The sequence below is a fragment of the Allobosea sp. TAF32 genome (assembly GCF_052113585.1).
Taxonomy (GTDB): domain Bacteria; phylum Pseudomonadota; class Alphaproteobacteria; order Rhizobiales; family Beijerinckiaceae; genus Allobosea.
Genome location: NZ_JBFRDM010000014.1, coordinates 56231 through 98651 on the forward strand (window position 1 = coordinate 56231; position 42421 = coordinate 98651).

General features: G+C 66.5%; 50 protein-coding genes (1 of these 50 only partly in view). 23 read left to right on the plus strand and 27 right to left on the minus strand.

From position 1 onward, the window contains the following. Together AB4Z16_RS26240 and AB4Z16_RS26245 are read right to left on the minus strand one after the other, a co-directional pair. Nucleotides 1–690 carry the 5' portion of an ABC transporter permease gene (locus tag AB4Z16_RS26240; protein WP_441514263.1) on the minus strand. Its footprint begins 1896 nt before the window's first position, so 690 of the gene's 2586 nt are visible here — the first part of the coding sequence; it begins with the start codon at nucleotides 688–690; its stop codon lies beyond the left edge, outside the window. 2 nt (nucleotides 691–692) lie between these two features. Then, on the minus strand, nucleotides 693–1394 hold the full coding sequence (locus AB4Z16_RS26245; protein WP_441514264.1) for an ABC transporter ATP-binding protein: 702 nt from the start codon (nucleotides 1392–1394) through the stop codon (nucleotides 693–695). Between the two features lie 180 nt (nucleotides 1395–1574). On the opposite strand from AB4Z16_RS26245, the gene AB4Z16_RS26250 reads away from it, so the two are divergent. From AB4Z16_RS26250 to AB4Z16_RS26265, 4 genes are all read left to right on the plus strand, one after another. After that, nucleotides 1575–2183, plus strand: coding sequence for an arylesterase (locus AB4Z16_RS26250; protein WP_441514265.1), 609 nt, complete (start codon nucleotides 1575–1577; stop codon nucleotides 2181–2183). Between the two features lie 79 nt (nucleotides 2184–2262). Further along, nucleotides 2263–3318 carry an aldo/keto reductase gene (locus tag AB4Z16_RS26255; protein WP_441514266.1) on the plus strand — a complete coding sequence of 352 codons (1056 nt, stop codon included), beginning with the start codon at nucleotides 2263–2265 and terminating at the stop codon, nucleotides 3316–3318. A 184-nt stretch (nucleotides 3319–3502) separates the two neighbouring features. After that, the gene (thpR, locus tag AB4Z16_RS26260; protein ID WP_441514267.1) at nucleotides 3503–4075 is read left to right on the plus strand and encodes an RNA 2',3'-cyclic phosphodiesterase; all 573 of its coding nucleotides are present in this window, start codon (nucleotides 3503–3505) and stop codon (nucleotides 4073–4075) included. Next, entirely contained in the window at nucleotides 4072–4368 is a 297-nt protein-coding gene (locus AB4Z16_RS26265; protein WP_441514268.1) for a 4a-hydroxytetrahydrobiopterin dehydratase, read from the plus strand. The genes thpR and AB4Z16_RS26265 overlap by 4 nt, the downstream gene beginning before the upstream one ends. 6 nt (nucleotides 4369–4374) lie before the next feature. Here the strand turns inward: AB4Z16_RS26265 and AB4Z16_RS26270 are convergent, their stop codons facing one another. After that, nucleotides 4375–5130, minus strand: coding sequence for an RluA family pseudouridine synthase (locus tag AB4Z16_RS26270; RefSeq protein ID WP_441514269.1), 756 nt, complete (start codon nucleotides 5128–5130; stop codon nucleotides 4375–4377). Between the two features lie 70 nt (nucleotides 5131–5200). Between AB4Z16_RS26270 and ftsY the strand changes: the two genes are divergently transcribed. From ftsY to AB4Z16_RS26290, 4 genes are read left to right on the plus strand one after another with little or no spacing between them, the layout of a single operon-like run. Next, nucleotides 5201–6469: a signal recognition particle-docking protein FtsY gene (ftsY, locus tag AB4Z16_RS26275; RefSeq protein WP_441514270.1), complete on the plus strand. Its 1269-nt coding sequence runs from the start codon at nucleotides 5201–5203 to the stop codon at nucleotides 6467–6469. Next, complete coding sequence (locus AB4Z16_RS26280) at nucleotides 6466–7113, plus strand: septation protein A (protein WP_441514271.1); 648 nt, start codon at nucleotides 6466–6468, stop codon at nucleotides 7111–7113. The genes ftsY and AB4Z16_RS26280 overlap by 4 nt, the downstream gene beginning before the upstream one ends. 57 nt (nucleotides 7114–7170) lie before the next feature. Further along, a complete protein-coding gene (locus AB4Z16_RS26285; RefSeq protein WP_441514272.1) occupies nucleotides 7171–7584 on the plus strand; it encodes an MbcA/ParS/Xre antitoxin family protein in 414 nt (137 codons plus the stop codon). Next, on the plus strand, nucleotides 7578–8294 hold the full coding sequence (locus AB4Z16_RS26290) for an RES family NAD+ phosphorylase (protein ID WP_441514307.1): 717 nt from the start codon (nucleotides 7578–7580) through the stop codon (nucleotides 8292–8294). Before AB4Z16_RS26285 ends, AB4Z16_RS26290 begins: the two co-directional genes overlap by 7 nt. A gap of 18 nt (nucleotides 8295–8312) precedes the next feature. On the opposite strand, the gene AB4Z16_RS26295 is transcribed toward AB4Z16_RS26290, so the two are convergent. Continuing rightward, nucleotides 8313–8537, minus strand: a complete 225-nt coding sequence (locus tag AB4Z16_RS26295; RefSeq protein ID WP_441514273.1) for a toxin-antitoxin system YwqK family antitoxin — start codon at nucleotides 8535–8537, stop codon at nucleotides 8313–8315. Between the two features lie 44 nt (nucleotides 8538–8581). Next, nucleotides 8582–9367 carry an SDR family NAD(P)-dependent oxidoreductase gene (locus AB4Z16_RS26300; protein WP_441514274.1) on the minus strand — a complete coding sequence of 262 codons (786 nt, stop codon included), beginning with the start codon at nucleotides 9365–9367 and terminating at the stop codon, nucleotides 8582–8584. 218 nt (nucleotides 9368–9585) lie between these two features. Here AB4Z16_RS26300 and AB4Z16_RS26305 point away from each other — a divergent pair, with 218 nt between their 5' ends. Continuing rightward, entirely contained in the window at nucleotides 9586–9921 is a 336-nt protein-coding gene (locus AB4Z16_RS26305; RefSeq protein ID WP_441514275.1) for a YkvA family protein, read from the plus strand. 111 nt (nucleotides 9922–10032) lie between these two features. Here AB4Z16_RS26305 and AB4Z16_RS26310 read toward each other — a convergent pair whose 3' ends face one another. Beyond that, nucleotides 10033–11007, minus strand: a complete 975-nt coding sequence (locus AB4Z16_RS26310) for an NADPH:quinone oxidoreductase family protein (RefSeq protein WP_441514308.1) — start codon at nucleotides 11005–11007, stop codon at nucleotides 10033–10035. Between the two features lie 188 nt (nucleotides 11008–11195). Between AB4Z16_RS26310 and AB4Z16_RS26315 the strand changes: the two genes are divergently transcribed. The 3 genes from AB4Z16_RS26315 to AB4Z16_RS26325 all read left to right on the plus strand — a co-directional run bounded on the left by AB4Z16_RS26315 (nucleotide 11196) and on the right by AB4Z16_RS26325 (nucleotide 13756). Beyond that, a complete protein-coding gene (locus AB4Z16_RS26315; RefSeq protein ID WP_441514276.1) occupies nucleotides 11196–11807 on the plus strand; it encodes an invasion associated locus B family protein in 612 nt (203 codons plus the stop codon). 224 nt (nucleotides 11808–12031) lie between these two features. Further along, nucleotides 12032–13261, plus strand: a complete 1230-nt coding sequence (rlmN, locus tag AB4Z16_RS26320; RefSeq protein ID WP_441514277.1) for a dual-specificity RNA methyltransferase RlmN — start codon at nucleotides 12032–12034, stop codon at nucleotides 13259–13261. Nucleotides 13262–13264: 3 nt separating this feature from the next. Next, nucleotides 13265–13756 (plus strand): hypothetical protein, encoded by a 492-nt coding sequence (locus tag AB4Z16_RS26325; protein WP_441514278.1) that lies wholly within the window; start codon nucleotides 13265–13267, stop codon nucleotides 13754–13756. A gap of 7 nt (nucleotides 13757–13763) precedes the next feature. Here AB4Z16_RS26325 and AB4Z16_RS26330 read toward each other — a convergent pair whose 3' ends face one another. Continuing rightward, nucleotides 13764–14456 (minus strand): acid phosphatase, encoded by a 693-nt coding sequence (locus tag AB4Z16_RS26330; RefSeq protein ID WP_441514279.1) that lies wholly within the window; start codon nucleotides 14454–14456, stop codon nucleotides 13764–13766. 66 nt (nucleotides 14457–14522) lie between these two features. Continuing rightward, entirely contained in the window at nucleotides 14523–16259 is a 1737-nt protein-coding gene (gene ggt / locus AB4Z16_RS26335) for a gamma-glutamyltransferase (RefSeq protein ID WP_441514280.1), read from the minus strand. Nucleotides 16260–16386: 127 nt separating this feature from the next. Between ggt and AB4Z16_RS26340 the strand changes: the two genes are divergently transcribed. The 3 genes from AB4Z16_RS26340 to AB4Z16_RS26350 all read left to right on the plus strand — a co-directional run bounded on the left by AB4Z16_RS26340 (nucleotide 16387) and on the right by AB4Z16_RS26350 (nucleotide 18498). Next, a complete protein-coding gene (locus tag AB4Z16_RS26340) occupies nucleotides 16387–16989 on the plus strand; it encodes a LemA family protein (protein WP_441514281.1) in 603 nt (200 codons plus the stop codon). Between the two features lie 106 nt (nucleotides 16990–17095). Beyond that, nucleotides 17096–17893: a TPM domain-containing protein gene (locus AB4Z16_RS26345; protein ID WP_441514282.1), complete on the plus strand. Its 798-nt coding sequence runs from the start codon at nucleotides 17096–17098 to the stop codon at nucleotides 17891–17893. Further along, on the plus strand, nucleotides 17893–18498 hold the full coding sequence (locus tag AB4Z16_RS26350; RefSeq protein ID WP_441514283.1) for a TPM domain-containing protein: 606 nt from the start codon (nucleotides 17893–17895) through the stop codon (nucleotides 18496–18498). Before AB4Z16_RS26345 ends, AB4Z16_RS26350 begins: the two co-directional genes overlap by 1 nt. A gap of 21 nt (nucleotides 18499–18519) precedes the next feature. Here the strand turns inward: AB4Z16_RS26350 and AB4Z16_RS26355 are convergent, their stop codons facing one another. The 11 genes from AB4Z16_RS26355 to acnA form a co-directional block, all read right to left on the minus strand. Then, nucleotides 18520–19260, minus strand: coding sequence for a DUF1223 domain-containing protein (locus AB4Z16_RS26355; protein ID WP_441514284.1), 741 nt, complete (start codon nucleotides 19258–19260; stop codon nucleotides 18520–18522). 95 nt (nucleotides 19261–19355) lie between these two features. Beyond that, nucleotides 19356–20291 carry a lipid A biosynthesis lauroyl acyltransferase gene (locus AB4Z16_RS26360; protein WP_441514309.1) on the minus strand — a complete coding sequence of 312 codons (936 nt, stop codon included), beginning with the start codon at nucleotides 20289–20291 and terminating at the stop codon, nucleotides 19356–19358. Nucleotides 20292–20549: 258 nt separating this feature from the next. Next, on the minus strand, nucleotides 20550–21572 hold the full coding sequence (locus AB4Z16_RS26365; RefSeq protein WP_441514285.1) for a zinc-binding dehydrogenase: 1023 nt from the start codon (nucleotides 21570–21572) through the stop codon (nucleotides 20550–20552). A gap of 13 nt (nucleotides 21573–21585) precedes the next feature. Beyond that, nucleotides 21586–21870, minus strand: a complete 285-nt coding sequence (locus AB4Z16_RS26370; protein ID WP_441514286.1) for a type II toxin-antitoxin system RelE/ParE family toxin — start codon at nucleotides 21868–21870, stop codon at nucleotides 21586–21588. Next, nucleotides 21867–22118 (minus strand): CopG family ribbon-helix-helix protein, encoded by a 252-nt coding sequence (locus tag AB4Z16_RS26375; protein ID WP_441514287.1) that lies wholly within the window; start codon nucleotides 22116–22118, stop codon nucleotides 21867–21869. Before AB4Z16_RS26375 ends, AB4Z16_RS26370 begins: the two co-directional genes overlap by 4 nt. A 55-nt stretch (nucleotides 22119–22173) precedes the next feature. Further along, complete coding sequence (locus tag AB4Z16_RS26380) at nucleotides 22174–22920, minus strand: SDR family oxidoreductase (protein ID WP_441514288.1); 747 nt, start codon at nucleotides 22918–22920, stop codon at nucleotides 22174–22176. Nucleotides 22921–22933: 13 nt separating this feature from the next. Continuing rightward, complete coding sequence (locus AB4Z16_RS26385) at nucleotides 22934–24214, minus strand: beta-ketoacyl-ACP synthase (protein ID WP_441514289.1); 1281 nt, start codon at nucleotides 24212–24214, stop codon at nucleotides 22934–22936. A gap of 12 nt (nucleotides 24215–24226) precedes the next feature. Further along, on the minus strand, nucleotides 24227–25372 hold the full coding sequence (locus AB4Z16_RS26390) for a beta-ketoacyl-ACP synthase (RefSeq protein WP_441514290.1): 1146 nt from the start codon (nucleotides 25370–25372) through the stop codon (nucleotides 24227–24229). Further along, nucleotides 25369–25833, minus strand: coding sequence for a 3-hydroxyacyl-ACP dehydratase FabZ family protein (locus AB4Z16_RS26395; RefSeq protein WP_441514310.1), 465 nt, complete (start codon nucleotides 25831–25833; stop codon nucleotides 25369–25371). Before AB4Z16_RS26395 ends, AB4Z16_RS26390 begins: the two co-directional genes overlap by 4 nt. Before the next feature lie 153 nt (nucleotides 25834–25986). Continuing rightward, nucleotides 25987–26268 (minus strand): acyl carrier protein, encoded by a 282-nt coding sequence (locus AB4Z16_RS26400; protein WP_047580420.1) that lies wholly within the window; start codon nucleotides 26266–26268, stop codon nucleotides 25987–25989. 204 nt (nucleotides 26269–26472) lie between these two features. After that, nucleotides 26473–29172: an aconitate hydratase AcnA gene (gene acnA, locus AB4Z16_RS26405; protein WP_441514291.1), complete on the minus strand. Its 2700-nt coding sequence runs from the start codon at nucleotides 29170–29172 to the stop codon at nucleotides 26473–26475. 220 nt (nucleotides 29173–29392) lie between these two features. Here acnA and ccmA point away from each other — a divergent pair, with 220 nt between their 5' ends. Then, nucleotides 29393–30016: a heme ABC exporter ATP-binding protein CcmA gene (gene ccmA, locus AB4Z16_RS26410; protein WP_441514292.1), complete on the plus strand. Its 624-nt coding sequence runs from the start codon at nucleotides 29393–29395 to the stop codon at nucleotides 30014–30016. Further along, entirely contained in the window at nucleotides 30013–30681 is a 669-nt protein-coding gene (gene ccmB, locus AB4Z16_RS26415) for a heme exporter protein CcmB (protein ID WP_441514293.1), read from the plus strand. Before ccmA ends, ccmB begins: the two co-directional genes overlap by 4 nt. Here ccmB and AB4Z16_RS26420 read toward each other — a convergent pair. After that, entirely contained in the window at nucleotides 30669–30911 is a 243-nt protein-coding gene (locus AB4Z16_RS26420) for a hypothetical protein (protein ID WP_441514294.1), read from the minus strand. The genes ccmB and AB4Z16_RS26420 overlap by 13 nt on opposite strands. Before the next feature lie 294 nt (nucleotides 30912–31205). Between AB4Z16_RS26420 and AB4Z16_RS26425 the strand changes: the two genes are divergently transcribed. The 3 genes from AB4Z16_RS26425 to AB4Z16_RS26435 are packed head-to-tail and all read left to right on the plus strand — an operon-like array spanning nucleotide 31206 to nucleotide 32736. After that, the gene (locus tag AB4Z16_RS26425) at nucleotides 31206–31964 is read left to right on the plus strand and encodes a heme ABC transporter permease (protein ID WP_441514295.1); all 759 of its coding nucleotides are present in this window, start codon (nucleotides 31206–31208) and stop codon (nucleotides 31962–31964) included. Beyond that, nucleotides 31961–32146 (plus strand): heme exporter protein CcmD, encoded by a 186-nt coding sequence (ccmD, locus tag AB4Z16_RS26430; protein ID WP_441514296.1) that lies wholly within the window; start codon nucleotides 31961–31963, stop codon nucleotides 32144–32146. The genes AB4Z16_RS26425 and ccmD overlap by 4 nt, the downstream gene beginning before the upstream one ends. Then, a complete protein-coding gene (locus tag AB4Z16_RS26435) occupies nucleotides 32143–32736 on the plus strand; it encodes a DsbE family thiol:disulfide interchange protein (RefSeq protein WP_441514297.1) in 594 nt (197 codons plus the stop codon). The genes ccmD and AB4Z16_RS26435 overlap by 4 nt, the downstream gene beginning before the upstream one ends. Nucleotides 32737–32845: 109 nt before the next feature. On the opposite strand, the gene purQ is transcribed toward AB4Z16_RS26435, so the two are convergent. The 4 genes from purQ to purC form a co-directional block, all read right to left on the minus strand. Next, nucleotides 32846–33541, minus strand: coding sequence for a phosphoribosylformylglycinamidine synthase subunit PurQ (gene purQ / locus AB4Z16_RS26440; RefSeq protein ID WP_441514298.1), 696 nt, complete (start codon nucleotides 33539–33541; stop codon nucleotides 32846–32848). Between the two features lie 3 nt (nucleotides 33542–33544). After that, nucleotides 33545–33787: a phosphoribosylformylglycinamidine synthase subunit PurS gene (purS, locus tag AB4Z16_RS26445; RefSeq protein WP_441514299.1), complete on the minus strand. Its 243-nt coding sequence runs from the start codon at nucleotides 33785–33787 to the stop codon at nucleotides 33545–33547. Nucleotides 33788–33980: 193 nt separating this feature from the next. Further along, complete coding sequence (locus AB4Z16_RS26450; RefSeq protein ID WP_441514300.1) at nucleotides 33981–34565, minus strand: hypothetical protein; 585 nt, start codon at nucleotides 34563–34565, stop codon at nucleotides 33981–33983. A gap of 41 nt (nucleotides 34566–34606) precedes the next feature. After that, the gene (gene purC / locus AB4Z16_RS26455; protein WP_265056972.1) at nucleotides 34607–35401 is read right to left on the minus strand and encodes a phosphoribosylaminoimidazolesuccinocarboxamide synthase; all 795 of its coding nucleotides are present in this window, start codon (nucleotides 35399–35401) and stop codon (nucleotides 34607–34609) included. Nucleotides 35402–35719: 318 nt separating this feature from the next. Here purC and AB4Z16_RS26460 point away from each other — a divergent pair, with 318 nt between their 5' ends. Next, nucleotides 35720–36043, plus strand: a complete 324-nt coding sequence (locus AB4Z16_RS26460) for a DUF1476 domain-containing protein (protein ID WP_441514301.1) — start codon at nucleotides 35720–35722, stop codon at nucleotides 36041–36043. Nucleotides 36044–36175: 132 nt separating this feature from the next. Continuing rightward, nucleotides 36176–36955 carry an HpcH/HpaI aldolase family protein gene (locus AB4Z16_RS26465; RefSeq protein WP_441514302.1) on the plus strand — a complete coding sequence of 260 codons (780 nt, stop codon included), beginning with the start codon at nucleotides 36176–36178 and terminating at the stop codon, nucleotides 36953–36955. Between the two features lie 99 nt (nucleotides 36956–37054). Here AB4Z16_RS26465 and AB4Z16_RS26470 read toward each other — a convergent pair whose 3' ends face one another. Next, complete coding sequence (locus AB4Z16_RS26470; protein ID WP_441514311.1) at nucleotides 37055–37699, minus strand: DNA-3-methyladenine glycosylase family protein; 645 nt, start codon at nucleotides 37697–37699, stop codon at nucleotides 37055–37057. 90 nt (nucleotides 37700–37789) lie between these two features. On the opposite strand from AB4Z16_RS26470, the gene gluQRS reads away from it, so the two are divergent. Continuing rightward, nucleotides 37790–38686, plus strand: a complete 897-nt coding sequence (gluQRS, locus tag AB4Z16_RS26475; protein ID WP_441514303.1) for a tRNA glutamyl-Q(34) synthetase GluQRS — start codon at nucleotides 37790–37792, stop codon at nucleotides 38684–38686. Nucleotides 38687–38689: 3 nt separating this feature from the next. Here the strand turns inward: gluQRS and AB4Z16_RS26480 are convergent, their stop codons facing one another. Further along, a complete protein-coding gene (locus AB4Z16_RS26480) occupies nucleotides 38690–39607 on the minus strand; it encodes an AEC family transporter (RefSeq protein ID WP_441514304.1) in 918 nt (305 codons plus the stop codon). Between the two features lie 114 nt (nucleotides 39608–39721). Continuing rightward, the gene (locus AB4Z16_RS26485) at nucleotides 39722–41746 is read right to left on the minus strand and encodes a M23 family metallopeptidase (RefSeq protein WP_441514305.1); all 2025 of its coding nucleotides are present in this window, start codon (nucleotides 41744–41746) and stop codon (nucleotides 39722–39724) included. Nucleotides 41747–42421 lie beyond the last annotated feature (675 nt).

The following is a 42421-nucleotide window of genomic DNA, read 5'->3' on the forward strand; positions in this document are numbered from 1 at the left end:
AAGCTGAAGGCGATAGGTCCAGCGGATGAGGCTGCCCGGCTGGATCAGGCCGGTGGCGCGAAGGGCTTCCTGCGAGATCAGGAGGCGCGGGCCGAAGCCGACGCCGGCGGCGATCTTGTCAGGCTCGGACATCAGATTGGCGCGCAGCTGGATTTTTGCGCCGCCGACCGTGACGATGTCGCCGGGCTTGAGATCGAGCCGGCCGAACAGGACGGGATCGGCGACGGCGCCGAAAACGCCGTCGCGTTGTTCCAGCAGCCCGGGCAGCGGAGCTTGCGGGTCGGTCTCGACCCCCCCGATGCCCGGATAGCTGGAATCCACCGCTTTGATCTCGACGAGGGCCGCGCCCTTTTCGCCGGCATTGGCCATGCCGCGCATGGTCGCGATGCTGGAGACCGTGCCGCGCGCGGTCAGGAAGTCGAGTTCCTCGGGCGTTGCCTCGCGGTGGATCAGGCTGAAGGCGGCGTCGCCGCCGAGGATGCGTCGCCCTTCCCGGGCAAGGCCTTCGGTCAGACCGCGCGAGGCGGAGGCGACGGCGGCGATGGTCATGACGCCGAGCGCGAGGCAGGCGATGAAGATGCCGAAGCCACGCAGGCCGGCACGCAGGTCTCGGATGGCGAGGCGAAGGATGAGGCCGATGCCGAGGGAGCGGGAGGCCGGGCCGTGTGGTGGCTTGACGGGGGCGTGCATCGTCAGGCGACCGCCGTCTCGTGCTCGGCCTCGATCACGCCGGAGCGCAGGCGGACGGTGCGCTCGCACAAGGCGGCGAGCGAGAGGTCGTGGGTGACGAGGACCAGCGTCGCGCCGCGCTCGCGCTTGAGGGCGAAGATGAGGTCGACGATCGAGCGGCCGGTCGCTTCGTCGAGATTGCCGGTCGGCTCGTCGGCGACGAGGATCGCGGGATCGGGAGCGACGGCCCGTGCGATGGCGACACGCTGCTGCTCGCCGCCGGAGAGCTGGGCCGGATAATGGTCCATGCGGTGGCCGAGGCCGACATTGCGCAGCTCGGCTTCGGCGCGGGCGAAGGCGTCGGGATGGCCGGCGAGCTCCAGCGGCAGCGCCACGTTCTCGCGCGCCGTCATCGTCGGGACGAGATGGAAGGACTGGAAGACGATGCCGATCTGCCTGCCGCGGAAGACGGCGAGCCCATCCTCGTCGAGGGCGCCGAGATCCTGTCCGGCCACATGCACGAGGCCTGAATCAGGGCGTTCCAGTCCGGCCATTATCATCAGCAGGGTCGACTTGCCGGACCCGGAGGGGCCGACAAGCCCGGTCGCCTCGCCATTTGTCAGCGACACCGAGACGCCCTTGAGGATATGGACGCGGGCGGCGCCACGCCCCAAACTCAGGTGGACATCCTGCAACTCGATCGCCGGGGCGGCCTTCTCGCTCATCACGCCATGATCCTGACTTCGCTATCCATCGCCATCCCCGCTGGCGCCAGATCACGCCCGGAGCGGGGCGGAAACGCGGCGCGGCGCGGTCTGCGGCCATATGGGCGCGGTTTCGCGCTTCTCCAATCGGCTGCGGCGTTTTTCGTTATTCTCCTGCTGCTTTTCATCGGTTCCAGCGACATGGCCAGCTCCCAGACCGCCAGCACCAACCCAACCGCCGCGAGGCCGCTGAAGCTCGTCGCCTTCGGCGATTCGCTGTCTGCGGGTTACAATCTGCCGGGCAGCGCGGCTTTTCCCGCCGTCCTGGAGCAGGCTCTGCGCCGGAAGGGCGTCGCTGTCGAAATCGTGAACGCCGGCGTGTCCGGCGATACGACGCAAGGGGGGCTGGAACGGCTCGACTGGTCGGTGCCTGATGGGACCGATGGCGTGATCCTCGAACTCGGCGCGAACGATGCGCTGCGCGGAGTCGACCCGGCGCAGACACGCCAGGCGCTGGACATGATGATCGCGCGGCTGAAGGAGCGGAAGATTCCGGTAATGATCGCCGGCATGTACGCCCCGCGCAATCTCGGGGAGGATTATGCGAAACGTTTCGACGCGATCTATCGCGAGCTTGCGGAGAAGTACGGGCTGGTGCTTTACCCCTTCTTCCTGGATGGCATCGCGGGCGACCGCGCTCTGAACCAGGCGGATGGGCTCCACCCCACGGCCGAGGGCGTCACCGTCATCGTCCGCAACATCCTGCCGACGGTCGAGCGCTTCATCGCCACCTTGCCCGCCAGGTCCTGATCCGTCCGCGGGCTTTCCGCGCGGCGATCCCCGATTCTCGTATCGCCGCCCGCCGGCCTGTTTCCGGAGTTGCTTCACCATGGAATACCGTCGCCTCGGGCGCACCGATCTCAAGGTCTCGGTGATCTGCTTGGGAACCATGACCTGGGGGGAACAGAACACCGAGGCCGAAGGCCATGCCCAGATGGATTATGCGATCGAGCAGGGCATCAATTTCTTCGATACCGCCGAGCTCTACGCGATACCGCCCAAGCCGGAGACGCAAGGCTCGACCGAGCGGATCATCGGTAACTGGTTCAAGGCCCGCGGCAACCGCGACAAGATCATCCTGGCATCGAAGGTTTGCGGCCGTGGCGGCAACACCTGGTTCCGCGACGACAAGAGCCCGACGCGGCTGACGCGCAAGCAGATCTTCGAAGCGGTCGACAAGAGCCTGAATCGCCTGCAGACCGACTATATCGATCTCTACCAGCTGCATTTTCCCGAACGGCCGATGCCGTGGGGCTCGAACCCCACGCGCTTTTCACGGGCTGCCTATGAGAAGCCGGCCGACGAGACCTCGATTCCCGAGCAGCTCGACGCTTTTGGCGAACTGGTGAAAGCCGGCAAGATCCGCCATCTCGGCCTCTCCAATGAGAGCGCCTGGGGCACGATGCGCTTCGTGGCCGATGCGGAAGCACGGGGCACACCCGGGGTGCAGTCGGTCCAGAACGCCTATAATCTGCTCAACCGCACCTTCGAGACGGCGCTTGCCGAGGTCGCGCTGCGCGAGGATGTCGGCCTGCTCGCCTATTCGCCGCTGGCGCAGGGCTATCTCACCGGCAAATATCTCGACGGTGCCCGCCCGGCCGGCGCCCGCACGACGCTGTTCGATCGCGGCCAGCGCTATGAGGGCGCGGGCGCCGAGGATGCGATCAAGCGCTACATCGCGCTTGCTCGGGAGGCCGGCCTCGATCCGGCGCAGATGGCGCTGGCCTTCGTCAACAGCCGCTGCTTCGTGACCGCCAACATCATCGGCGCGACCTCGATGGAGCAGCTCAAGACCGATATCGCCTCGATCGACGTCAAGCTGTCGCCTGAGGTCGAGGCGAAAATCGACGCGATCCATCAGCTCGTCGGCAATCCCTGCCCGTGAAGACATGCGTCGTTCTCGGGCGCCGCACAGCGGCGACCCGGGAATCTCGTCGATGAGATGCTCAAGCCGAGCCCGAGCATGACGGAGCGCGCCGAGCATCGCGCAGGGGAAAAACGGTTCCCATGAGCCGGCTGCGCGCTTACCGTCTCTCCAGAGTCACAATTGCTTGGCAAGGGATTCACTCATGCCGAGGCTGTTCATCGCTCTGGAAATTCCCGCCGAGGTTGCAAGCCAGCTGACGCTGCATCGCGGGGGCCTGTCGGGAGCACGCTGGATCGAACCGGCCGATTACCACATCACCCTGCGCTTTCTGGGCGATGTCGACCGGCGGATGGCGAACGACGTCGACCACATGCTCTCCGATCTCAGCGCCTATCCCTTCGAGGTAACCCTCGATTCACTCGGCAGCTTTGGCGGCGACAAGCCGCGCGCCGTCTTTGCCCGCGCGACGCCGGTGAAGGCGCTGACCGATCTGCAGGGGGATATCGAGCGGCAGATGCGTCGCATCGGCCTGCCGGCGGAGGGGCGCAAATTCGTGCCGCATGTCACCTTGGCGCGGCTGCGCGACACCATGCCGACCGAGGTCGCGCATTATCTCGGCCTGCACCCGATCGTGCCGCCGATCACCTTTACGGTGCGCCGCGTCGCGCTGATGTCGTCGCGCGACTCGATCGGCGGTGGCCCCTATGTGTTGGAAGCCGCTTATCCGCTCGGCCCGTCCTATCCGAATCGACTGCCGCGGGAGATGCGCCGATGACAAGACCGAAGCGGCTTTCCCCGGAGGCTCAGGCCGAAGCGCTGGCGACGCTGACCGGCTGGAAGCTGGTCCAGGGACGCGAGGCGATCACGCGACGCTTCGTCTTCCGCGACTTCAGCGAGGCCTTCGGCTGGATGACGCGGGTGGCACTGCTCGCCGAGGCGATGAATCACCACCCCGAGTGGTCGAACGTCTATCGGACGGTCGAAGTGACGCTCGCCACCCATGATGCCGGCGGGCTGACCGAACTCGACGTCAAGCTCGCCCGGGCGATCGACGCGCTGGCGAGCTGAGCAGCTTCAGCCCGAGGCGGCGCTCCATCCGCAGGCCTTCAAGGCTGCCCACATATGGGGCGGAGGCGGCGCCTCGACATGGATCGGCTCGCGCTTGCGGTAAAGAGGTACGGTGATGCCACGGGCATGGAGCTGGAGACCGGGGCCGCCTTCGCGCGGGGCGGTGCCGTAGATCTCGTCGCCGAGCATCGGCCAGCCGGATGCCTGGCAATGCACGCGCAGCTGATGGGTGCGGCCGGTCAGCGGCTCCATGGCAAGCCAGGCGAGCGGGCCGGTCTCGTCCCGGCCTCGCCCGAGCACGCGATAGCGGGTCTGCGAGGGCAGGCCGGCGGGATCGACCTTCATCCACCAGCCGCGCTCCGGTGAGCGCCGGGCCAGCGGCAGATCGATTAGCCCCTCGTCCTCCGTCGGATCGCCCTGCACGACCGCCCAATAAGTCTTGTCGATCCGCCCGTCGCGAAACATCTGGTTGAGCTCGGCCATTGCGCGGGGATGGCGGCCGAGAATGAGACAGCCGGAGGTGTCCTTGTCGAGCCGATGCGCGGCTTCCGGCCGGCGCGGCAGGCCGAAGCGGAGCTGGTCGAGATAATCGGTCAGGACGGGAATGACGCGGCGTTTCGCCTGCGGGCCGCGATGCGAAGGCAGACCGGCGGGCTTGTCGATGACGAGCATCATGGCGTCGCGATAGAGCAGCGGCACCGGCAGCTCGGCGTCGATTTGCCCCTGCGGCTGCGAATTGTCTGGTTGATCCGGCTGAGCCATGGCATTGCGCTAGCGAAGCCGGCACGGCGGCGCAACTGAAGATGCCCGCCGAACCGAAGACAGGATGGCGATGAGCGAGACCGAACCGAAGAAACGCGGCTTCTTTTCGAAGCTGTTCGGGCGCGACGAGGAGCCGGCCAAACCGGCACCGGCGCCCGAGGCGGCAACCGAGCAGGCGGCCGAGTCCCTCGAGGACCTGAAGCCGGAAGCAGAAGAGGTCGTTGCGCCGTCGGTTGCCGAGGCGGAAGTTCCCGCTGTTGAAGTTCACGCTGCCGAGCCCGTTGTGTCGCCCGCGCCGGTCGAAAGCATTGCGCTGCCGGCGGAACCGGAACCGAAACCCGAGGTTGCCGTCGCACCGCAGCCTGAACCCGTTGCTGCTCCTGAACCCGCTCCCACCCCCGCCCCGCAGCCGAAGCGGAGCTGGTGGAGGCGCCTGACGGATGGGCTCTCGCGCACCTCCTCGGCGCTGACGACGGGGATCACCGACCTTTTCACCAAGCGCAAGCTCGACGCGGGCACGCTTGAGGATCTCGAGGACATCCTGATCCAGGCCGATCTCGGTCTCGCGACCTCGGCCAGGATCGCGAAGGCCGTCGGCGACGGGCGCTACGACAAGCAGATCGAGCCGGCCGAGGTGAAGACGATACTGGCGCGCGAGGTCGAGACGATTCTCGTTCCCGTGGCGCAGCCGCTGGTGATCGACGCCACGAAAAAGCCGTTCGTGCTGCTGATGGTCGGGGTCAATGGCTCCGGCAAGACCACGACGATCGGCAAGCTCGCTGCGAAATTCCGCGCCGAGGGCAAATCCGTGATGCTGGCCGCCGGCGATACCTTCCGCGCCGCCGCGATCGAGCAACTGCGTGTCTGGGGCGAGCGCACCGGCGCCAAGGTCGTCTTCGGCCAGCAGGGGGCCGATGCGGCGGGCCTCGCTTTCGAGGCGCTGGAGAAAGCCAAGGCTGACGGTACCGACGTGCTGCTCGTCGACACCGCCGGGCGGCTGCAAAACAAGCAGGGGCTGATGGACGAGCTCGCCAAGGTCGTCCGCGTCATCCGCAAGCAGGATCCGAGCGCGCCGCATGCGGCGCTGCTCGTGCTCGATGCCACCGTCGGCCAGAACGCGATCAGCCAGGTCGAGGCCTTCCGCGAGACGGCGGGCGTGACCGGGCTGGTGATGACAAAGCTCGATGGCACGGCGCGCGGCGGCATCCTGGTGGCGCTGGCGGCGCAGTTCGGCCTGCCCGTGCATTTCATCGGCGTCGGCGAGAGCGTCGAGGATCTGGAGCCGTTCTCGGCCCGCGACTTTGCGCGTGCCGTGGCGGGATTGGGAGAGGCGGCGTGAGCGACGGCGCAAGCGAGACGACACGGCAGATTCCGGCCGAGGCCGCGAAAGGCAGGGCGATAAGCCCCCTGCTCAAGCTGGCGCTGGAATTTGGGCCGCTCGCGATCTTCTTCTTCGCGAATTCCTATGGCGACCGGCTGTTCCATGTCGCCGAGGACCGGCGCATCTTCGTCGCGACCGGCATCTTCATCGTCGCCTCGCTGCTGGCGCTGGCGCTGTCGCGGGTGCTGATGGGCTATCTGCCGCGCATGGCGATCGTGAATGCCATCGTCGTCACCGTCTTCGGCGGGCTGACGCTGGCGCTGGACGATGCCTTCTTCATCAAGGTCAAGCCGACCATCGTGAATGCGCTGTTCGGCTCGGTGCTGCTCGGCGGGCTTTTCTTCGGCCGTTCGCTGCTCTCGCTGGTGCTGGAGACTGTGCTGCAGCTCGACGCGGAAGGCTGGCGCAAGCTGACCTTCCGCTGGGGACTGTTTTTCTTCGTGCTGGCGGCGCTCAATGAGGTGGTCTGGCGCACACAGACCCAGGATTTCTGGGTCGCCTTCAAAGTCTGGGGCGTGATGCCGCTGACCATGGCGTTCGCCCTGGCCCAGACACCGCTGATCCTCAAGCACGAGATCAAACCGGCGAAGATCGAGGAATAGCGGCATCTTGCCATTTGGCAGAGTTGTCTCCATTTTATGCCAAATGGAGGATCTGCCATGGCGGCCCTGCTGCGCATCGAAACCGGCCAGCGCGACTTCGCTCCCGATCCGATCACGGACGAGGAGGCGGCCGCCATGTTTCGCGCTGCCGTGAACCTGTTCCGGCTCTGGCGCGTCACCGACGAGGAGGCGGCGGTGCTGATCGACCTGCCGGTTCGGAGCTACCGACGCTGGAAAACCGGCGAGATCGGTCGCATCTCGCGTGATGGCAAGGCGCGGCTGTCGAACCTGATGGGCATCCACAAGGCTCTCCGATTGATCTTCACCGAGCCGCAGCGCGGTTATGATTGGATCAAGCGGCCCAACAGCGACTTCGTCGGCAAATCGGCGCTCGAAATCATGCTCCGCGGCGAACTCACCGATCTGATGCGGGTGCGCCGCCTGCTCGATGCCGAGCGGGGCGGCTGGTGATCGAGCCGGAGAGCCTGCCGGTCGCAGAGGTCGAATGGCAGGGGGCGGTGCGGATCATCCGCAGCATCTTCCCGCCGATCGACCTGTTCGAGGACATCGCCGACCCCTCGGACTGGCCGCTGCTGATCGCCGCCGAGCAGAAGACCAATCCGCGGCTGATGGAGACAATCGGCAATCTCGATCTCGTGCCGCCCGGCAGACGCGTATCGGGCCAGGGTGCGAGCTGGCTGATGGCCCCCTTCACGCATGTCAGCCCGGACCGGCCAAGCCGCTTCAGCGACGGTGGTTTCGGCGTGCTCTATGCCGGTGACCGTTTCGAGGTGGCGCTGCTCGAAACGATCCACCATCACGCCCGGTTCATGCGGGCGACGGCGCAGCCGCCGGGCTGGACCTCGCAGTTCCGCGAGATCGTCCTGGAGATCGACGCGACCCTGCACGATGTCCGGGCGCTCGGGGCCGAAGCTGCCCCGCTGCTCGACCCGGCCGACTATGCCGGCAGCCAGGCGCTTGGCGCCGGGTTGCGGGCGCTTGGCTCGGCAGGCGTCGTCTATCCCAGCGTGCGCTGCCCCGGCGGAGAATGCGTCGGCCTGTTCTATCCCGACGGGGCCGGTCACCCGGTGCAGGGTCGGCATCTCGACTATCATTGGAACGGCGAGCGCGTGGACCTTTACCGGGACCGCAGCGCCGGCGAGGTCTACCGCATTCTGTGACCGCGGTGGCCAAGCGCCTCAGTCGCCGGAGCGACGCATTCGCGTCACCTTGTACACCTGACCGACCGCATCATAGGTCGTCCATTCCCCGGCCTGCTCGCCCCTGTCGAAATGGCCGGAGCGCAACCGGGTGCCGTCCTTGCGAAACCACTCCCAATAGCCGGTGGGCAGGCCATCCAGCGTCTGGCCTCGTGCCCATGGGCTGCCGTCCTTGTGGCGCTGCTCGAAAGGAGCGGGTTTCACCATCGCCTCCTGTGGTGGACCCAGCCCGGGGCAGGCGGAGGCCGCTATTTCGGCGCGAGGCGGATCGCTCCGTCAAGACGGATCGCGGTGCCGTTCAGCATGTCGTTCTCGATGATGCTGCGGGCCAGCGCCGCATATTCCGTGGGTCTGCCGAGGCGCGACGGGTGCGGCACCGAGACGGCGAGCGAGGCCTTGGCATCCTCGGGAAGGCCGGCGAACATCGGCGTCTCGAACAGGCCGGGCATGATCGTGACGATGCGGATGCCGAGCCCGGCCAGATCGCGTGCGATCGGCAGGGTCATGCCGGCGACGCCGGCCTTGGAGGCGGCATAGGCGGCTTGGCCGATCTGCCCGTCCTCGGCTGCGACCGAGGCTGTGCAGATGATGACGCCGCGCCCGCCATCGGCCGTGATCGGATCGAGGCCTGCCAGCGCTGCCGCCGATTTGGCGATGACGCGGAAGGTGCCGACGAGGTTGATCGCGACGGCCTTCTCGAAGGTGGCGAGATCATGGGCGACGAGCTCGCCGGTGTCGCGCTTCTTGGAGACGACGCGGCGGCCCGGCGCGATGCCGGCGCAGTTGACGATGATGCGGGCGATGCCATGGGCGGCGCGGGCCCGGGCCAAGGCTTCGTCGACGGAGGTTTCGCTGGTGACGTCGCAGGCGCAGAAGATGCCGCTGATCTCCTGCGCGATCGCTTCGCCGCGCTCGGCATTGAGGTCGAGCAGCGCCACCTTGGCGCCCTCGCCAGCGAGCATGCGGGCGGTTGCCTCGCCGAGGCCGGAGGCGCCACCGGTGACGATGGCGGCGAGGGAGGAATCGAGCTTCATGGTACGTTTCCCGTGCTTTTTGGTTCTAAAGCCGGTTTAGAGCGCGTTTCATGTCGCTCCAAGCGGGTTTTCCGGCCGGCCTCTTGTGCAGGATTGCGACGGGGCCATCTTTCGACATGGCGCGCCGATCTCGAGCGCGCGATCATCGGCGTCATCGGACGCAAAGGAGCAAGACCGGGATGAGCCAGGGGTTCAGCGCAAGCTTCAGCCGCGAGGAGATGGAGGCGATCCGCAAGAGCCTGCGCGACGAAGCGAAGTTCGGTGCCGATTTCATGGCCCGGCTCAAGCGCGTCGCGAAACGCATTCCGTTTGCCGAGGATCTGCTGGCCGCGTGGTTCTGTGCGCGCGATCCGGCGACGCCGCGCCGTGTGCGGCTGACGCTGCTCGCCGCGCTCGGCTATTTCGTGCTGCCGGTGGACGCGATTCCCGACTTCATGCCGCTCATTGGCTTCACCGACGATGCGGCGGTGATTGCTGCGGCGATCGCGGCCGTCGCCGGCTCGATCACGCCGGAGCATCGCGAGCGGGCGAAGGCGAAGCTGGCGGAGCTTTGATCCGGCGGCGTCATGTTCGGGCTGGACCCAGCATCCCGGAAACCGGCGCCTTCTTGTCGTGAGATTCTCGGGTCGAAGCTTTGCTTCGCCCGAGGATGACGCGGGACCGATCTACAGCGTCAGGACGATCTTGCCCTTGGCCTTGCGGTCGCCAATCAGCGCGTAGGCTTCCGTCCAGCGCTCCAGCGGGAAGGTCGCATGGACATGGGCGCGGATATGGCCGCCTGCTGCCCATTCCAGCAGGCGTTCCATGTTGCGCCGATGCGCGGCCGGCTCGCGGACGACGAACTCGCCCCAGAAGACGCCGCGCAGGTCACACCCCTTGAGCAGCAGCAGGTTGAGCGGAATCTTCGGGATCTCGCCGCCGGCGAAGCCGACGACGAGGTAGCGCCCTTCCCAGGCCATCGAACGCAGGGCGGGCTCGGCGAGCTCGCCGCCGACCGTGTCGTAGAGGACATCGACGCCGCGCCCGCCGGTGAGCTTCTTCAGCGCGGTGCGAATGTCGTGCTGCGCATAGTCGACCTCCTCCTGCGCCCCGTGCTCGCGGGCGAGCGCGAGCTTGTCGGGCGAGGAGGCGCAGGCGATGACATGGGCGCCGAGCAGCGCGCCGATCTCGACGGCGGCGAGCCCCGCTCCGCCGGAAGCGCCGAGGATCGCCAGCGTCTCGCCCGCCTTCAGATGCGCGCGCTGGATCAGCCCGTGCATCGCAGTGCCATAGGTGACGAACAGGCTCGCGGCCTGCGCGTCGTCGAGCTTGTCGGGGACGCGAACCAGTGCGTCGGCGGACACCGCGACCTTCTCGCGCGCAGCGCCATAGCCCATCCAGGCTCCAACGCGCTCACCGACGCGCCAGCCGGCGACGCCTTCGCCCAGGGCGGCGATGGTGCCGGCGCATTCGGCCGAGGGAGAAAAGGGGAAGGCCGGCTTGGTCTGGTAGCGGCCCTTGATGATCAGCGTGTCGAAGAAGTTGAGAGCGGCAGCCTTTACGTCAATGACGACCTCGCCGCGGCCCGGCAGCGGCTCGGGCAGGTCGCGGATGACGAGTTCCTCCGCCGGTCCGTGATGTTCGCAGAGCAAGGCTTTCATCGCCACTTCACCGTTGCCATCCTCGGCGCGGAACTCTGCCACGGCCGCTCGGAACGGGGAACCGGCCGGCAATGGTGCCGTTCGCATTTTCGCCAGGATCGTGACACTCTATGCCGCCGTCCCGCGCGGTCCGCTCCCCAACAGGTGGTAAACGCGGTATTAAGTTTTTTAGTGACTGATGGCGGTCCATGATCAAGTCCTTCTTCCGCACCCGCGACGCCGCATTTTTCCGCATCGCCGCCGCGCTCGGCCTGACGGCTGGATTGCTGGCCCTGGCCGGTCTGCCGGCTGAGGCTGCGCCGGCCAAGCCGAAGCCCGCCGCGACCGCCGCTGCCACGCCTGCCGCCAGCCCCGGACAGGGGCAGGCGATGCTGCTGGAGACGGCCGGCAAATGGCAGGCCTTCTCCTCGCAGCAGGGCCGTTCCAAGGTCTGCTACGCGCTCGCCAAGCCGGAGAGCCGCATGCCGGCGAATCTCAAGGATGTCGAGGGTATGCTCTTCGTCTCCAGCCGGCCGGGGGAAGGCGTGCGCAACGAGATCAGCTTCGTGATGAACTTCGACGTCAAGGAAGGCGTCGAACATCAGGCCTTGATCGGCAATGACCGCTTCGCGCTGGTCGCCAAGGGCCAGAACATGTGGCTGAAGAACCCGGCCGAGGAGCAGCGCATGCTCGACGCGATGCGCCGCGGTTCCGGGCTGGAGATCAAGGCGACCTCGAAGCGCGGCAACGCCACCGCCGACAAGTACTCGCTCGCGGGCATCAGCCAGATCGTGAAGCGCGCCGAAGACGCCTGCAAGTAGGGCGCATGGCGAAGCCTTGAGACCGAGGCCCGTCATGCTCGGGCATGCCCCAGCATCTGTGCCAGGTGATTCTCGGGTCTACGCGGCGTTTATCCTCGGGCCACAGTTCGGACCCGAGGGCTCCGCCCGCGAATGACGCTGGGGCCGGATTTCCGGTTTTCCCGCAATTGTGCTAGGGAGCGGCAAATCCCGCGCCTTTCCTGATGGGCGACGACAGAGCTCCGATGACAGTGTCCGTTTCCGCACCTGCCGCTCCGGCGGCTGAAACCGTTTTGCGACGCCCCTCGCTGGTAGGGCGTACCCGCGCCGGCCTCGTTGAGGCGCTCGCCGAGATCGGCGTTTCCGAGAAGGAGCGGCGCATGCGCGTCGGCCAGCTCTGGAACTGGATCTATCATTATGGCGTCCGCGATTTCGACGCGATGACGACGATCGGCAAGGGGCTGCGCGGGCAGCTTGCCGAGCGTTTCTCGCTCGATCTTCCGGAGGTCACGGCCGAGCAGGTCTCGACCGACGGCACGCGCAAATGGTTGATGCGGATGCCTTCGACCGGCGCGCATGACCGCGGCGCCGAGATCGAATGCGTCTACATCCCCGAAGTCGACCGCGGCACCCTGTGCGTCTCCAGCCAGGTCGGCTGCACGCTGACCTGCACCTTCTGCCACACCGGCACGCAGCGCCTGGTGCGCAATCTCAAGACCGAGGAGATCGTCGCGCAGGTGATGGTGGCGCGCGACCGCCTCGGCGATTTCCCCAACCGCAAGCCGCCGGAAGGCGCCTTCGTCCCGAATGATGGCGGGCGCTTTGTCACGAACATCGTCTTCATGGGCATGGGCGAGCCGCTCTACAATTTCGACGGCGTGCGCGATGCGATCGGCGTGATCACCGATGATCAGGGGCTGTCGCTCGGGCGCCGTCGCATCACCGTCTCGACCTCTGGCGTGGTGCCGCAGATCGGCCCGCTCGGCGAGGAGATGGGCACGATGCTGGCGATCTCGCTGCATGCGGTGCGCGACGATCTGCGCAACGAATTGGTGCCGCTCAACAAGAAATACCCGATCAAGGATCTACTCGACGCCTGCCGGAACTATCCGGGCCTGTCGAATGCGAAGCGGATCACCTTTGAATACGTCATGCTCAAGGGCGTGAACGACTCCGACGCCGAGGCGCGCGAGCTCGTCCGTCTGCTCAAGGGCATCCCGGCCAAGATCAACCTGATCCCGTTCAACCCCTGGCCCGGCACCAAGTACGAGTGCTCGGACTGGGACCGGATCGAGCGCTTCTCCGAGATCGTCTTCCGCGCCGGCTATGCCTCGCCGGTGCGCACCCCGCGCGGGCGCGACATTCTCGCAGCCTGCGGCCAGCTCAAGAGCGAGACCGAGAAGCTCTCGGCCCGCGCCCGGCTGATGTTGGAGCAGGAAGAGGCGCAGGCTGCGCCGGCCGTTGCGGCGGAGTAAGCCTTGCTACGCTGGATTCTGCTGATCCCTTTCGCCTGCCTCGTCGCGATGGGGGCGGGGCTGTTCTTCCTCGCCATGGCGAGTGTCGCCTCGCCCGCCGTGGCGCTGCTGATCGGCGGCGGCATTGAGCGGCTCATCGACGTTCTGTTCGGGTTGGCCGAGAGCGGCGTCGATCCGGCGCCGGCGGCGCAAGCGGCCTTCGCCTTGATCGGGCGGCTGGGGATGGCGATCATCGTGGCGCCGGTGGTGCTGGTCGCGGTCGGCAGTGAGCTGTTCCGGTTGCGCAGCGGCCTCATCCAGAGCGGTCTGACCGGCGCCCTCGCGGCGCTGCTGCCTCTCGCCATGCTGAGGTTGTCGCGGGCGCCGAGCCATGCGGAGATCCAGATCATCTCCGGGCTCTTCGTGGTCGGCGCCGCAACGGGCTTCGTCTACTGGTTGATCGCCGGACGCGGCGCGGGCGGGGAGCGCAACGCACCCACCGCACCGCGTAACTGAGCGTCGCTCAGAGCCCGAGCACCTTCCGCAGTTCGGCCTTGGCGGCAGCGAACTCGGTCTGGAATTCGGGCTGCTCCATGATCCGGGCGGCGATGACCGAGCCGGCGATGCGGCCGGCCTCGATATCCGAGCGGTAGTGGATGCCGCCGATCACGCGGTTCCAGCCATAGGCCCAGGCCCTGTCCATGATCTCGGTGCGCTTCTCCGGCACCATGTTGGAGAGCACGATGCCCATGAGCGTCCCGACGGTGGTATGGCCGGACGGATAGGCGCCGGAATTGGAGATCTTCACCACCGGCTTCACCAGCGGGCTTGCCTGATGCGGGCGCGGGCGCTTCCAGCTGTCCTTGGCCGGATCGACCACGGCGCCTTCGGTCGCGACGACGCGATCGAAGAAGGCGGAGAAGACCGGCAATGAGTCGGCCTTGAAGGCCGGGCCCATGACATTGGCGAAGCGCCAGATGTCCTCGACCGCATCGGCCTGGGCCTGTGCTTCCATCTCGGGCGAGCGCGTGACCTGGATGGTGAGGACTTCGCCGATCTCGGCCTTGGTCTGAGCGGAGTCCTGCGTCGGCGGCGGCTTGAGGACGGTGCGCAGATCGATCGAGGCGGCGGTGGCGAAGGGTTTTGCGTCTTCGGCCCGCAGCGGAGCGGCGGCGAGGGCGAGCAGGGTCAGAAAGGCGAGGGCGATGGTGCGCATGGGAGCGGTCCTCTGTGGGGCGCGCGGAGCCACGCGCCCGCAAGATGACAGCGTCATGACGCAGGCTCAGTCCCCGATCGCGACCCCTTCCCGCCGGCCGTCGGCGCCGCCCAGGAAGCCCTCAGGCGTCTTCACGATGGCCTGGGTGCCGGAGGTCATCTCCAGCAGGCGCACCTCATGGCCCTTCGCTTCCAGCGCAGGCTTCCAGGCCTCGGCTTCCGTCCCACTCTCCAGCTCAGTCGGCCCGTTCCGGCTGCCGAAATTGCCGAAATCAACAGCCTGCTGCGGGTCCATCTTCCAATCGAGCAGCGCGACGAGGGTCTTGGCGACATAGCCGATGATCTGGCTGCCGCCAGGCGAGCCGACGACGGCATAGAGCCGACCGAAAGCGTCGAAGACCAAGGTCGGCGCCATCGAGGAACGCGGCCGCTTGCCGGGCTCGACACGGTTGGCGACGGGCTTTCCATCCTCCTCCGGTGCGAAGTTGAAATCGGTCAGCTCGTTGTTGAGCAGGAAGCCGCTTTGCGTCATCAGGCGCGAGCCGAAGCCGTCCTCGATCGTGGTGGTCATGGCGACGGCATTGCCGGCCGCGTCGACCACCGAGATGTGGCTGGTGCCGTTCTCGATGCCATCGGAGGGGGCGAACTGCTGCGCTCTCTTGTTCGGAGGATCGCCCGGCTTGGCCTTGCCCATCGACCGTTCCGGGCTGACCAGGCTGGCGCGGGAGCGGATATAGCTGCGGTCGATCAGGCCGCGCACGGGCACGCTGATGAAGGCGGGATCCGCAAGATAAAGCGCGCGATCGGCGAAGGCGAGGCGGCCGGCTTCGCTGAACCAGTGGGCGGCCTCAGCGCCCGGACCGATCCGGCGCAGATCTTGCCCTTCCAGCACGCCGAGAATCTGCTGGATGGCGATGGCGCCCGAACTCGGAGGCCCCATGCCGCAGAGGCGCCAGATGCGATAGCTGCCGCAAACCGGCTCGCGCTCCTGGACCTTGTAGGCGGCGAGATCGGCCAGCGCCATGTCGCCGGGATTGGTCGGGTGACCTGTGACGGTCGCAACGATGTCCTCAGCGATCGGCCCCTCATAGAGCGCTTTTGCGCCCTGCGCGGCGATGGCTCGCAGCGTCGCCGCAAAGGCCGGGTTCTTCAGGACGGTGCCGACGGCCTTGGGCTTGCCGTCGGGCTCGTAGAAATAGGCTGCGGCGAGGGCGTTTTTCGGCAGGTTGGCTTCGCCGGCGAGCAGGCCGTTGAGGCGGGGAGAGATGGTGAAGCCCTCCTCCGCCAGTTTCAGGGCGGGGGCCACCAGATCGGCCCAGGGCAGCTTGCCCCAGCGGCGATGCGCCTCTTCCAACAGCTTCAGCGTGCCGGGCACGCCGACCGAGCGGCCACCGATGACGGCATCCACGAACCGCATCGGCCTCCCGTCCTTGATGAAGCGGTCCGGCCTGGCGGCAGCGGGGGCCGTCTCGCGGCCATCGAGTGTCGTCACCTTGCGAGCGGTCTCGTCCCAATAGACGAAGAACGCTCCGCCGCCGATGCCGGAGCTCTGCGGCTCGACCAGGTTGAGCACGAACTGGGTGGCGATAGCGGCGTCTGCCGCGCTGCCGCCGGCGCGCAGAATGTCGCGCCCGGCCGCGGCAGCGAGCGGATTTGCGGCGGCGGCCATGAAGCGCTGGGCCGTGCCGAGCGTCTTGATACTGCGCCCCGTGCCCGCCTCGGGCGCGGGAGCGAGCGGCTGGGCGATCGCGATCTGAGTGGTCAGCACGGCCGCGGTCAGGGACAGAAGGAGGGGTAGGCGCATGGCTCGACTCCGAGGATTGCGGGCAGAATAGGCCATTCGCCGCGGCCTGCCAGCTTGGACCAGCGCGCCGCGACAGGTAGAGTTCCGAATCGAGACCGTTGTGACGCTGCCAAAAGGGGTTTTCGGCATGTCGTTTTCCACCCATCTTCGCCGTCCACTCGCGTGGCTCGTGCTCGGCCTTGTCGGCATCGCGCTTGCCGGCTGCGGCTATAACAACGTGCCGACGCTGGAGGAGAAGGCGAAGGCCGCGTGGTCCGAGGTGCAGAACCAGTACCAGCGCCGGGCCGACCTGATTCCGAATCTCGTCGAGACGGTGAAGGGCTACGCCGCACAGGAGCGCGACGTGCTGACCGCCGTGATCGAGGCCCGCGCCAAGGCGACGCAGGTCAAGGTCGATGCTTCGACGATCAACGACCCGGTCAAGTTCAAGGAATTCCAGGACGCGCAGAACCAGCTCACCGGCGCGCTCGGTCGCCTCCTCGTCACGGTCGAGCGCTATCCGGAGCTGAAGTCGAACCAGAACTTCCTCGCCTTGCAGTCGCAACTCGAGGGCACCGAGAACCGGGTTGCGGTGGCGCGGCGCGATTACATTCAGGCGGTGCAGGCCTTCAACACCGAGATTCGCACCTTCCCGGGCGTGATCTGGGCGAAGCTGTTCTGGGGCGCCAAGCCGATGGAGACCTTCACGGCCACGGCGGGCGCCGAGCGGCCGCCCGCGGTGAAGTTCTGAGGTAACCAGCTTCGTGCGGCAGAGCGGTATGTCATGCTCGGGCTCGGCCCGAGCATCTCTCTCCGGAGATTCTCGGGTCTGCGCTTCGCATCGCCCGGGAATGACGATGCTGCGGGCCGCTGCGGCCCTGGTTTTGTTGCTCTGGAGCAGCCTTGTATTCGCCGCGGATCCGAACTACCCGGCGCTTACGGGCCGGGTCGTCGACGGCGCCAATCTGCTTGCGCCCGATGTCCGGCAGCGCATCGAGGACAAGCTCAAGGCGCATGAAGACAAGACCTCCGATCAGGTCGTCGTCGCGACGGTGCCGTCGCTTCAGGACGTCCCGATCGAGAATTTCGCGAATGGGCTCTTCCGGCATTGGAAGCTCGGCGAGAAAGCCAAGAACAACGGCGTGCTGCTGATCGTCGCGCCGAAGGAGCGCAAGGTCCGAATCGAAGTCGGCTACGGCCTGGAAGGGGCGCTGACCGACGCGCTCTCCAAGGTCATCATCACCACCGCCATCGCGCCGAAGTTCAAGAGCGGCGATTTCGCCGGAGGGATCGATGCCGGAGTCGATGCCATCCTGACGATTCTGGCTGGGGATGCCGAGGAATGGCAGCGGCGCGCCGAGGTCCGCTCGGACGAGAGCTCATTGGGCGAGGACATCGCCGTCATCATCGCGATGATCTTCATCTTCCTGTTCATCGTCGCTTTCCTGCGGGGGATCAGCCAGCAGAACGGCGGAGCGCGCCGCCACCGGCTGCGCAACGGGCAATGGGTGATACTGCCGCCGAGCACGGGCTCAGGATCAGGCTGGAGCGGCGGCTCCGGCTGGGGCGGCGGCGGAGGCGGCTGGAGCTCGGGCGGCGGGTTTTCGGGCGGCGGAGGCTCCTCCGGCGGCGGCGGGGCTTCGGGAGACTGGTGATGGATGCCGCTGACAGGGATGCGATCGCGGAGGCCGTGCGCCGGGCCGAATTGCTGACGGCAGGCGAGATCGTGGTGGTGATCGACCGGGCGGCTTCGAGCTACCGCAACGTGCCGGTGGTCATGGCGCTCACGCTCGCGCTGTTTGTGCCATGGCCGCTGCTGTCGCTGACGGCGATGAGCGCGCAGCGAATCTTCATGATTCAACTCTTCTGCGCAGCCCTGCTTCTGGCAGGGCTCCTCTGGTACGGGCGCGGCGGGCGTTTTGTGCCGGGTTTCGTCAAGCGCCGGCGGGCGCACGAAGCGGCACTGCGGGAGTTCACGGCGCGCGGCATGACGCGGACGAGGGCGCGCACCGGCGTGCTGCTCTATATCGCGCTGCAGGAGCGCTACGCCGAGATTCTCGCCGATACCGGGATCGACGGGCTCGTGGACCAGGGCACCTGGAGCGGCATCATCGAGCCGCTGTTGGCGGCGGCGCGCGAGGATAGGCTGACCGAGGGGCTGATCAAGGCGGTCGATGGTGTCGGTGCAGTTCTCGCACAGCATGTCCCGCCGGTTCCCGGCGACGTCGACGAGCTGTCGAACAAGGTCATCCTGCTCTGAGACTCTGCCGCGGCGGCAAGTTCAGCGTGTCGCCGGGCCCTTGGCGGCGGCCAGAATCGCGCCCGGCATCACATAGCCGTGCTTGCCCGGCCGGTCGGCCTGGATGACGACGACATAGCCATCGGCCTCGGGCGCCTGCGTGGCGGCCAACGGGGCGGTGATGGTCGCCTCCTGCCCGTTCCAGTCACCGACGCGCACCATGCCGCGCACCACATTGGCGTAGGTCAGCGTCTTGCCCTGGTTTTCACCGCGCGTGATGGGTACCGTCGCCTGATGCGAGATGGGTAGAACCCAGACACCGGAGACCTCGTCGCTCGCGGCGCCGGTCGGCGCGATCTTGATCTGGAGGTTGCCGTTCTCCTCCTTGAGCGCAAGCTTCGCGGCGAAGCCGGTGACGGCGAACTGGTTCACCGCCTTCTCAATCTCCGCTTTCTCCGAGCCTACCGCATGGGAGGAGCCGCTGATGACGATTTGCGGCGTGTAGACCTGCCCATCGCCACGGGCCTTGGCATAGAGCTTCTGGCGCTTCGCGAAGGAGTCCTTGCCGAGCGTGTCCTTCCAGCCGAGATAGTCCCAATACGTCACCGGCATCGTCAGCGCGATCAGCGTCGGGTCCTTGGCCAGCTCGAGGACCAGCGCATCGGCGGGTGGGCAGGATGAGCAGCCCTGGCTGGTAAAGAGCTCGAGCACCGCCCGCGGCGCCTTCGTCCCCGTTTGCGCGAGAGCCGCCGTCATGCCCAATACAAGGGCGGCAGCAGCCACGGTGGATCGGCGCAGGACAGGGACCATGATCTCGACTTTGAAGATGACTTATTTTCCGAAGGTTACCAAAGCCAGCAATTCATCGCAGAGGGAAATCACGTTGCCTTGAAAACGGGCATGGTCGCGCGGGCGTGATCGAACTCGGCCAAGGCGGCAGCCGGGATCATCTTGGGCCGCCAGCGGCGGTGCATCCAGAGCCATTGCTCGGGGTGCTCGCGCACCCAGCCTTCGACCACCGCCGTCATCATGGCCATGGCGCCCCGCACATCGATCTCGCCCGCGGCGTCGCGCGGCAGATCGAGCGGCGGTGTCAGCTCCAGCCGGAAGCGGTGGTTCGGCAGGCGGATGACGCGGACGCCATGCACCGGGCACTCGAAGCGTCGCGCGAACTTGCCCATGATCGGATTGGTCAATGCCGGGCGTCCGAAGAACGGTACGACGACGCCCCGGGTGAAATGCTGGTCGATCAGCATGCCGAGATGCCCGCCCTTCTCGAGGACGCCCTGCATGGCGAAGGCTGCTCCCTGCTTGGCGGCGGCGAGGCCGCCCATCGCGCCGGAGCGGATTTCGTGCACGACAGCGGCGATGGCGGGGTCGTTGGGCGCGCGAAAGACGGCGGTCGTCTCGAGATCATAGGCGGCGGCGCAGATCGCCGGCAATTCCCAATTCGCCAGATGGGTCGAGAAGATCAGGCCGGGTTTGCCATCCTCCCTGAGTGCAACGAAGTGCTCGATCCCCTCGACCTCGATGCGCGAAGGCTTGTCCGGATTATCGTAGTCGTAGTCGAAGAGCGTCTTCAGATGAGCGTATTCGCCGGCGACGCGGCCGAGATTCTCCCAGGCTCCGCGTGCGATGCGCTTCACCTCCGCCTCGTCCTTTTCAGGAAAAGCTGCGCGGATATTGGCTAGCGCGACGCGGTTGACCGGGATCAGCGGGCTCACGGTCCGCAGCAGCCAGCCGCCGAGGTCGCTGGCGCGATCCGGCCCGAGCAGCCGCAGGAACCCGAACAGCGCGCGGATCACGCCAATCATGATCGCCGCGCCGATGCGCGCGGCGATTGCTTTCAATCGTCTCAAGGTCGGTCCAGCCCCAGAGCATGTCCGCGCTTCTTCGCAACGCGGACAGGCCTTGTCCTTTTGTTTTGTCGCATCTTCTTCACGCGAACCGGTATCCACTTCGCTCGAAAATGCTCTAACTCGCCCGTCCCGAGAGCAAGACCGGGCCTGAATGGCGCGATCTGGGGCAGGAATGCGCTGGCGTCAAGTCTTGCGGCAGGCAGGCCGCTCCACTCAGAAGGCGATGACGACCTTGCCGAAGACCTTACGGCCCTCGATGCGGGCGAGGCCTTTCTCGAATTCGGCGAGGGGGAAGACCGAATCGATCACCGGCTTCATGCCGCCGGCCATCTTCTGCAAGGACTGCGCGATGTTCTCGATGCGGCAGCCAAAGGAGCCGGTGATCCGGTATTGCTGCTGGAAGAGCTGCATCAGATTGATCGTCGCCGAGGGGCCGGAGGTCGCGCCGCAGGTGACGAGCCTGCCACCGCGCTTGAGGCAGAGCAGCGAGCCGTTCCAGGTGTCGGCGCCGACATGCTCGAAGACGACGTCCACGCCCTTGCGGCCGGTGAGCTTGCGCACGACGCCCTCGAAGCGGTCCTCGCGGTAGTTGATGACGTGGTCGGCGCCGAGTGCCTTGGCCTTGGCGCCCTTCTCGTCGTCGCCGACGGTCGTGTAGACCGTGCAGCCGATCGCCTTGGCCATCAGGATCGCCGCGGTGCCGATGCCGGAACCGCCGGCATGGACGAGCACCGACTCGCCCGGCGCCAGCTTCGCATTGTCGAACAGCATGTGTTGCACGGTGCCGAAGCCGATCGGCGCGCATGCGGCATCCTCGAAGGAGACGCCCTTCGGCGCCTTGATCGTCAGGCGAGCCGGACGATTGAGCAACTCCCGGGCGAAGCCGTCGATATGGAAACCCATAATGCCGGCGACGTTCTCGCAGAGATTGTCGCGGCCCTCGCGGCAGGCCTTGCACTGACCGCAGGTGTCGGCGCCATAAGCCGTCACGACGTCGCCCGGCGCGAAGCCGGTGACGCCCTCGCCGACGCAGACGATCTCGCCGGCCGCCTCGACGCCCGCCGCCTGCGGCATCTTGCGCTTGGCGAAGGCCATGCCGCGGAAGCCCCAGAGGTCGAGATAGTTCAGCCCGACCGCCTTGATGCGGATCTGGACCTCGCCCGGAGCGGGCGGCGGTGGCGGCTCGATCTCCTCGAGGCGGAGGTCACGATCACCATGGAGCTGGAGGGAGCGCATGAGGCGAACTCTTTCAGATCTGATCCGGCCATTGCCGGGAGGTGTGCATGACAGCGAGGATTTCGACCCGGCCGTCGCGTACGCGGTAAGGAAGAATGTAGGGCGTGCCGGTCACAACAAGTTCTCGGCTCTCATCGACGCGCCCCGACCTGCCCATGTGAGGCTGCTCGCCGAGCTGGTTACCCGCCCTCCTGAGGCGGCGCACCAGGGCCAAAGCGGCGGAGGCGCTGATCGGCGCGACATAGTCGGCGATTTCATCAAGCTCGACCCGCGCTCGGGCCGTCCAGATGACTCTCATCGCCCGGCATCGATCATGGCTTGCAGTTTGGCTTCGATCGCGTCGAGCTCTTCCTCGGTCGCGAACTCGCCGCGATCCGCTTCGGCGATCCCTTCCTTGATTCTCGCGATCTGCCACGCGTTCAGCGCGACATAGTCCTCGATCGCCTTGGTCGCGAGCCAGCTCCGCGAGCGGTCGGTGTCGGCGGCGAGCGCGTCGAGCTTGGCCAAGGTCTCGTCGTCGAGGCGAATGGTGAAGGCAGCCGTCATGTCGGTTCACTCCGGTTCGAAGTGAACCCTAACATGAGATGCCGTTTCGGTCGATTCAGCGATGAACGCCAAGCTGGGCGGTCAGTCCGCCGTCGATCGGCAGCACCGTGCCGCTGATATAGGCGGCGGGCTCGCTCATCAGGAAGGCGGCGAGGCCCGCAACTTCTTCGGGCTTGGCGAAGCGCCCGGCCGGGATCTGCGCCTGCATCTTGTCGCGATAGGCGGCGTAGGGCGCCATCATGTCGGTGTCGACGAAGCCCGGCGCGATGATGTTGACGGTGACGCCGCGCTTGCCGGTCTCCACCGCCAGGGTCTTGGCGTAAGAAATCAACGCACCCTTGGAGGCAGCATAGGCTGCGTTGCCCGGATTGCCACGCAGCGCCGCTACGGAGCCGATGGCGACGATGCGGCCCGCCCTGGCGCGGATCATGTTGCGCATCAGGCTCTTGGCAATGCGCGTGAAGGCCCAGAAATTGACCTGCATCGCCGCTTCCGCCTTGTCCTGCGCCATCATCGCAGCGAGGGAATCATAGGGCTGGCCGGCGTTGTGGACGAGGCCGAAATAGCTCACGCCCTCGCGCGCTTCACAGAACGCGTCGAGTGCGGCCTTGTCGGAGAGGTCGAGCGGCAGCGCCTTCACGGCTCGGCCGGGATGGGCGGCGGCGATCTCCTCCGCCAACGCCTTCGCCTGCTCGGCCGAGGAGCGGAAGGTGAAATCGACATCGTGGCCGGCCGCGGCGAGCGCGCGCACGATCGCGGCGCCGACGCCCTTGGCGCCGCCGGTGACGAGAACTTTTGTCATGAGAGAGCCTGGGTCATGCCGCCTCCGGAGGCGCCGTCAGCACGAGGCAGGTGTTCTGGCCGCCGAAGCCGAAGGAGTTGGAGAGAACCGTCTTCACCTTGGCCTTGCGGGCCTCGTTGGGCACGACATCCAGCGCGATGGCGGGGTCGGGGTTCGCGTAGTTGATCGTCGGCGGGATCGTGCCATTGGCGATGGTCAGGAACGAGATCACCGCCTCTACCGCGCCAGCCGCCGTCAGCGTGTGGCCGATCATCGACTTGTTCGAGGAGATCGGCAGCTTGGCCATGCGCTCGCCGAAGACGGCGGCGCAGCTCATCGCCTCCATCTTGTCGTTCTCGGGCGTCGAGGTGCCGTGGGCGTTGATGTAATCGACGTCATCGGGCGTCAGCCCGGCATCGGCCAGCGCATCCCGCATGGCGAGGATGGCGGGCTTGCCGTCCGGGCTGGAGCGGGTGCGATGGAAGCCGTCGCCGCGCTCGCCGCAACCGGCGACGATGCCGAGGATGGTGGCGCCGCGCGCGAGAGCATGGTCGTAATCCTCGAGCACCAGTGCACCGGCGCCCTCGCCCATGACGAAGCCGTCGCGGTTCTTCGAGAAGGGCTTGGCGGCGCCTTCCGGCGGGTCGTTCTGGGTCGAAAGGGCCGAGAGCAGCGAGAAGCGGATCAGCGCTTCCGCATGGATCGAGCCGTCAGTGCCGATGCAGAGCGCAGCTTCAGTCTCGCCGCGGCGGATCGCCTCGACGCCCATCTGAATCGCGGTCGCGCCGGAGGAGCAGGCTGTCGAGAGCGAGATCGGCGAGCCTTTGGTGCCGAAGCGGTCGGCGATATGGTCGGCGACGCCACCGAAGACGAAGAGTTCGTGCATGGGCGCGAATTTGCGGGTCGCGGCAGCACGCAGCAGGGCGTCATAGTCGACCTCGCCATCGACGGTCTCGGCGAGTTCCTGCTTCTGCGGCCATTCCATCTCGACGGGCGGGACCGCCATGAACAGCTCGCCGGGAAAATCGCCGTCCTGGCCGAGGCCGCTCTGGTCGACAGCTTCCTCGGCGGCCAGCGTCGCAAGCTTCTCGGAGAGCTGCGGCGCGGTGAAGGGACCGTCGAACAGGAAATCGACGGTGCCGCCGATGGTGGTGCGCAGCCCTTCCGTCGGGAAGCGCTCGATGCGGTGGATGCCGGATTTTCCGGCGGTCAGAGCCTGCCAGTTGGCGTCCTTGCCCTGGCCCAGTGACGTCACGACACCGAGGCCGGTGACGGCGACGAGCGGGCGGCCCTTGGCATCACGATGCGTGGTCATGGCTTCAATCTCTCACGCTTGGACCAAATGCGCGGCGCCTTCGCCACGCCAGTGGCCGGCGCCGGTGACGATCGCCTCTTTCGCCTGCCCCGCCGACAGGGCGATTGCCGCCAACGCCACGGAAACAGGGAAGGCGGCCTCGACGCCATGGCCGACGAGATCGCCGACGGCGATGCGCTTGGCGGAAGGGGCGGCCGCCTGCAAGGCAGCGGCCTCCTCGGCAGTGATGCCGGCGCAGCCGGTCGCGGCGGAGATGGCGAGGCTGTCCGGGCCGATCGCGCCGAAGGCACTGACGAGCTTCGTCAAGGCGGATTCGACGGTGCCCGGCGCGCGGCGGCTGCGGGCGGCGCCGGCATGGCTGAGCCGGGCGTGTATCTTGGCGCCCCGCGCGGCGGCGCGCTCGGCCGATTCCAGCACGAGGAAGGCGCCGGCGCTGCCGGTGATCAGGCCGGGCGCGTCTTCGCGCTCGAACACGGGCGCGAAGCTGTTGCGGCGGAGATAGCCACCGAGTTCGAAGAGCAGCAGCATGTCACGGCGCTCGGCATTGTAGGCGCCGCCGACGAGCATCAGGTCGGACTGGCCGGAGGCGATGCGGGCATGCGCCGTGCGGATCGCGTCGACGCCGGCCTGTTCCTCGCCCATGAACGTGCGCGACGGACCGGTGATGCCATGGACGATGCCGATGTTGCCGGCGAGCAGGTTGGAGAGCTGGGCCAGGAAGAGCGTGGGCCTGAGATCGCTCATCAGGTGCTCGTTGAGATAGGCGCCCGGCTCGTTCGCGCCGCGCAAACCGCTGAGGATGGCGGAATCGACGGCGTGGTCGCGCTCGCCGCCGCCGGCCGCGACGATGACCTGCAGGGCGCTCTTGGCCTCGGCATCCTCCTTCAGCCCCGCCGAGTCGAGGGCGAGCCCGGCGGCATAGACGCCGAGGCGCTGCCAGGGCTCCATCTGGCGCTGGTCGGATTTCTTCGGGATCTGCTTGTCCAGCTCCAGCGCCATCAGCGGATGGACCGGATAAGGCTTGAAAGTCTCGGTGTCGACGACCGGCGGACCGCCGGCTGCGAGCGCCGCCGCATGAGCTTCGACGCCTTCGCCCAGGCTGGAGGCGATGCCGATGCCGGTGATGACCACATCGCGGCGGGGAAGGGCGCTGGTCATGGCGCAGGCTCCGGCGTCAGGCCGATGGCTTCGATGCGGCTGAGCATCAGCGTGCGCATATCGGCGGGAAAGGGCATCAGGCGGAAGCGGAGCTCGGCATCGCAGATCGGCTTTCCGCCGCTGGTCAGCTTCGCCTTGGTTGCCGCATAGCCCGAGCCTTCGATGATGAGTTCGGCGCTGGCTTCCAGCTCCGTGTTCGGCTCGACGAAAGTGCGGAAGCGCGCCTTGTCGACCGTCATCAGGAACGGCATCTGGCTGAGCCCGTTGAGGCCGAGCAGCAGATAGCCCGAGGCCTGCGCCATGGTTTCCGTCAGCAGGACGCCGGGCACCAGCGGGTGGCCCGGAAAGTGGCCCTCGAAGACCGGACTTTCCGCGGGGACGGTGGAGCGCGTGACGATGCGCTTCTGCGACGGATCGAAGGTCACGACCCGGTCGATCATGTCGAAATATTCGAGGCGCATGCGATCCTTGGTCTGCTGGGCGCCAGAACGGCGCGAGGCCGCGGCACGGATCAACTGATCCGCGCGACGGCCCCTATGCTCTATCGGGAGCGACGCTTCGGCTCAAGCCCGGCAAGCCTGCTGGCTTCGACCGAGGCTTTCACGCTTTCGTCGTCACGCCTTCTTGGCGGCGACGAGGTCGTCGATGCGCTTGCAGAGGTTCTCCAGCACGAAATACTGCTCGGCCGGGGCTTTGCCCTCGTTGACTTCCTGCGTCCACTGTTCGAGCGGCAGTTTGATGCCGAACGCCTTGTCGATCGCGAAGGCGATGTCGAGGAAGGCGAGGGAATCGATGCCGAGGTCTTCGATCGCGTGGCTCTGCGGTGTAATCTTCTCGCGCGGAATATCGCAGGTTTCGGAAATGATGCCGGCGACCGTCTCGAACGTGGCGGACATGCTGCGGGTGCTCCCGTCTGTTGTCGGTGATGGCGGACGACATCCGAGCGCGGGATTGTCGCCTGCGCTTGCCCCTAGTCGCCACCGAGGATGACTGAAATGCCCCCTTACACTGCGGCGGGCGCGAGGACAACCGGGGCAGGTCCTCTAAGCATCATGGCCGGCTTGCGCCGGCCATGACCTGCTTCGGTGCTGCTATCCAGATCAGGCGGCGAGGCCGCGCAGGACGTAGTGCAGGATGCCGGCGTTCTTGAAGTAGTCGATCTCGTCCAGCGTATCGATGCGGCAGAGGATCGGCACCTTCTTCACCGTGCCGTCGGCATAGGTGATCTCGGCTTCCATCATCTGGCGCGGCTTAACGTTGGCCAGGCCCTTGATGCTGACGAGCTCATCGCCCTTGAGGTCGAGCGAGGCCCAGCTGGTGCCTTCCGCCAGGGTGAAGGGCACGACGCCCATGCCGACCAGATTCGAGCGGTGGATACGCTCGAAGCTCTGGGCGATCACCGCCTTGACGCCGAGCAGGTTCGTGCCCTTCGCGGCCCAGTCGCGCGAGGAGCCGTTGCCGTATTCGACGCCGGCGAAGATGACGAGCGGGACGTTCTCCTGCTTGTACTTCATTGCCGCGTCGTAGATCGGCAGCTCTTCCTTCGACGGGTAGTGGATGGTGTAGCCGCCCTCGCGGCCGTTCGGGCCGAGCATGTGATTGCGGATGCGGATGTTGGCGAAGGTGCCCCGCATCATCACCTCATGGTTGCCGCGACGCGTGCCGTACTGGTTGAAGTCGGCGACCGCGACGCCGTTCTCCGTCAGATACTGACCGGCGGGCGAGGCAGCCTTGATCGAACCGGCCGGGGAGATGTGGTCGGTGGTGATCTTGTCGCCGAACAGGCCGAGTATGCGGGCACCGGCGATGTCGGTGACGGGGTCCGGCTTCTGGTGCATGCCCTGGAAATAGGGCGGGTTCTGCACATAGGTCGAATCATCGTCCCAGGCATAGGTCTCGCTCTTGGGCGCGTCGACCGCCTGCCAATGGGCATCGCCCTTGAAGACGTCGGCGTATTTGGCCTCGAAGATCGCGCGGGTGACGTTCTGCTGGATGAAGTCCTGGATCTCCTTGTTGGAGGGCCAGATGTCCTTCAGATAGACGTCCTTGCCGTCCGAGCCCTGTCCCAGCGGCTGCGTCGTCAGGTCCATCTGGACCGAACCGGCGAGCGCGTAGGCGACGACCAGCGGCGGCGATGCCAGGTAGTTCGCCTGCACGTCCGGCGAGACGCGGCCCTCAAAGTTGCGGTTGCCGGAGATGACGGCGCCGGCAATCAGGCCCTTCTCGTTGATCGTCTTGGAGATCGGCGCCGGCAGCGGGCCGGAATTGCCGATGCAGGTGGTGCAGCCGAAGCCGACCAGATTGAAGCCGAGCGCGTCGAGATCGCCTTGCAGGCCGGCCTTGGCCAGATACTCCGCCACGACCTGCGAGCCCGGCGCCAGCGAGGTCTTCACCCAGGGCTTGACCTTGAGGCCCTTGGCGACCGCATTGCGGGCGAGCAGGCCGGCCGCCATCAGCACCGAGGGGTTCGAGGTGTTGGTGCAGGAGGTGATGGCTGCGATGACGACGTCGCCATGGCCGAGATCGAAGTCCTCACCCTCGACCTCGACGCGGCGCGAGAGTTCGCCGCCCTTCTTGTAGTCGGTCTCCATCGCGGCGGCGAAGCCGGCCTTGACGGCGGAGAGATCGACGCGGCCTTCGGGGCGCTTCGGACCGGCCATCGAGGGCTGGACCGTCGAAAGATCGAGCTCGAGCGTGTCGGTGAAGACCGGATCAGCGGTCTCGCGGGTGGCGAAGAGGCCTTGCGCCTTGCTGTAGGCCTCGACCAACGCGATGCGGTCCGACTTGCGGCCGGTGGTGGTGAGATAGTCCAGCGTCTCGGCATCGACCGGGAAGAAGCCGCAGGTCGCGCCGTATTCCGGGCCCATGTTGGCGATCGTGGCGCGGTCGGCCAGCGTCAGGTTGTAGAGGCCGGGGCCGAAGAACTCGACGAACTTGCCGACGACGCCCTTCTTGCGCAGCATCTGGGTGACGGTCAGCACGAGGTCGGTGGCGGTGATGCCTTCCTTGAGTGCGCCGGTCAGCTTGAAGCCGATCACCTCCGGCAGCAGCATCGACTGCGGCTGGCCGAGCATCGCGGCTTCCGCCTCGATGCCGCCGACGCCCCAGCCGAGCACGGCGAGGCCGTTGACCATGGTGGTGTGCGAATCGGTGCCGACGAGCGTGTCGGGATAGGCGACCTCGACCTCGACGCCGTCGATCGTCTCGTTACGGGTCCAGACGGTCTGGGCGAGGTATTCGAGATTGACCTGGTGGCAGATGCCGGTGCCGGGTGGGACGACGCGGAAATTGTCGAAGGCGCCCTGGCCCCATTTCAGGAACTTGTAGCGCTCGGCGTTGCGCTCATATTCGAGCTCAACGTTCTTGGCGAAGGCCTTGGGCGAACCGAACTCGTCGACGATGACGGAATGGTCGATGACCAGATCGACCGGCACGAGCGGATTGATCTTCTGCGCATCGCCGCCGAGCGCCTTGACGCCATCGCGCATCGCGGCGAGGTCGACCACCGCCGGAACGCCGGTGAAGTCCTGCATCAGCACGCGGGCCGGGCGGAAGCCGATCTCCTTGCCGGCCTTGCCCTTGTCGTCGAGCCAGCCGACGAAATTCTCGATGTCGGTCTTGGTGACCGAGCGGCCGTCCTCGAAGCGCAGCAGGTTCTCGAGCAGCACCTTCATCGAGAAGGGCAGCTTCGAAATGCCGGGCAGGCCGTTTTTCTCGGCATCGGGGAGGGAATAATAGGTGTAGGTCTTGCCGCCGGCGGTGAGCGTCTTGCGGGCTTTGAAGGAGTCGAGCGAGGCCATGTCGGGCTTGATCCTGATCAAGGGGTTGCGGTCACGACCGGCCCGCCCTTGCGGACGGCGCCGTTCGAAGGCCTAATGCGCATGACGCGCGCGCCGCCTCGGGAGTGCCCGAGCCCCGCGCCGGATCGGCGTGCGGCGTAGCCGCGGGTTCTATAGAGCAATTCCAAGAAGCGCGCTAGATGAACGAGATGTGGTCGAACCTATCGTCGGCAGCGCTGCCTTGACTCAAATTTCATTCCCGCCGACGCGCCTCTTCGCCGAGAATCTCGCCTGCCGCCGCGGTGGCAGGCTGATCTTCGAAGCGCTGAGCTTCGACCTCGGATCCGGCGAGGCGATCGCCCTGACCGGGCGCAACGGCGCCGGCAAGTCGAGCCTCATCGCCATGCTGTGCGGCCGGCTGCGGCCGGATGGCGGCGTGATCCGGCTCGAAGGGGGCGAGGAGGACGTCCATTTTGCCGAGGTTTCGCATCTCGTCGGTCATCGCGACGGGCTGAAGACGGCGCTGACGGCGCGGGAAAATCTTACCTTTGCGCAGTCCGTCCTCGGTGATGCCGCTCTCTCACCGGAAGGCGCGCTGGCTGCGGTCGGGCTTGCCCATGCAGCGGAACTGCCGGTGGGCTACCTCTCGGCCGGGCAGAGGCGGCGGGTGGCGCTGGCGCGCCTCCTGGTTTCGCGCCGTCCCTATTGGCTGCTCGACGAGCCGATGTCGGCGCTCGATACCGCCTCCCAGGCCATGCTCGCCGGTCTGATGCGCGATCATCTGGTGGCGGGCGGCGCGATCCTCGCCGCGACGCATGGCCCTCTCGGTCTCGGTGGGGCACGCGAACTCAGGATCGGGCCATGAGCCGGGCTTTTATGGCTATCCTGAAGCGGGATCTCGCCCTGGCATCGCGCGCCGGTGGCGGCGGAGAATTGGCGCTCGTTTTCTTCCTCACGCTCGTCGTCCTCGTGCCGTTCGCGCTCGGGCCGGATCTCAACCTGCTCTCGCGGATCGGCCCCGCAATCCTGTGGCTCGGAGCGCTCCTTTCGGTTCTGATCGGGCTCGACCGGTTGTTCCAGAGCGATGAGGAGGACGGCTCGCTGGATCTGATCCGGGCTTCGCGCCTGCCGCTCGAACTCGCCGTGCTGGCCAAGGGGCTGGCGCATTGGCTGACGACCGGCCTGCCGCTGGCACTGGTTTCGCCGCTGCTCGGCCTGCTGGTGGCGCTGCCGGGCGAGGGTGTGCTGCCGCTGGTCGCGACGCTCCTGGTCGGCACGCCTGCGCTCAGCTTTATCGGAGCAGGCGGGGCGGCTCTGGCGGCGAGCATCAAGCGCGGCGGGCTGATCGTGCCGGTGTTGGTCGCACCACTGACGGTGCCGGTGTTGATTTTCGGGGTTTCGGCCGCCAATGCGGCCGTTGGCGGCACGGTGCCGTTCCTGACACCGTTCCTAATTCTGTGTGCGATCTCGCTGGCAGCCATCGTCGTGGGGACGATCGCCGCGGCCGCGGCCCTGCGTCAGGCCGATTGAATGCTGCCGCCTCTGGCTCCGCCGAGCTCGACCGCACAGCCGCATTGCGCGGCGAGGCGCGCGACCGTGGCGACGATGGCGTCGAGATCGACCTCGCCGGTGTCGTGCCGGCTGCGAATCTCTTCGGCTGTGGCGTATAGATCGATGACGAGGGACTGGCTGGCTTTCGAGCGGATCGCCTGCTCGACTTCGCGCTGGACCTCGTCGGATAGCTGAAGCCGCATCTTCATCCCCCGCATCCAGAAAGGCAGGCTAGAGGATCGGTCTGGGGCTTGCAAGCAGCGAGGGCAAAAACTGCAACCGCTTCAATGCGATAACTATTAGCCGGCATCGGTCAACAGGCACCTCCCGGGGCACGATCGGAATTCCGCCGGTTCGACAAGGGTTTGGATCGAGGGGCGCCACCGCTCACACGCGCAGCTTCGTGATGTCGCAGCCGGGCTCGGGCGCATTGCTTGGAACGGGTCGAGATTGCTAAAAGCTCCGATCATGGCACCTGCGCCCCGGATGACCCCGCCAGAACGATGGCCAGCCTGATCGACCTCGCCAATCCGACGCGCTTCATGCGCTTTTCGGCCGTGCTGCTGCCCTGGCTGGCGGCCGCGGCCGCGCTGCTCATCGTCGCCGGCCTCTATCTCGCCTGGCAGGCACCGGCAGATTACCAGCAAGGCGAGACGATCCGGATCATGTTCATCCATGTCCCGGCCGCCTGGCTCGCCATGATGTTCTACTCGATGATGGCGCTCTCGGCGCTTGGCACATTGGTCTGGCGCCATCCTCTGGCCGATGTCGCCCAGAAGGCGGCGGCACCGGTCGGGGCCTGCTTCGCGCTGGTCTGCCTGATCACCGGCGCGCTCTGGGGCAAGCCGATGTGGGGCACCTACTGGGTGTGGGACGCGCGGCTGACCTCGGTGCTGGTTCTGCTGCTGATCTATCTCGGCATCATCGCGCTCTGGCGCGTGCTGGACGAGCCGTCGCGGGCGGCGCGTGCCGTGGCGATCCTCACCCTCGTCGGCTTCGTCAACGTGCCGATCATCAAGTTCTCGGTCGACTGGTGGAACACGCTGCACCAACCGGCTTCGGTGCTCCGCATGGGGGGGCCGACGATCCACCCATCCATGCTCTGGCCGCTGCTGATCCTGGCCGTTGGATTCACGCTCTTCGCCCTCGCGCTACATATGCTGGCGATGCGGGCCGAGATCATGCGCCGGCGGGTGCGGACGCTGACGATCCTGGAAGCAGAGCGGCTCGACAGACTCGCGGTGCAGGGATTGCCGGCATGAACGTGCTTGTCGAAAGCATCGGCCCGCATGCCGGCTTCATCCTCGCCGCTTACGCGGCGGCTGCGCTCATCCTGATCGGGCTGACGCTCGCGACCCTGCGCGATCACCGCGCCCAGAAGCAGGCGCTCGATGCGCTGGAGCGTCGCGGCGCCGGCCGCCGCTCTGGCCGGGAGACGTCATGAGCCAGATCGAAACCGCGCCGCGGCGGCGTTCACCGCTGCTTTTCCTGGTGCCGCTGATGATCTTTGGCGCGCTCGCCATCATCTTCGGCATCGGGCTGTTTTCGGGCGATACGAGCAAGGTGCCGTCGGCGCTGATAGGCCGCCTCGCGCCGGCGATCACGCTCGCGCCGCTGGAAGGGCTGCAGCGCGACGGCCAGCCGGTTCCGGCTTTCGGCAATGCCGATCTCGCTGGCGGACGGACGACGCTGGTCAATGTCTTTGCGAGCTGGTGTGCGCCCTGCCGGGTCGAGCATCCCGTGCTGATGGGCCTTGCCGAGACCGATGCGGTGAAGCAGGGCAAGGTCGCGCTGGTCGGGATGAACTACAAGGACGAGGCCGAGAATGCTCGCCGGTTCCTCGGCGCGCTCGGCAATCCGTTCTCCGCCGTCGGTGTCGATCGCGCCGGTCGGTCGGCGATCGAGTGGGGCGTCTATGGCGTGCCCGAGACCTTCGTCATCGGGCCGGACGGGCACATCCTTGAGAAACATGTCGGCCCGCTCGATCAGCAGGCCGCAGCCAAGCTGCTGCAGCGGGCGCTGAAGGCGCGGTGACCAGCGCGTCACGCTCGGGCCGGACCCGAGCGTCTCCTGCCGACAAGGGCGTTCTATCCTGAAAGAGATTCTCGGGTCTGCGCCGCGCTTCGCCCGAGAATGACGCGCTTCAGGCCGCGCGCTTCGTCGCGACGAGGCTTTCGAACAGGCCGCGCCCATCGGTGCCGCCGACCAGCGAATCGATCAGATTCTCCGGGTGCGGCATCAGGCCGAGAACGTTGAAGCCGGGCGAATAGATGCCGGCGATGTTGTTGAGCGAGCCGTTCGGATTGGCTTCGGGCGTGACATTGCCCTGCGCATCCGCATAGCGGAAGGCGACGAGGCCTTCGCCTTCGAGGCGGGCCAGCGTCTGCGCGTCGGCGATGTAGTTGCCCTCGCCATGAGCAATGCAGACGTCGATCGCCTGCCCCTGCGCATAGGCGCGGGTGTAGGGCGTGTCGCTGCGCTCGACCTTGAGATGCTGGCGCTTACAGACGAACTTCAGATTGGCGTTGCGCACGAGGATGCCGGGCAGGAGCCCGGCTTCGCAGGCGATCTGGAAGCCGTTGCAGATGCCGAGGACATAGCCGCCGCGGGCAGCATGTGCGCGGGTCGCGTCCATGATGTGGGCGCGGCCGGCGATGGCGCCGGTGCGCAGATAGTCACCATAGGAGAAGCCGCCCGGCAGCACGACGAGGTCGATACCCTCAGGCAGCTCGGTATCGCCATGCCAGACATGGGTGACCTCGGCGCCGGCCTGCTTCAACGCCTTGGCGACGTCGCCGTCACGGTTGGAGCCCGGAAAGGTGATGACGGCGGCCTTCATGGGTCAGGCTCCGATCTCGACGCGGTAGTTCTCGATCACCGTATTGGCGAGCAGCTTCTCGCAGGCGGCTTTGAGCGACGCTTCGGCCGCCGCCTTGTCGGAGCCGGCGAGCTCGATGTCGAAAACCTTGCCCTGGCGCACGGAGCCGACGCCGTCGATGCCGAGCGACTTCAGGGCGCCTTCGATCGCCTTGCCCTGCGGATCGAGCACGCCGTTCTTCAGGGTGACGGTGACGCGGGCTTTCATGAGGTTCTCCGGACGAGATTTGTTGCGGGTGCCTTAGAGCATGTTCCGCAAAAGTGGAAACCACTTTTGCGATCAGGACATGCTCAGCCTATTGGTTTTGCGCGAATTCCCTTCGTTCGGCTGATACCAACCGAACGGAAAGCGCGCGGAAGAATCGCGGCCGGCTCAACCATTTCCCGCCGTTTCACGTGAATCAGCGGCTGCGCCAGGCGGCCTCGGCGTCCCGCCGCGCGGCTTCGGCCGTGTCGCTGACGCCAAGGGCCACCACGAGTCGGTTCGCTTCCCGGCCGTAGAGAATGGCGGTGACGGCCTGGCGCCCCGGCGTATCCAGCGAGCGGATCGTGACGAGGATGCCGCGTGCCTCGGCCGAATCGAAACGTGCGACATCGGTCGCGCTGCGGGGCGCCTTCGGCTCGGCATTCTTTTTCGGGTTCCGCTGTGCCTTGCGGCGTTCGGCGGCCTTCGCTGCCGCCTGCCGGGCGAAAGCTTCTCCGAGGCGTGCGGGGCTTTCAGAGAGAGCCCGTTCCATGTCGCGGGCCTGCTCACCTTCCAGCGCAATGACCGCGGCAAAACCCTGCTGGACGCAGGATTCGCGCGGACAGAAGACCATGGCGCGGGCTTCGAGGCCCTCGTTCAGCACCCAGGAGCCGATCGGCAGCCGGTGCCAGCCCGCCGATGCGGGCAGCTCGGCGATCCCGGCGCCGAACTGGTTTGCACAGCCGGCGAGCAGGAGAGCGCCGGCGGCGAAAAGGGCCGTGACATGAAAACGGGAGCGCATGCGCTCCCGTTTCGTAGGCGATAATGGCGGAGCGATGGCGCTCACTGCACCAGGCGCGGGCCGGTCGGGCCGGGATTCTCGTTCTCGCCCAAAATGCCGAGGCGGCGGGCGACCTCCGAATAGGCCTCGATCAGGCCGCCCATGTCACGGCGGAAGCGGTCCTTGTCCATCTTGTCCTTGGACTTGATGTCCCAGAGCCGGCAGGAATCCGGGCTGATCTCGTCGGCGACGACGATGCGCATCATCTCGCCTTCCCAGAGGCGGCCGGTCTCCATCTTGAAATCGACGAGGCGGATGCCAGCGCCGAGGAAGAGGCCGGAGAGGAAGTCGTTGACGCGGATGGCCAGCGCCATGATGTCGTCGATCTCCTGCGGAGTCGCCCAGCCGAAGGCGGTGATGTGCTCTTCGGAGACCATCGGGTCACTGAGCGCATCGTTCTTGTAATAGAACTCGATGATCGAGCGCGGCAGCTGCGTGCCTTCCTCGAGGCCGAGGCGGGTCGCGAGCGAGCCGGCGGCGATATTGCGCACGACGACTTCGAGCGGGATGATCTCGACCTCGCGGATCAGCTGCTCGCGCATGTTCAGCCGGCGGATGAAATGCGTGGGCACGCCGATGTCGTTCAGGTTGGAGAAGATGTGCTCGGAGATACGGTTGTTGAGCACGCCCTTGCCGTCGATCACTTCATGCTTCTTGGCATTGAAGGCGGTGGCGTCGTCCTTGAAATGCTGGATGAGCGTACCGGGCTCGGGTCCTTCATAGAGGACCTTCGCCTTGCCTTCGTAAATGCGACGGCGGCGATTCATGGGGATGTACCGTGGCTTGAGGAAATCCAAAGGTTGCCCTTCTCTGGACGCGATGAGGTCGCGGCGGGATCTTGGCCCCTGATCTTGTCGGTCCTGCCACAGCCCGGCGATCCGGTGGGGATCGATCTTCGAGCAGGCGCAGGCGCCGGTAGTGCACGGGATGCCCGAGGGCACCCATGCGCCTGCTATATGGAGCCTCCCGGCCGTAAACGCAACAAAACGCCTTTCGGCCGCGCAAGAAGGCTTAAGCGAGGCTGAATCGGAGCGATCAGGCTGGCTCTCGGCGCCCCGACATCCTATATGATCCAACAGTGCTAATTCCCGCCCGCGAGAGGACATGGACGCCGCATGACGACCTTCGATCAGCGCAAGGACGCCTTCGAGAACAAGTTCGCCCATGACGAGGAGCTGCGCTTCAAGGCAACTGCCCGGCGCAACAAGCTGCTCGGGTTCTGGGCGGCGGAGAAGCTCGGCAAGAGCGGCGCGGACGCCGAGGCCTATGCCAAGTCCGTCGTCGTCGCCGATTTCGAGGAAGCCGGCGACGAGGATGTGGTTCGCAAGGTCAAGAACGATTTCGCGCTCGCCAACATCAACGCGTCAGACGCCGAGATCCGCCGCGTGATGACCGAGCTGTTCCTGAAGGCCGCCGAGGATATCCAGGCCGGGCGCTGACGCATCCCGGCAGACGCAGGACGTCTCTGAAACGGGCGCATGGGCGCCCGTTTGCATTTCCGGGCCGGCCGGGTCCAACTGCGGAAGCCTCGCGCCGTCCGAAGTGCGGGCCTTGAAACGGATGAACGCACCATGGCCAAGCCCACCGTCCTCTCCTCCCTCGCCGATCGTTTCGCCAAGGGCGACAGCATCGTCTCGGCTTGGTGCGGGCTGCCCGATCCCTCGATCTCGGCGATTCTGGCGCAGGAGGATTTCGACGCGATCACGCTCGACATGCAGCATGGGCCGATCACGCTGGGCGAGGTCATCCGCGCGATCCCGCTGATCAACGCCGCTGGCAAGCCGGCGATCGCGCGCATTCCGGTCGGCGAATTCCAGAACGTCTCGAAGCTGTTCGATTCCGGCGTCTCCGGCGTCATCGCACCGATGATCAACACCATGGAAGACGCGCGGCGCTTTGCGGCCTACGCCAAATACCCGCCGATGGGTGAGCGCAGCTGGGGCAGCTATGGCGGCCTCGGCGCCTCCGGCCTCGACCAGAACAGCTATCTCAAGGCCGCGAACGGGTTCTCGCTGACATTCGCGATGATCGAGACGCGTGAGGCGATGGCGATCGTCGACGATATCCTGGCGCTGGACGGCATCGATGCGCTGTTCGTCGGTCCCTCCGACCTGTCGATCGCGCTGTCCGGCGGCGCGCAGGTCGATGCCACCGCCCGCGAAGTCGACGAGGCGCTGAAGCATGTCGTGGCGCGCGCTTCCGCCGTGAACAAGCCGGTCGCGCTCTATGCGGCGACGGCCGAGCGGGCCAGGCAAGGTCTCGCCATGGGCGCGCGCATGGTGACGGTGATGAGCGATTCGACGCTGCTGCGGGCGGCGGCGCAAACGGCGCTCAAGATCGTGCGCAGCTAGAGTCCGTCTGAAAGCTCCCGGCCCTCATGCCGAGGAGGCCCGCGAGGGCCGTCTCGAAGGATGGGGCTCGCGGAGCTGCCAAACAGCTTCTTGGCCAGTTCAGGCGTTGATGCCCTCGCGGCGCTTCAGGATGGCGTAGTAGGCCCAGAGCAGCCGCGCGGCGACGCCGCGCCATGGCCGCCAAGCCTCGGCCATAACCTGCAGCTCTGCCGCTTTCGGCCGCTCGGTGAGGCCGAAAGCGTGCCGGGCGGCTTCCTGGATCGCGAGATCGCCGGCGGCGAAGCCGTCGCGATGGCCAAGGCAGAACAGCAGATAGACATCGGCCGTCCAGGGGCCGATGCCGGAGATCGCGGTCATCTGCGTGTGGACCCCCTCAGGCGTCGCCTGTTCGAGGGCCTCGAAAACGAAACGTTTCTCGACGAGCGCAGTCGAGAGCGCGAGCAAGGTGCGCTGCTTCGGCCGCGATAGGCCGGAAAGGCGCATGTCCTCGTCGGTGGCGGCGAGCATGCGCTCCGGCGTCAGCGGGACGAAGACGCTCTCGAAGCGGTTCCAGACCGCGCGCGCGCTGGCGACCGACAATTGCTGTGAGACGATGATCGAGGCGAGGCCGGTAAAACCGCCTTCGCGCAGCCTGAGCGGCGGCAGCCCGGTGCGCTCGACGATGGCTTGCCAATGCGGATGCAGGGCAGCCAGCGCAGCCATACCTTCTTCAAGATCGCTGTCGCAGGTGATTCGTTCGGTCATCGCGTGAGCATTGATGAAGCAGGAGCCCGCCTGCGTCAGCAGCAGGGCTTGCTGCTTGGCGGGCAGCACCAGCCCTCCTAGACAAGAACGATGGCGTTCATACCACCCGATTCCCGCAAGCCGATCTTCCGTTTCGCGCCAAGTCCGAACGGGCGGCTGCATCTCGGCCATGCGCTCTCGGCCTTGGCCAACGAGTCACTGGCCGAAAGGATGGGTGGGCGCCTTCTGCTGCGGATCGAGGATATCGACCTCACCCGCTCGCGGCCGGAGTTCGTCGCGGGGATCGTCGCGGATCTCGATTGGCTCGGAATCCCGTTCGAACCGGATATCCGCAGGCAGTCCGAGCATTTCAACGATTACGCGGCGGCTCTCGGTGCCTTGCAGGAACGCGGGCTGGTCTATCCCTGCTTCTGCTCGCGGCAGGACATTCGCGCCGAGGTGGCTCAGCGCGAGGTCGAAACGGGGCGGCCCTGGCCAGTGGATCCCGATGGGGCACCGCCCTATCCCGGTCACTGCAGGACGCTTGAACCGGATGAGGCGACGCGGCGCATCACGGCCGGCGAGCCGCATGTGCTGCGTCTCGATATGGCCAAGGCTCTGGCGATCACCGGCAACGAGCTGAGCTATACGGTTTTCGACGGCGAAGGCGGTATCCGGATCGTCTCGGCCCGGCCCGAACGCTGGGGCGACGTCGTGCTTGCCCGCAAGGACGTGCCGACGAGCTATCATCTCGCCGTTGTCGTCGACGATGCCTTGCAGGACGTGACGCATGTCGTGCGCGGCCACGACCTCGAAGCAGCGACCGATATCCATGTCGTGCTCCAGCACCTGCTCGGGCTGCCGACGCCGCTCTATCATTTCCATCGCCTGGTGCTCGACGAGGACGGACGCAAGCTCGCCAAGAGCCGGCTCTCGGAGAGCCTGGCGGAACTCAGGGCGAAGGGGGCCCGCCCGGCCGATATTCGCCGGCAACTGGGCTTCGCTTGAGCCCTAGCCAACGCCGAGGAACGTCAACCAGGCGGCGGTCGTGAACAGCGAGAGCAAGGTCGAGAGCGTGATTGCGCTCGAGGCGTCGGCCACGCCCTGCCGGTAGCGTTCGGCGAAGAGATAGGCATTGATCCCGCAGGGACACGCCGCAAACAGCACCGCGACGCCCGACCAATGGGCGGGCATGTCGAAGATTTTCGTCGCGAGCCAGTAGACCAGCAGCGGGTGCAGCCCGAGCTTCAATCCGCTCAGCACGGTCGGCAGGGCAAGGCCCGATTCCAGCCCGTAGCGACGCATGGCGATGCCGAGGCTGATCAACGCGCAGGGTACGGCAGCACCGGCGAGCAGATCGACCAGTGTCCAGGCCGGCTCCGGAATCTGGCCGACGAAGGGGCGCACGGCCGAGCCGAGCAGGATGCCGACGATGATCGGATGGGTGAAGAGCCGCTTGAGCAATTGCGGAATCGAGGCGGAACGGCCTTCGGCGAGGAGCGTCGCCACGGTCATCGTGACGGGCAAGTGAATGGCGAGCAGCAGACCGAGCGGGACGGCGCCGGCATCGCCGTAAGCCTTCAGGATCATCGGTACACCGACGAAGACGGTGTTCGACTGGGCGGCGGCGAAGCCTGAGACCACCAGCTCCGGCCCTTTCCGTGCGAAGAACTTGCTCGCGATGAGCATGGCCAAGGCCCAGACCACGGCGAGCCCCGCGAAATAGGCGATCCAGTAGCCCCAGGGCTGGGTCGCGGGGATGTCGGCCTTGGCGAGCGTGCGGAACAGCAGGCAGGGAACCGCCAGCACGAAGACGAAATCCGACAGGCCTTCGCCAGTCGTCTCACGCAGCAGCTTCGACCAGCGCGCGAAGTAGCCGAGGCCGATCAGCCCGAAGACGGGCAAGACGACGAGGAAAGAGGCGAGCATCGGCCGGGGACCCGCGTGACGAGAGAAAGCGCCGGTTCAGGCGGTGTCGCCTCGGGGCAGCTCTGTCAAGCGCCAGATGCCTATCGGCGCCTTGATCGCCGAGCCGTCATGCGTTCAGCGCAATTGAGCGATCGCTCCGCCCGCCTTCTCGATCAGCCCGCGAATTTCATCGCGCTGACGTTTGAATTCGGCGAGCATCGGCCCCTGCAATTCGCGCCCGCGCGGCACGCGAATCTTCAACGGATTGACGAAGTTTCCGTTGACCAGCACCTCGTAGTGCAAATGCGGTCCTGTGGAGAGGCCGGTCGAGCCGAGATAACCGATGACCTGGCCCTGGCGGACCTTGGCGCCCGGTACGATGCCGGAAGCGAAGTTCGATTGGTGCGAATAGGTGGTGACGTATCCGTTGGCGTGCTGGATCTCGGTGTGCTTGCCGTAGCCGGAAGACCAGCCGGCCTTGGTGACGACGCCATTGCCGGCGGCAAGGATCGGGGTGCCGATCCGATTGGCCCAGTCGATGCCGGTATGCATCTTCGAATAGCGCATGATCGGGTGGTAGCGCATGCCGAAGCCGGAGCGCAGCTCGCCGTCGGCAATCGGCTTGCGCAGCAGGAACTTCTTCAGCGACTTCCCTTCTTCGTCAAAATATTCGATCAGCCCATCTTCGGGGGACTGGTAGCGGAAAACCCGGCGGCTTTCGCCGTTCACGGTCAGGGTCGCGGAGAGAATCTCGCCGCGCTCGCCCTCGTCGTCCTCGGTGAAGATCACCTCCAGATTGTCGCCGCCATGGACGCGCTGCTGGAAGTCGAGATCGTAGGAGAAGATCCGCACGAGTTCGTCGATCAGCGGTCGCGGTAGATCATGGCGCGCGCCGGTCTCGTAGAGGCTCTCATAGAGGCGGGCGCCGCCGGTGCCCTCCTCGTCGTCGTCGTCCCCATCCGTCTCCTGGCGTTGCGGCCGCTGGAGAGTAAGATTCTGACGGGGCAGATCGACAGTGACGTAGGCGCCCTTGTCGTTCATCGCGATCGTGCCGTCCGGCTGTCCGTTGCTCAGCAGCGAGACTCGCATGATCTGGCGGCCGTCGCCCGGACGGGGGCCTGGTGCGTAGAGCACCTGCAGAACCTGGCCGTCGGGAAGGGCCGTCGTCCGAACCTTGCCGCCAAAGGCCGTCATCATCGCCCGGACCTGATCTGGCGTCGCGCCGGCGCCGCGCAGGGCCTGCTCGAAATTCTCGCCGCGCTTGGCCATCACCAGCTTGTCCTCGACAAGCGGCTCGCGGGAGGCAGGGATCGGCGTCTTCGGCGCGTTGGTCACGTTCTCCGGGACGACGCGTACCTCGATGCCGGAGAAGCGCGTATCCGTTGCCGGCGCATAGGCAAGGATGTCGCCGCTGCCGGCGGTCGCGCCGGTCAGGGTGCGGCTGAGCATCAGCTGTGGCGGAATCGGCAGGGCGCGCTGGCGGCCGGAGTTGGCCAGATTGGCGCGCTCCTCTTCGACCTGGGAGATGATGTCGTTGTCGCTCAGCTGCGGCTTGCCGGCGGGGGTGACGATGTCGCCGAGGTCGCGTTTGACGATGGTGACGTCGGCATCAGGCATGTCCTGGGCCGGCTCGGCATAGCGCTCTTCCGGCTGGCCGCCTTCCGCGAAAAGCCGCAGCGGATTGAAGGGCGGGATATTGCTCGCATAGACGCCGGTGGTGAGCGAGAGGTCGGACGCCAGCCGCACGAAGGGGCGGACGCGGATGACTTCGCGGTTCCCGACCTTCTGCGACATCGGCGCCCTCAGCGTATGGCGCGCCGACATGATCGGCTGGTCGGCGACGAGCTTGTCGGCCTTGCGGGCCCCGCCGCCTTCTCCCGCGGCCGACGAGCTACGCACGGCCACCGTTTCGGGCTGCTCCGGGTAGCTGGTGTCGCCACGCATCGCGACGAGTATCGCGGCACCAAGCAGCGCCGCGCCGCAGGAGCCGACGAGCGCGCAGGCGAAAAGCCATCGCAGCGAGACACCGCGCCGGTCGAGCGGTTGCTGACGGGATTCGGCGGGCTGGATCGGCGGCTCGATCCCGAGATCGACCAGCAGAGCCGCAGCCTCGGGGGCGAGCGGTTCGACTGGCTGAGCGAACTCGGGATGGGCGTTCATATCGTGCGGGCTGCTTCTTGCGGGCGGTTCTGCGTGCGGGGTGCTGGATACCTCGGTGGCGTGCTCCGCCGCGGCGAAGAAGCCTTGAGCGCAATCTGACGAAAGCGCGCAAGACCATGCCCGTGCCGGAAGCGGGAATCAATCCGTCCAGCCACGGGCTGCCTCCTGTGCGGAGCGATTGCGGCTGTTTTGGGAAGCGCAGCGAATATGGTGCGACACAGCTCGCGCGCGAGCGCAAGTGAGCGCACTTGCGATGCCTTGTCACGATAGGCGGCCCGAGGAAATGCCACTTGGGTGTGGCCGCGTGGGCCGGTCCGACTTTCACCTGGAGGCGGGAGGCGCTCTCGTTGTCGATCCGGACCGAGACCGAAAGCCCGATGCTCGCGGCATCGAAACACAGCACGGTGGTGAACCCCGGCCAAGTGTCCAGAAGGCCGCGAAATCGGCCCTTCTTGCGGGCCTCGGAAAAAGAAATGCGCTCCGTCAAAAAAACTTCATGAGCGTGTTGACATGCGTTCTGAGGGTGGCCTATAAGCCACCCATCGAGACGGCGCCGCCGCTGAGCGGCGCCTCTTCTGCGCTTCCTAAGGACGTTGGGGCTGAGGCCGGTTCGCCGGATGAGGTTCTGTCGGTTTTGTTGAAGCCTTGCTGTTTGAAAATTGAAGACAGAAAGAG

Bases quoted from the DNA above. Each gene is read 5' to 3' on its own strand.
- AB4Z16_RS26245 (WP_441514264.1), bottom strand. From the start codon at position 1,394: ATGAGCGAGAAGGCCGCCCCGGCGATCGAGTTGCAGGATGTCCACCTG.
- AB4Z16_RS26250 (WP_441514265.1), top strand. From the start codon at position 1,575: ATGGCCAGCTCCCAGACCGCCAGCACCAACCCAACCGCCGCGAGGCCG.
- AB4Z16_RS26255 (WP_441514266.1), top strand. From the start codon at position 2,263: ATGGAATACCGTCGCCTCGGGCGCACCGATCTCAAGGTCTCGGTGATC.
- thpR (WP_441514267.1), top strand. From the start codon at position 3,503: ATGCCGAGGCTGTTCATCGCTCTGGAAATTCCCGCCGAGGTTGCAAGC.
- AB4Z16_RS26265 (WP_441514268.1), top strand. From the start codon at position 4,072: ATGACAAGACCGAAGCGGCTTTCCCCGGAGGCTCAGGCCGAAGCGCTG.
- AB4Z16_RS26270 (WP_441514269.1), bottom strand. From the start codon at position 5,130: ATGGCTCAGCCGGATCAACCAGACAATTCGCAGCCGCAGGGGCAAATC.
- ftsY (WP_441514270.1), top strand. From the start codon at position 5,201: ATGAGCGAGACCGAACCGAAGAAACGCGGCTTCTTTTCGAAGCTGTTC.
- AB4Z16_RS26285 (WP_441514272.1), top strand. From the start codon at position 7,171: ATGGCGGCCCTGCTGCGCATCGAAACCGGCCAGCGCGACTTCGCTCCC.
- AB4Z16_RS26300 (WP_441514274.1), bottom strand. From the start codon at position 9,367: ATGAAGCTCGATTCCTCCCTCGCCGCCATCGTCACCGGTGGCGCCTCC.
- AB4Z16_RS26305 (WP_441514275.1), top strand. From the start codon at position 9,586: ATGGAGGCGATCCGCAAGAGCCTGCGCGACGAAGCGAAGTTCGGTGCC.
- AB4Z16_RS26310 (WP_441514308.1), bottom strand. From the start codon at position 11,007: ATGAAAGCCTTGCTCTGCGAACATCACGGACCGGCGGAGGAACTCGTC.
- AB4Z16_RS26315 (WP_441514276.1), top strand. From the start codon at position 11,196: ATGATCAAGTCCTTCTTCCGCACCCGCGACGCCGCATTTTTCCGCATC.
- rlmN (WP_441514277.1), top strand. From the start codon at position 12,032: ATGACAGTGTCCGTTTCCGCACCTGCCGCTCCGGCGGCTGAAACCGTT.
- AB4Z16_RS26330 (WP_441514279.1), bottom strand. From the start codon at position 14,456: ATGCGCACCATCGCCCTCGCCTTTCTGACCCTGCTCGCCCTCGCCGCC.
- ggt (WP_441514280.1), bottom strand. From the start codon at position 16,259: ATGCGCCTACCCCTCCTTCTGTCCCTGACCGCGGCCGTGCTGACCACT.
- AB4Z16_RS26340 (WP_441514281.1), top strand. From the start codon at position 16,387: ATGTCGTTTTCCACCCATCTTCGCCGTCCACTCGCGTGGCTCGTGCTC.
- AB4Z16_RS26345 (WP_441514282.1), top strand. From the start codon at position 17,096: ATGCTGCGGGCCGCTGCGGCCCTGGTTTTGTTGCTCTGGAGCAGCCTT.
- AB4Z16_RS26350 (WP_441514283.1), top strand. From the start codon at position 17,893: ATGGATGCCGCTGACAGGGATGCGATCGCGGAGGCCGTGCGCCGGGCC.
- AB4Z16_RS26360 (WP_441514309.1), bottom strand. From the start codon at position 20,291: ATGATTGGCGTGATCCGCGCGCTGTTCGGGTTCCTGCGGCTGCTCGGG.
- AB4Z16_RS26365 (WP_441514285.1), bottom strand. From the start codon at position 21,572: ATGCGCTCCCTCCAGCTCCATGGTGATCGTGACCTCCGCCTCGAGGAG.
- AB4Z16_RS26370 (WP_441514286.1), bottom strand. From the start codon at position 21,870: ATGAGAGTCATCTGGACGGCCCGAGCGCGGGTCGAGCTTGATGAAATC.
- AB4Z16_RS26375 (WP_441514287.1), bottom strand. From the start codon at position 22,118: ATGACGGCTGCCTTCACCATTCGCCTCGACGACGAGACCTTGGCCAAG.
- AB4Z16_RS26380 (WP_441514288.1), bottom strand. From the start codon at position 22,920: ATGACAAAAGTTCTCGTCACCGGCGGCGCCAAGGGCGTCGGCGCCGCG.
- AB4Z16_RS26385 (WP_441514289.1), bottom strand. From the start codon at position 24,214: ATGACCACGCATCGTGATGCCAAGGGCCGCCCGCTCGTCGCCGTCACC.
- AB4Z16_RS26390 (WP_441514290.1), bottom strand. From the start codon at position 25,372: ATGACCAGCGCCCTTCCCCGCCGCGATGTGGTCATCACCGGCATCGGC.
- AB4Z16_RS26395 (WP_441514310.1), bottom strand. From the start codon at position 25,833: ATGCGCCTCGAATATTTCGACATGATCGACCGGGTCGTGACCTTCGAT.
- AB4Z16_RS26400 (WP_047580420.1), bottom strand. From the start codon at position 26,268: ATGTCCGCCACGTTCGAGACGGTCGCCGGCATCATTTCCGAAACCTGC.
- acnA (WP_441514291.1), bottom strand. From the start codon at position 29,172: ATGGCCTCGCTCGACTCCTTCAAAGCCCGCAAGACGCTCACCGCCGGC.
- ccmB (WP_441514293.1), top strand. From the start codon at position 30,013: ATGAGCCGGGCTTTTATGGCTATCCTGAAGCGGGATCTCGCCCTGGCA.
- AB4Z16_RS26420 (WP_441514294.1), bottom strand. From the start codon at position 30,911: ATGAAGATGCGGCTTCAGCTATCCGACGAGGTCCAGCGCGAAGTCGAG.
- AB4Z16_RS26425 (WP_441514295.1), top strand. From the start codon at position 31,206: ATGGCCAGCCTGATCGACCTCGCCAATCCGACGCGCTTCATGCGCTTT.
- ccmD (WP_441514296.1), top strand. From the start codon at position 31,961: ATGAACGTGCTTGTCGAAAGCATCGGCCCGCATGCCGGCTTCATCCTC.
- AB4Z16_RS26435 (WP_441514297.1), top strand. From the start codon at position 32,143: ATGAGCCAGATCGAAACCGCGCCGCGGCGGCGTTCACCGCTGCTTTTC.
- purQ (WP_441514298.1), bottom strand. From the start codon at position 33,541: ATGAAGGCCGCCGTCATCACCTTTCCGGGCTCCAACCGTGACGGCGAC.
- purS (WP_441514299.1), bottom strand. From the start codon at position 33,787: ATGAAAGCCCGCGTCACCGTCACCCTGAAGAACGGCGTGCTCGATCCG.
- AB4Z16_RS26450 (WP_441514300.1), bottom strand. From the start codon at position 34,565: ATGCGCTCCCGTTTTCATGTCACGGCCCTTTTCGCCGCCGGCGCTCTC.
- AB4Z16_RS26460 (WP_441514301.1), top strand. From the start codon at position 35,720: ATGACGACCTTCGATCAGCGCAAGGACGCCTTCGAGAACAAGTTCGCC.
- AB4Z16_RS26465 (WP_441514302.1), top strand. From the start codon at position 36,176: ATGGCCAAGCCCACCGTCCTCTCCTCCCTCGCCGATCGTTTCGCCAAG.
- AB4Z16_RS26470 (WP_441514311.1), bottom strand. From the start codon at position 37,699: ATGACCGAACGAATCACCTGCGACAGCGATCTTGAAGAAGGTATGGCT.
- gluQRS (WP_441514303.1), top strand. From the start codon at position 37,790: ATGGCGTTCATACCACCCGATTCCCGCAAGCCGATCTTCCGTTTCGCG.
- AB4Z16_RS26480 (WP_441514304.1), bottom strand. From the start codon at position 39,607: ATGCTCGCCTCTTTCCTCGTCGTCTTGCCCGTCTTCGGGCTGATCGGC.
- AB4Z16_RS26485 (WP_441514305.1), bottom strand. From the start codon at position 41,746: ATGAACGCCCATCCCGAGTTCGCTCAGCCAGTCGAACCGCTCGCCCCC.